Origin of the sequence: Clostridium sp. Cult2, assembly GCF_021655075.1 — a bacterium.
GTDB lineage: Bacteria > Bacillota > Clostridia > Tissierellales > Tepidimicrobiaceae > Schnuerera.
In genome coordinates, this window is record NZ_PPXX01000054.1 from 1 (window position 1) to 57,671 (window position 57,671).

Sequence of the window (57,671 nt, forward strand, 5' to 3'; positions counted from 1 at the left end):
AAAAGGTAGTTTTATGTTCTACCAATTTATTAGGCATTCAAGTAGGTGAATATTGTGAAAAATAATAAAGGATTTTGTTTAAAAGGTGCAACTATTTCATCTGTTCATAATGCAATAAATAACTTGGAAATAAAATGCAGTGATTTAATTGAAATGTATATGGAAAGAATCGAGAAATATGATAGAAATGGACCTAAAATTAATTCCGTCATAACTATTAATCCAAAGGCATTGGAAATAGCTCATGATTTGGATGAAAGGTTTAAGGAATCAGGAATTAAAGGTCCATTACATGGAATACCTGTGTTATTAAAAGATAATGTAAATACAAAGGATATGCCTACAACTGCAGGTTCTATTGCCTTGGAAGGAATAATACCTTCAGAGGATGCCTTTATTACAGAAAAATTGAAAAAGGCAGGGGCAATTATACTTGCCAAAGTAAATTTGCATGAATTTGCAGTATGGGGAGAGACTATTAGCTCTGTCCTAGGCCAAACTTTAAATCCTTATGACCTTACTAGAACCCCAGGAGGTTCTAGCGGTGGTACTTCTGCAGGTATAGCTGCTGATTTTGGCATTATAGGTTTAGGTACGGATACTATTAATTCCATCCGGTCCCCAGCTTCTGCTTGCAGTTTAGTAGGTCTAAGGCCTACTGTGGGTCTTATAAGCAGAGCTGGTATCGTTCCTTATTCTTTGACTCAAGATACTGCTGGTCCTATTATGCGGACAGTAGAAGATACTGCCAAAGTACTAGACATAATTGCTGGATACGACCCTATTGATCCTGCAACAGCTTGGTCTATTGGACATATTCCTAAGTCATATACAAAATATTTGAGGAAAGATGGGTTACAGGGAAAACGAATTGGAATTCTCAATAGTTTTTTCGGTACTAAAAATATCCATAAAGAAGTGAATGCCATTATATTCAATTGCCTAGATGATATAAAGAAAAATGGAGGGATATTAATCCATATTAAAGAATATATTGATGCAGATAAACTTGTTAATGAAGTAAGTGTCCATCTACATGAGTTAAAACCTCATCTAAACCTATACTTAGAAAAACTAGGTTCTAAATCAAAAGTACATTCTCTTAACGATATAATAATATCTGGAAAATATCATAAGGGAATAGAAGAAAATATTAAATACGCTGAAACCCTTGATATCAACTCAGATATATATAATAGACGCTTAATAAAAAGATTTGAAACTCAGAATACAGTTATGGAAATAATGGCCAAATATGATTTGGATGCCATAGCTTATCCTCATCAAAAACGTCCTGTGGTGAAAATTGGTGAGTCACAAGTTGATAGGAATGGTGTTTTAAGCTCTGTTACAGGTTTTCCATCAATTGTAGTACCTGCTGGATTTACTCAGCCTACAGATACTGCACCAATAGGGGTTCCTGTAGGAATTGAGTTTTTAGGCAGAAGATTGAGCGAACCTATATTATTAGAAATTGCATATGCTTTTGAACAAACAACTAAATACCATAAACCACCTGTTTTATAATAATCACCTCTATACCCTCTTGCTATTTGGTAGCTTCTTTTGATAATAAGAGGTTGGTATATCTAATAATTTAAACTTTAGGCAGCAGTGCCTAAAGTTTAAATTATATTTTCCTTTTTTAATTCATTAATTTGTTTTTCATTATAATTTAATAATCCTTTCAGTATTTCAAAAGTGTGCTCTCCTAATACTGGAGATGTTCTTCTTATTTTTCCTGGTGTATGGCTAAGCTTAATAGGTATACCTGGTACTTTTAATTTGCCTGCTACTGGATGGTCAAGCTCTATTATCATATCTCTTGCTATTATTTGAGGATTCTCTAGTACCTTATCAATTGTATTTATTGGACCATTAGGTACCCCTACTCCATCTAATCTATGTTGCCATTCTTCGGTTGTTTTATTTAAAATGGATTCAGAAATTAATGGCCTCAAAATATCATAATTTTCATTTCTAAGGGGATTAGTTTTAAATCTTTCATCCTGGATTAACTCTTCTTTGCCAATTACTTTACAAAACTCCCTCCACAAAGCATCATTCCCTACTGCTACCATAATCTCTCCATCTTTAGTTTTAAATGGTTCAAAAGGCACAATAGATGGATGTCTATTTCCACCTGGTTTAGGTATTTCTCCTGTAACTATATAACGAGCAATGGCGTTTTCAAGAATTGTAACTTGACAATCTAGCATAGCTACATCAACTTTTTGTCCTATTCCCATTTCATACCTAGTGTTTAAAGCTGCTAAAATTCCTATAGCAGTAAATAATCCAGCTGTAATATCTCCTATGGAAGTTCCTACCCTTGTAGGTTTACCATCTTTTTCCCCAGTAATACTCATAATCCCTCCCATAGCCTGAACAACTGCATCATAAGCTGCTCTTTCACTATAAGGCCCAGTATGTCCATACCCTGATGTTGATGCATATATGAGTTTTGGATTGATTTTGGATAAAACTTCATAACCTATACCTAACCTTTCCATAGTTCCAGGTCTATAGTTTTCTACAACTATATCTACCTTTTTTACTAATTCCAAAAATATTTCTTTCCCCTTTTCATCCTTTAAATTTAATGTCATACTCCTTTTATTCCTATTGAGGCTCATAAAATAAGCGCTTTCTCCATTTATATAAGGCCCAAAATGCCTTGCGTCATCTCCTTTTACAGGTATTTCGATTTTTATTATTTCTGCACCTAAATCTGCCAATATCATAGTGGCAAAGGGACCTGCTAATACTCTGGTAAGGTCTAATATTTTTATATTTCCCAATGGCAATCTCATATAAGACCACTCCATCTATTATTCACTATCAAATGCTACTATTCTACAAATAGATGATTCTCCATCTATAAATTTCCATGGGAAACATCCAATAATCATACGTTTATTGAGAACTTTATCTATCTCTCCACCTAAGTTCTCAGCATGAATTATTTCATATGGTTGGGGAAATACTTGGATATGCATAGCTTGATATACATCTGGCCATGGATATATTTCATTTAAACCCTTTCCATATTTTTCTCTCATGTACTTATCTGCTGCTTCTGCTTCTTTTGGTTCCCAATCTCTAATCTTTGTATTCATTGGATGATCTGCAGAACCACAATCAACTCCAATCCATTTAATTTCCATTTCTTTTACCCAATGAACAAATTCCATTGATGGTCCAGGATGTCTTAGCATATACCTTCTTTCATCAGCTTCTGGTTGATCCCATCCATACTTATGATAACCTGTATTGATAATGAGGATATCCCCTTTCTTAACTTCAACTCTATCAATAATATCTTCAGGTGTATAAATACTAAAATCCTCTGCTATATCTGATATATCGACTATAACCCCTGGTCCTACTAGCTTTTCAAGTTCTAAAGATGCTATATCCCTTCCAGCAGTATCAAAATGTAATGGGCCATCTAAATGGGTCCCAACATGGTTAGAAGTTGTAATTAATTGTCCATTAGCACCATGTGGTGATAACCTCTTAAAGAATTTAATCTGTAGTGGCTCATAAGTAGGCCATGGTGGAGTTAAATGACTTAAATTTTGAGTTAAATCATATATTTTCACTTTATTCCAACTTTTTACTAGATTCATGCTCTATTCCCCCTTAATTTAAATACTTTAATAGAAATGAGAGATGTTACTATAGTTCCCCCTCATCTTCCAGTACCTTTACGAATGCCTCTAAAGCATCTTCAAAACATTTTATAGGTGGATGTACCAATCCCGCTCCTATTTGACCTATTCCTGCCTCTTTATGAGCAATTCCCGTATTGATAATGGGAAGAATTCTCGTTTCTACAACCTTGCGTATATCTATACCAGTAGCTGTACCTCTAAAATTAAGGAGAGGTATCTTATATGCATCATTCTCCGTTTCTGTTATTTCATACATGGACCTTGAATAGTTAATAGCATCTTCTGGTGTACCTCCTACAAACTGTACTATAGGAATTGCAGAGGCCATAGCAAATCCTCCTATACCAGATGTTTCCGTTATTACACTATCTCCTATATCTGGATTTGCATCTTCTGTAGAATATCCAGGGAAATATAATCCATCTATTATTTCCGCTGGTGCAGTAAACCATCTATCTCCTAATCCTGCTACTCTAATTCCAAATTCAGTACCATTTCTAGCCATGGTATATACAATTGTGCTATACTTTATGCCTTCCAGTGAATCTAGGGAACATTTGGCTGCTGGCATGGTTAGATTTAAGAAAAAATGATCATTACTATGGATAAATTTTAATACTTCCCATTTATCTTCATTGGAAAATTCCGTATATGCCAAATATGGAGCTAATTCTCTTATTAATAACGAAGTACCAGCTTTGTTCCTATTATGACCTTCATCTCCCATCTGTAAAGCTTGTGCTATCATGGGTTTTAAATCTATCTCTCCTGATAATTTTAATGTGGCTTTTAAAACTGGAGCTAATACCATCTCCATCCACTTAAGCCTATCTATTACCTCTTGGCTATAGGCGCCATAACGTAAAACCTTGCCTAAACCTTCGTTTAAGGTACAGTAAGCATAGTTTCCATAGGTTTTATTCTTAATAATCCAAACTGGCATTGAATACGTTACAACTCCCGCCATTGGTCCTACAGCCCTATGGTGATGACAGGAGTCAAAGATAATCTCTCCTGAGGCAGCTATAGCTATTGCTTCATCCATATTAGAGGCTAATCCTTCATAAATCAACCCTCCTATTACAGCTCCTCTTAATGGTCCACTCATTTTATCCCAAGAAATAGGTGGTCCAGCATGTAATACGGTTTTTTTAGTCATCTTTGGTATATCCTCTCCAGCTTTTCCAATTCCAATAATAGTTGGTTGAGCTTTTAGCAGTTTTTGAATAGCTTCTTCATTAGCTTTTTTAATTTTTTCCCCTATCATTTAGCATTTCCCCCTTAAATAATAAATCCTATCTTAGTTTTGACAAAAGTGAAACCATTTTTTTATTACCACCAGCAATTGGTCTAAAGTTTACATTAACTGTTGGAACACCTTGTTTTTTTAAATCTAGGTAGAAAAACTCTAAACCTATATTAATCACTATTAATTGGCTGTTAAAAAGCTTATTTATCTTTGACATTTTATCCCCCCAAGTCTATTGGTTTTTCTTAAGGATTAAACTTACTAATCTTGCAGCTTGGGCATTTGAAGGCATAACTATTACACCAGCTTCTTCTAATCTTCTTTGTGATTCAACTAAATTTTGAGGGTCTTTTTCTGTACCACAAATTGAACTAACAATACATAGATATTTATCCTTTTGTTTCATTTTATTCCTAGCCTTTTCAATTGCAGGAATCATCTCTCCTATAGGATCTTCATGGGCTCCATATCCTAGGACAAAGTCCATTAACACTACTGCTAATTTTTCATCCTCTGCCTCCCTCATTAAACCTTCAATTCTAGATGAAGGATCTATCATTGGATGGGGTTTTCCAACTGTAAATTCATCTTCTCCAAAATCTATACATGTATGTTCAATACTTTTATATATATCTTCTAATCTATATTCTGGTAAAATTGATATATTTGAATATATGGAACCTAATTCTTTACTGAGAATATTCATGGCTTCCTCAGCTAATGTCCCTCCCTTATATAATCCTCTTAAGTATTTTTGATCTTTATTTAACTTTTCTACTTCTTGGGCTATTATCCTATCTATTTCTTCAGTAGATAAACTAAATCCATCAAAATCCTTAACTTCCTCACCCTTCATAAGGGCTACCGCTTTTCGTGCTGTATCTTCAAGGGATATACCAGCATAGCCTCCATACCTTCCTATTTTCTCTTTATCTCCACCTATAAAATTAATAACTACTGGTTTATTGGAATTTTCAATGGCTTCTAATATTATCTCTGCTATTTCTTCAGAAGGAGGTTTTGAAACCAATACTAGGACTTCCGTACAAGGGTCTTTCATTAATGCCTCAATGCCTTGTAACATCATTAGTCCACCAATCTCCTTATGTAAATCTCTACCTCCAGTACCTATTACTTGAGAAACTCCTCCCCCTAATCTATCTATAAGTACTGTAATTTCTTGAATTCCTGTACCTGAAGCCCCTATTATTCCGATACTTCCTTTATTGACCACATTTGCAAAAGCCAAAGGTATATTATTGATAATTGCAGTTCCGCAATCTGGCCCCATCATCAACAATCCCTTTTCTACTGCCAATTGTTTGAGTTCTTTTTCTTCCTTCAATGAAACATTATCGCTAAAGATCATAATATGTAAATCGTTATTTAAAGCCTTTCTTGCTTCATCGGCTGCATATTCTCCTGCTACAGATATTAATACTAGGTTTGATTCTGGTTCCTGTTCTAAGGCAGAACTTAAAGTAGGTGGCATATACTCTAATCCACTATCCTTTTTCCTTTGGCTCAACAGTTTATCTACTTCCTTCACCACTTTCTCTATTTCAATACCTTCATCTACAAGGGCAGTAATAAAAAAATCATTTGCTCCTATAGATTTAATTTCATCAGTAATTATATTAAGGTTTTGAGCCAATTCCTTATTTAAATCTGTTCCCATTCCTACAAGGACTTCATAGACTCCTTGAATCCTTTTTACCTCTTTTGAAATAAGCATTAGTGTAACAGAATCATAATATGTATTCTCTCTTATTTCGTATATTATCTTAGTCATTAAATCCTCCCCCTAAGATCTCTTTAAGTAAAATACAACTTCCCACATATATCCCTAAAAGTATATCTGTTCCTGATGTTTCTCCAATTCTCATAACTTTATCTATATTTGAATAAAAATAATCTAAACTCGCATTTCCCAGGAAAGAAACCATTAGTTCTCTAATATAATCATTCACCTCTCCCCTGGACGAGTATATAAGCATTTCCTGGCTAATTCGAGTGGTTTTATCTTTTATTTTACTTACAATAGCATTATTGAATCCATAAGCCTTTTCCATAGGATAGTCCAAATAGTAATATGAATAGACTCTCGAAATCATCATTCCTGATAAAAAATCATCCATTGATGGGGTAAGTCCAATTCCAAAACCTACTATATCTTTAGCTTTCTGTGAAATATTATCTATATTATTATAGATATAGCTATCAATAAATTTTATGAATCTATCCTCAATAAATTCTTCCTCTTTTCCCATAATAATCTCATCTTTTAATAATACATCAATACCTAAAATCCTTTTATCTAATGCTTTTATAATAGGAAAAATTCCTTCCTTATTTCCCTTTTTAGATAATATTTCACCCGTTTTATATAGTTTAGCCTTCACCTTTTCCTTGTTCTCTTTATTAAAATTTAAGTTTGGACTTCCATCCCAAATTTTAACTTCATCATGGATTAATATAATATTTAAATCTTCAATTATTGTAAATCTTTGAGAAACTATAATCTTCATCTTTGGTTTGATTCCTAGGTTATTAAAGGATATTATTTGTCCTATTTTTATTGAATTAGGTGCCATAGTTCCATTGGAATTCAAATATGTGATTAATTTGTTCTCATGGTCTAATACATTAAAACTATTATTGAATACAGAATGGACCACGCATTGTAAATCTTCTTCTTGAATTCTCCTATCTAATACTTTACAAATACTGGATTCATTCATGATATCACACCTTCAAAAAGAGTATGTGAAACTCCCTTCTTAGTAAATGTATTTGTTATTAGACTATATACTAAAGAACAAAGTCCCACATACTCATCTCTATACCTATATTGAATAGGTTTTACTAATTAATGCTAATATTACTCTACCTATCGGGCAAAACTTTACTGAGTACTATACCTACTATTGCAGCTAAGGCCATTCCCCCTGGTACAGCATCTCCACCAAGTCCTAGTACCATAACTGCTGCAGCAATTAATAGATTTTTAGATCTATTAAAGTCTACGCTGTTTTCAACAAGGGTTCTTGCTCCAATTGCAGCTATCATACCAAATAGAATTATGGATATTCCTCCTATTACTGAAGTTGGAATAGTACTTATAACTGCTGCAAGTTTTGGTACTCCTCCTAATATAATTGCAAATACTGCTGCTATCCTCATAACTACTGGATCCCATACTCTAGTCAATGCCAATACACCAGTGTTTTCTGAGTAAGTAGTATTAGCAGGACCTCCAAACATTGCTGATATTGAAGTACACAATCCATCTGCAAACATGGTTCTGTGTAACCCTGGTTCTTCTAAGAAATCCCCTTCTACCGTAGCTCCAATTGCAATAATATCTCCTATATGCTCTACTACGGTAACTAAGGCAATTGGTGCTATCATAATAATAGTTTCCCAACTGAACTTGGCTACCTGAAAATTAGGCAATCCTATCCAAGCAGCTTCAGTTATAGGAGTAAAATCTACATTTCCTGTAAACATAGCAACAACATATCCTACTATTAGTCCAGTCATAACGGGTATAATCTGGAAAAACCCTTTGGCATACATGTTCACCAATAAAACCACTATAAATGAAACAATTGCTAAAAACCAATTTTCTGATGCCATACTAATAGCAGTAGGTGCTAACTTAAGTCCAATTACCATTATAATAGGACCAGTTACAATTGGTGGAAAAAAGCTTACTACCTTTTCAACTCCAAAGGCATAGATTAGTAATGATATTACTAGATAAACCAATCCTGCTACTACTAGACCTCCCCCTGCATAAGCAAGACCATCTTCTCCTACCAATGCTGCTACTGCTAATATAGGTGCAATAAATGCAAAAGAAGAACCTAAAAATACGGGTACCTTTTTCTTAGTAATCCAATGGAATATCAAAGTACATACCCCTGCCATAAACAAAGCTACCGAAACATCTAGTCCAGTAAGTATAGGAACCAACACCGTAGCTCCAAACATAGTGAATGTATGTTGCAACCCCAATATCAATCTTTTTACCACTGGAATTTGTCTAGCGTCTTTTATTGGTTCTTGAATATTGACTTCTGACATTTTACCACTCCTTCCTTTTTATTATGAGTAGAATACAATTTTACAGATTAAATACATTTGAAAGTATAACGGTACATTTACTTACTTCCAGTTTTCTCTTTCTTTAATAGCTTTTAATACTCTTTCAGGAGTCAAAGGTATTTGGTTAATTCTTATATCTAAAGCATTGGATAGGGCATTTGCAATTGCAGGGGCTGAAGGAATCATTGCAGGTTCTGCAATACCCCTTGCGCCGAAGGGACCATCATGCTGTGGATTTTCCAAGAAATGCAAAGACATATCAGGCATATCCCTAACTGTAGGTATCTTATAATCCATAAAGGATTTGTTTATGAAAATTCCCTCTTCCAATTTTATTTCTTCTAATAATGCAGAACCTATTCCTTGTACTATGCCACCCTCTATTTGACCCTCAATAAGGGTAGGATTAATAATCTTTCCTACATCCCAACAAGAGGATACTTTTAATACCTTTATCTCCCCTGTCCCTATATCCACTTCTATTTCAACACCATTTGCACCATAAGTCCAAAATACCACTGGTCTATCAGCAAGACCTGTTTCTAAATCAAAGTTTTTAACATTAGCAGGTATGAATGTTCCCCTTCCAATAATTGGTCCATGAATGCCTGAACCATCCTCTAATGTTAAACCCAATGCTAAACTAGCTAGACTCACCTTTTTATCAGGATATTCTGTAGATACTACATATCCATCTTCAAGTATTAAATCCCTTGGGAGTATGCCTAATTTCAAACTTGCTAAACTAATAAGTTGCTCCTTGGCATCTTCACAAGCTTTAATTACTGCATTTCCTGTAGAATATGTTATGCGAGAAGCAACGGTTTGCCATTCATAGGGTGTATGAGCTGTATCCCCTGTAATTATAGTTATCTTTTCTGGAGGTATGGAAAGAATCTCTGCAGCTATTTGGGTTAATGATGTATCAGAACCTTGACCTATATCCTGAGCACTTACCGAAAGATATACAGTACCATCTTCGTTTATTCTAACTACAGCTGAAGAAGCTGCATTATTTGGCATGGATGGTGACTTCATTCCACAAGCTATGCCCTTTGCCCTTATCTTCTTAGAATCTTTAGATACAATTGGGTCTTTGGAATAATCTATATCTTTAACTACCTTATCTAGGCATTCGATCAATGAACATGCCTCATCAACTAAAGCATTTGTGGCAGTCTTTCCTCCAGGTTTTTGTGCATTTATTCTTCGTATATCTACTGAATCCAATCCTATTTCTTTAGCAATCATATCCATATTCTGTTCAATCCCAAAATGAAGCTCACACATTCCAAACCCTCTATAAGGACCACCAACTGGGTTATTAGTATATACCGCATAGGAATCAGTCCAAATATTTGGTACATCATAAGGTCCTACAGCAGCAAATCCAGCAGATTTAGCAATATTTACTCCATATTCGGTGTAAGCTCCCCCATCCCATATAAATTGGTTCTTAATTGCAATTATTCTTCCATCTTTCATAACCCCAGTCTTAAACTTAGAGTACATTGCTTGCCTTACATAGGAATTATTAAATTCATCTTCTCTTGAGTATGTCAATTTAACTGGCCTACCATTTGTTCTCATAGAAAGAGGAATTACTATACCCTCTAAAGTTGTTCCTGCTTTAGAGCCAAAACCTCCTCCTACTGCTGGTGATATAACTCTTAATTTGTTTAAGGGTATATCAAAGGCATCAGATAAAGCAGCTCTAACTGCATAAGGTGATTGACAACTTGCCCAAACTGTTAAACTACCATCTTTATCATATTTGGCTATAGCTACATGATTTTCAATAGGACAGTGTTGTATGTGTGGAACATAGAAATCCTTTTCAAAAATGAAATCAGCTTCCTCAAAAGCCTTATCTACATCTCCTTTTCTGAGTTTAAAATGCTCACTTATATTCGTTCCTGGAATGGTTTGAAAAATAGGAGCATGTCGATAATTCTCTAAATCTGGGTGAATCAATGGAGCATTTAAATTCATAGCTTCTAATGCATTTGTAACTGGAGGAAGCTCTTCATATTCCACTTCAATTAACTTTATTGCTTCTTTTGCTATTTCAATGGTCTCTGCTGCAATGGCTGCAACAGCTTCACCTGCATATCTTACCTTATCCACAGCTAGAAAAGTCCTGTCGGTAAGGTACAGTCCTGCTCTTTTAGAAAAATCTTTGCCTGTTGTTATGGCCTTTACCCCTGGAAATTTTTCAGCCCTACTTATATCTATATTTAAAATCCTAGCATGAGGATATGGGCTTCTTTTAACTGCTGCATATAACATTCCCGGTAATTTAATATCATCAACAAACTTCAAATCTCCTGTGACCTTTTTAATACCATCAACCCTAGCTATCCTTTTCCCAACATATTTCATAATCACCAATACCCCCTTTAAATGGATTATGACTCTTTTTCAACTACACTCATTATAGCTTCTATTATCTTTTTATATCCAGTACATCTACAAAGATTGCCACTTATAGCCTTTTTAACTTCATTTTCGGTAGGGTGAGGATTTTCATTTAGAAGCCCTTTTGCAGCCATTATCATTCCTGGTGTACAATAACCACATTGTAATGCGCCTTTCGATATAAAGGCAATTTGTAGTTGGTCTAATTCAGAACCATTGGACAAACCTTCAATGGTAAATATTTCCCTACCATCTGCCTCTACTGCTAACAAAAGACAAGCATTTACTGGTTTACCATCTAGTAAAATGGTACAGGCACCACATTCACCCTGACCACAACTTTCCTTAGTACCCGTAAGGTCAAAATCATCCCTTAACATTTGTAATAGGGTTTTATTTGGTTCCACATAGTGATTAATTTCTTCATGGTTTAATATAAAATTAATATTATATTTCACAATCCTCACTCCCTAAATCCCTTAGTTTTTCAATACTTCTATTTACCATTATCTTTATCATCTCTGTTCTATATTCTTTAGAAGATCTAACATCATCTATAGGCTTAGCCTCTCTAGCAGCAATATTAGCAATTTCCTCTATAATTTCAGGATTTAATTCTTTTCCTTTAGCAAATCCTTCTGCCATAGGTGCCCTTATAGGGGTTGGAGCAACTGCTCCCATAGCTATTCTTATTTCATCTTCTATTTTTAGTACTGTAGTACAAACTGTAGATAAATCCACTTCCTTTCTTCTTGACCTTTTCATAAAAACACCATAAATATTTTTATGAAGTGGAATTTTAATACCCGTTACAATATCCCCTAATTGTAAACTTGTTTCCCTTACACCTTTAAAGAACTCATGAATGGATATTTCTTTTTCACCCTTAGCCCCATATATTATTAATTTTGCGTCTAATACTAATAATGGTGTAGATGTATCTGCTAAAGGGGACGCATTACAAATATTTCCTACCATTGTAGCTAAATTCCTAACTTGTCCAGAACCTATGGATTCAGCTGCCTCTCTTAGAAAACTATAATGTTTTACTACTGGTTCATATTCAATCATACTAGCTAAATTTACGGTAGCCCCTATAAATAGTCCTTCTTCATCAAATCTCATTGTTTCAAGTTCTTTTATTCCTTTAATATCAACCACTACATCTGGTGTTGTCAATTCATCTCTCATCCTTACCACTAAATCCGTTCCACCATTTAGAATATGTGCATTTTCCCCATTCTCTATTAACAATTCACTAGCTTCTTTCAAAGTAGCTGGTTTAAAATATTCAAAGTATTTCACTCCCTCACCTCCCAGGTAAACAAAGACCCCGTTTCTGTTCAAAGTATGTATGGCATCTCTTTGTACTAATATATATAGCCCTATCAATTATTATGACAATTTATTATTGTAGTAATTTTACATATTTTCTAAAGCATACTTTCTTAGATAGTATAATTTGATATTAATAGCACTATTATAAAAACAAAAATTCCCTCCCCTATCTTAATCCTTCCCTATGAAGGATTGCTGATAGAAAAGAGAATTTTATAACTATCATTAAATTATACTAATTGTTTTCCCCTTGTTTGTAATTAAATACCCTCTTCAAAAATTGTCCCGTATAAGATTCTTCTGCTTCTGCTACTTCTTCAGGGGTTCCAGTGGTTACTACTGTTCCCCCATTGTCCCCTCCTTCTGGTCCTAGGTCTATAATATAGTCAGCAGTTTTTATTACATCTAAATTGTGTTCTATTACTATTACCGTATTACCTCCTTCTACTAATTGATTTAATACCTTAATCAATTTATGGATATCTGCCATATGAAGCCCTGTTGTTGGTTCATCTAATATATAGATGGTTTTACCCGTGCTTCTTTTGCTTAACTCTGTAGCTAACTTAACCCTTTGAGCTTCTCCACCAGATAGTTCCGTAGAAGATTGGCCTAGTTTAATATAGCCTAAACCTACGTCGAATAAGGTCTGTAGTTTCCTATTGATTCTAGGTATGTTTTCAAAGAATTCTAGAGCTTCTTCTACTGTCATATCCAATACATCGGAGATGGTCTTTCCTTTATATTTAACCTGTAAGGTTTCCCTATTGTATCTTTTGCCTTTACATACCTCACAGGGCACATATACATCCGGCAAAAAATGCATTTCTACTTTCAATATCCCATCTCCTTTACAAGCTTCACATCTTCCACCTTTTACATTGAAACTAAATCTACCTTTAGCATACCCTCGCATCTTAGCTTCAGGAGTCATGGCAAATACATCCCTTATATAGTCGAATACTCCTGTATAGGTGGCAGGATTAGATCTAGGAGTTCTACCAATGGGAGATTGATCTATTACTATTACCTTATCTAGATGTTCCAGTCCTTTAATTTCCTTGTGTTTTCCTGGCTTCATCTTTGCTCCATTTAATTTTTGGGCAAGACTTTTATATAGTATTTCATTTACCAAAGTACTCTTCCCAGAACCAGATACTCCTGTTACGCAGGTGAATACCCCAAGGGGAAACTTTACATTTATTTTTTTAAGATTGTTCTCCTCAGCACCAATGACCTCTACCCAATTTCCATTAGGCTTAGTCCTTTTAGCAGGGATTTCAATAGTCTTTTTCCCAGATAGATATTGTCCAGTAATGGATTTTGAATTATCTTTTATTTCATCTATAGTCCCTTCTGCAACTATATATCCTCCATGGACTCCTGCACCAGGTCCAATATCCACTATATAATCCGCACTATACATGGTATCTTCATCATGTTCCACCACTATAAGGGTATTCCCTAGATTCGTTAAATTCCTTAAAGTTTTCAAAAGCATTGCGTTATCCCTTTGGTGTAATCCAATACTTGGTTCGTCTAATACATAGATTACTCCTACAAGGCTTGAACCAATTTGTGTAGCCAACCTAATCCTTTGAGATTCACCTCCAGATAAGGTTCCTGCATTCCTAGATAAAGTAAGATAGTTCAATCCCACATCCCTTAGGAAAGATAATCTTTCCTTTATCTCCTTTAGTACTTGGTGACCGATTAATCTTTGTCTTTCATCAAGCTTTAGATTTTCCACAAAATCTATGGCTTTAGATATAGATAGATGGGTGAACTCTGCTATATTTAATCCACCTACTTTAACTGCTAATACTTCATCCTTCAATCTATTTCCATTGCATTTAGGACAAGGAATTTCCGTCATATAGTCATCTATTCTATTTCTCATATAATCTGAATTGGTTTCCCTATATCTTCTTTCTAAATTGGGGATAACCCCTTCAAAAGTACCTTTATAGTTTCTTAGTCCATTATAATGGCTTTGGAATATAAAACTTATAGCTCTTTTAGTACCATATAATAATTCATCTAAAAACTTTTTAGGTGCCTCCTTTAGAGGGGCGTCCATATCAAAACCATTGTCTTGTGCTAATGTTTTGAATATTTGATAATAATAAGTAGATTCATTAGCGGTATTGAAGGGAGCAATCCCACCTTCATTTATACTTAATTCTGGATTAGGTATAACTAAATCCTTATCTATTTCTTTATGATATCCTATTCCATTACAATTAGGACAAGCTCCAAAAGGCGAGTTAAAGGAAAACATCCTTGGAGATAACTCTTCTATAGCTACGCCACAATCAGGGCAAGCTAGTTTTTGACTGAACATTATCCTTTCCTTATCAATTACATCTACAATGACCAATCCATCTGCTAATTTTAATGCAGTTTCCAATGAATCAGCCAAACGACCTTCTATACCTCCTTTGACTATAATCCTATCTACAACTATTTCAATGTCATGCCTTTTGTTTTTTTCCATATTTATATCGTCAGTTACCTCATGCATTTCTCCATCTACTATTACTCTAATAAAACCCTCTTTTTTAATGTTTTCTAAAATATTTTTATGTTCTCCTTTTTTACCCCTTACTACTGGAGACAATATTTGAATTCTAGTTCTTTCCTCTAACTCCATTATCTTATCTACCATCTGATCTACAGTTTGACTAGTTATCTCCTTACCACATTTATAACAGTAAGGAGTCCCTATTCTAGCATATAGTAACCTTAAATAGTCATATATTTCCGTTACTGTACCAACAGTAGACCTAGGGTTTCTACTGGTGGTTTTCTGGTCAATAGAAATAGAAGGCGATAAACCTTCTATATATTCTACATCGGGTTTTTCCATTTGTCCTAAAAATTGTCGAGCATAGCTAGAAAGACTTTCTACATATCTTCTTTGTCCTTCTGCATAAATGGTATCAAAAGCTAAGGAGGATTTTCCTGAACCACTTAGCCCAGTAATTACTATGAATTTATTTCTAGGTAGTTCTAGGTTAATATTTTTTAGATTGTGTTCTTTAGCTCCTCTAATTATTATTTTGTTGTTTTCCAAATTATATTTCACCTCTTTTTTACAATAGGCAATTCACAGTTCACATTTTTTGCATCAGCAAATCACTGTAGTCCTGCTTCTTGCATTTTCTTAAGTTGGATTATCTTATCTCTTAGTTCTGCTGCTTTTTCGAAATTCAATTCCTCTGCTGATTTTAACATGGATTGTCTTAAATTATCTATCATGACTTCTAACTCTTCCCCTATAAATGTATCCACTATATATTTTTCACCTTCCTCTAAAGCTACAGTAGCTTCTATTACATCCCTTACTCCTTTAATTATAGATTTTGGTGTTATATTGTGGTCTTTATTATATCTATCTTGTATTTCCCTTCTTCGATTAGTTTCTTTTATAGTTCTTTCCATAGACTTAGTTATAGTATCAGCATACATAATAACTTGACCAGATACATTCCTTGCAGCCCTCCCTGTAGTTTGTATCAATGAAGTCTCCGACCTTAAAAATCCTTCCTTATCTGCATCTAATATGGCAACTAGAGAAACCTCTGGTAAATCTAATCCCTCTCTTAATAGATTAATTCCTACCAATACATCGTATTTACCTAATCTTAAATCCCTAATAATCTCCATCCTTTCGATGGTATCAATATCTGAATGAAGGTAAGTCACTTTAATTCCTATTTCCTTAAAATAATCCGTTAAATCTTCTGCCATTTTCTTGGTCAAAGTTGTTACTAAGACCCTTTCCTTCTTCTCTGCTCTAATCCTAATCTCCTTTACTAAATCATCTATTTGATGTTCTGTAGGCCTTACATCTATTTTAGGGTCTAATAAACCCGTTGGCCTAATTATCTGTTCTACTACTTGCTCAGAATGCTCTTTTTCGTAAGTACTTGGCGTGGCTGACACATATATTATCTGATTTATATGATTTTCAAATTCAGTAAATTTTAAAGGTCTGTTGTCCAATGCAGAAGGAAGTCTAAAACCATATTCAACTAAATTGGTTTTCCTTGACTTATCCCCTTCATACATACCCCCTATTTGAGGTATAGTCACATGAGATTCGTCTACTATTATGAGAAAATCTTTGGGAAAATAATCTATTAGAGTATAGGGTTTACTTCCTGGAGCTCTATTACTTAAATGTCTTGAGTAGTTTTCTATTCCTTGACAAAATCCCATTTCCCTTAACATTTCAATATCATACCTAGTTCTCTGCTCTAACCTTTGGGCTTCTAATAATTTATTTTGGGATGCTAATTCTTTTAGCCTTTCTTCTAGTTCTTTTTCTATGCTAACAATGGCTCTATCTATCTTGTCCTGAGATGTAGCATAATGGGAAGCTGGAAAAATGGATATATGTTTTCTAGCACTAATAATCTCCCCAGTAAGATGGTTGACTTCAACTATTCTATCGATTTCATCTCCAAAGAACTCAACTCTAATGGTGTTTTCACTGGATGAGGCAGGAAATATCTCCAATACATCTCCTCTAACTCTAAAGGTTCCTCTAATGAAATTTATATCATTCCTAACAAATTGAATATCGATTAATTTCCGCATTATATCATCTCTATCCTTAACCATACCCGGCCTTAAAGATACTACCAAATTTTCATAATCAATTGGGTCTCCCAACCCATATATACATGATACACTAGCCACTATAATTACATCCCTTCTTTCAAATAAAGCTGCTGTAGCAGAGTGTCTCAATTTATCTATTTCATCATTTATTGAGGCGTCTTTTTCAATATAGGTATCTGTTTGGGGTACATATGCTTCTGGTTGGTAATAATCATAGTAGGACACAAAATATTCTACTGCATTATTGGGGAAAAACTCTTTGAACTCACTTGCTAGCTGATAAGCTAAAGTTTTATTATGGGCAATAACTAGAGTAGGTTTCTGTACCCTCTCGATTATATTAGCCATAGTAAAGGTTTTTCCCGAACCCGTTACTCCTAATAAAGTTTGATGTTTTAAATTTTTCAATATGCCATTAGATAACTTATCTATGGCTTCTGGTTGATCACCAGTAGGTTTAAAGCTAGATTCTATTTTAAATTTGAACATTTATTTCACCTCGTGTTGAACGCTTGTTCGCTTCTATTACATTATTATATTACATTTAAGGTTAAAGTCAAAATGTTTTTATTAAAATTAAAATAATATTGAACAATTGCTACTTATATTATAAACTATTAAGGAAGGAGGAGCTAATTATGAAAAAAATATTACTCAACTTAATTATATTAGCACTAGCCCTTATAGCATTTGGATGCAGCTTCAATGAAGAAAAGCCTTTTTCAGCTATGGAGGAAAATGTAGAAGAAAAATCTCTAAGCTACAAAATTGAAAAAATTGCATTATCTAAAGGTTTCCAATCTACAGAATCCAATGTGGAAATATTAAAGAAAGCAAAAAATTTAAAAATATTAGCAAACATTGGATTAGTAGAAAGTTCTGGTGTCAAAGTAGAAAAAATTACTAAATCTGGTAAAACTATAAACATATATATAGATAGATTGTTAAGTCAAGGAGAAATTCAATTAGCAGTACCTCAAATTATACTAGAAATTCAGGACCCTATTGATGAAAAACTTGAAGAACTTAAATTTAATATCGTAAACCAAAATTATAATCCTATTTCCATAAAATTTAATAAGAATCAAATTTTGGATAAAATCTACACTCAATTCAAAATTGAACCTAGTTCCATACCAGATGTAAAACTAACTAAATTAAGTGAACAAATATTTTGGCACATATCTTTTACTAATATATTTGATAAAGAGAATACAAACTCTCCACTAATCAACTTAAATGTAAAAGTGGACGCATTAACTGGAGAAGTGTTGGATTCAGCAAAAGATGCTATTTCCACCTATATTGATGATGGATACCTACTAGACTATATACCCAATAATTATATACTTTATAAGCGTTACCAGGTGGAAAATGGTATTGAGTTTGAAACCCTATGGACTTACAATATAGAAACTAAACAACGTGGAAAATTATATACTTCAAAGGATAAAATTCAGTCAGCTGCCTTTAGTCCCGATAATCAATATGTTTCTGTAATTGAAATTGATGAAAACAAAAGTGATCTTTATATAATACCAAGGCAAGAAAAAACAGCTTATAAAATAACTCCTAGTACATTTTTACATCCAAAGCTAATGAAATGGAAAGATGATAATACCCTTTATTTTGTTAATATTAAAGATGAATTATCAACAATATTAACCTATGATTTAAAGGAAAATAAATCCAAGGTAGTTTTTGAAATAGATAAAAATATTGAATCCTTTGATGTATTCAATGATAAACTAATATTTGCTGAATCTGGACAGGATTCTTTAAATAATGATATATATTTTTCTGAAAATGGTATTGAACCCCAAAAAATAGGTACAGGTTTTAAAATTAGCTTTTTAGATGATCAAAACATCCTTTATTTGGAAAACATAGAAGAAGAAAATAAAAATATACTCCATCTATATAATGTCAATAATGCTTCTGAAAATAGATTAGATGAAGATATAGCAAATTATTTAAAATTAGATAAAACCAATATAGTTCTTATAGAAAAAAACACACATAATAACGATTATACAATTAATAAGTTTAATACTGAAAAAAAAGTCCTAATACCAATTGCCAAAATAAATAGCTCTAAGATATTTTATGATTCCGATAATGAAAAAGGATATATGAACCTATGCCCTCCTTATAAAGAGGATAATTTAGATATAATCTATTCTGTTGATTTGAAAAAATTAAATGTAGCAAATATTAAAAATTAAAATGAACCCTAGGGTTCATTTTAATTTTTAAAACTAGATTTTCTTCTTATATACCTATTGATTAACTTTCTAATAGGTGTTATTGATTCTTCCACAATAAAAATTTGATCAGGTATATTAGGAACTACAATTATCCCTAAATTGCTAATTTCCTTTTGATAGTTTGTATATTCTTTTATAACCATTCCTTTTTTTATATCAAACACATCTAGCCAGATAAACTTAGGTCTAAAAAAGAGTATATCTTCAATATCTTTTTTTGAATATACTCTATGTCCATTTAAAGATAATATAATATCACCTGGTTTTAATCCTATTTTTTCACCTATACTATTTGGGAAAATATCCAGTACCTTTAATCCATATTCGGTAGATGTAAAGATGTAATCACCTTTTTCTTCTTTTTGTTTACCAATCATAATAATTGCTTCATGCCCTAATGGTGCAAATATTGAAGCTATATAATTGAATATATAATATTTAATAGATAACCTTGATAAAATTAATAGAATAATGCTAAACATGGATAAAATACTGGCTGTTTCCCTTGCCTTTTTTTCTGGAAAATTAGCTAAAGCAAAGTCTCCATAACCTAGTATGGCTATTATAGTAATTGGATAGATATAACCATTGCTAACAAATATAGAAAAAGGAACTGGCCAAAATCTATTCATTGTAAATCCACCTATTATCTCTCCCTGTTTTTCCATAAAAATTGGTATCCTATTTCTTTTTCCATCCAATAGTATCAGAAAGCTTTCCACTAGATGGAGTACCCCTATAACAAATAGTATTTCGGATACATTTATACTAGGCCACCCCAAAATAAGGCTTGCCATGGAAAGAATCCCGCCCGCATAGGAAAAACACATGAATCTAGGATGAATCATAGATAGTAATAGAGCTAATGGTAGAATGAAATAAAAATCCTTTGGATTTATTGAGATATTAAAATATATAAATATAATGCTACCAAAAATTCCACCAATTAGCCCGTATATTGTTGAAACAAGCAAATTATAAAATGGGGATTTTTTGTATTCTCCTAAAATCCCCTTTTCCATTTCCCCTATTTTTCTATATTGGAGATAAATAATCCCACCAACAATCCAAAAAAAAGGAGATTTTAATATGGATAATATATTGTATATAGAATAATATACAATTTGTATTAAAGGATACATCCTTGGCTCTCCTTTACTTTGGCTCATAAATTTATTTAATCATTTCATTTAATTTTTCTATAGCAGTTCGTAATTGTATATCCTGTTCCAAGTTTTCTACTCCAATTTCTTGAACATCTTCTGGTAAATCTACAACTATATCTGGCTCTATACCTATACCATGAATATTAGTTCCATTTGGTGTGAAATATTCTGATATTGTCAACTTAAAACCTGAACCATCCGATAGTTCTCTTATCCTTTGAACTACTCCTTTGCCAAAAGTTTTATTCCCTATTAATATTCCTCTATTATGGTCTTTAATTGCACCTGCGAGTATTTCAGAAGCACTAGCACTACCTTCATTTACTAATACTATCAAAGGAATGTCTATGTGTTTTTTATTGGATTTTTCATATGCTCTTTCACCATTTCTTGTTTCTGTATAAACTATTATCCCTTCTCCTAGTAACTCATCTGCTATATCTACGCATATGTTTAATAATCCTCCTGGATTATTTCTTAAGTCTAAGATAATTCCAGAAACATTTTTATTCATTATACTATTTAAGTTCTTCATAAAATCTTCATAGGTTAATTCATCAAAGGAGGTTATTTTAATATATCCTATATCATCTTGTAGTACATTGGATTTAACAGTTATTAATCTAATCTCTTCTCTAACAATATCTATGTCGATATAGTCATTCTTCCCACCCTTGTCTTTTCTTAAAATGGTTATACTAACTGTTGTATTAGGCTCTCCCTTCATTAGCTTTACAGCTTTATCCATATTATCAGCTGTAAATTCTTTCCCATTTACCTTTATAATCTTATCTCCAGTTCTTAGTCCTGCTCTTTCACCAGGTGTACCCTCTATAGGTGATACTACAGTTATTAGATTATCATCACCAGGAGTTACTATTACACCTATCCCTCCATATACGCCTTGAGTATGTTCAGTAAAACTTTTGAATTCATCTTCAGTCATATATACTGAATAGGGGTCCTCAAGTGCTTGAAACATTCCCTTTAATTGCCCCTCCATGAGCTTGTTTTCATCTACATCCTTTAGAAAATTTTCTTTAATATAACCTTCCAATCCCATAGCTTTAGAGTATTTATTATATAAAGAAGTAAGTTGGTCATATTCTTTAGATGGTATTATAACCTTATCTTTATATTTAATAGTCAATAAATTGGTTGCACCAAAAGTAATTATATTTGTTAATATTATTAGTACTACCATTAAAGTGATAATTCTTTTTTTGGACATATTGTTCACCTCAATATTATGGATTATGTATTCTATTTTATTAAGTCTACCTAAACATTATACCATAATGGAGAAAAATAGAAAATAAAAAAGGGGATTAGTTCCCCTTTAAATATGGCATAGGATCTACATAAGAACCATTCTTTCTAACTTCAAAATGGCAGTGAGGTCCTGTTGAAATACCTGTACTACCTATTTTAGCTATTGTATCTCCACGTTTTACCTGAGTTCCTTCACTTACCACTAAAGAAGAATTATGTCCATATAAGGTTACAATGCCACCTCCATGGTCTATCATTATAGTCTTCCCATATCCTCCCAAAGTACCAGAATATATTACCGTTCCATCATTTGCAGCTACCACTTTATTTCCAGCAGCTGCAGCTATATCTATACCCGTATGTAATTTTTTTGTTTTAAAAACTGGATGGATTCTATAACCGAAATAAGAGCTTATTCTTGAATACACGGGCACTGGCCAAGCCATAATCCCACCAATATAGGGTCCGTCTACCCGCTGTCTTTTAACTATTTCAGATTCAATATCCTTAGCTAGCTTATTTAGTTTATCGTATTGTTCTTCATATTTTTTTAAGTCTTTCTCTAACTCAGTCATTAATAATTCTTTAGCCCTTGTAGCACTAGCTAAATCATTCTTTCTATCTGCTAATTTATTTCTAGTCACCTCTACAGAAGCCCTCTGAGCTTGTAATTCTGTCTTTTTATTGTCAATAATATCCCTTTGTTCCTTCATGTATTTAATCAATTCTACATCATGATTAACAATAGATTGAATCATATCTTTCCTAATTAAAAAATCTCTTATATTGGCTGCAGCCAAAAGCACTTCTAAATAACCAACATCCCCGTTCTCATACATTACCCTTAAACGTGAATTAAAGGTATCTTGCTTATCAGCTATTTTTTCCTCTGCTTCCTCCAATTCCGTTAGTGTTCTATCTATATCTTCATTTAATTCATCTAATTCCTTTTCCACTTTTTCCAATTCAATAGCTGCATTATCCATTTGTTTGTCCAATTCTTCTATTTGAGTACTAACGTCTTTGGTTTGCTTTTCAATATTTTTTATTTCTTTTTTTGTTTCATCTATTTGTTGGATAGTGTTTTTTTGTTTCTTTTTCAAGTCTTCCAAACTATTATCTGCAAAGGCCAAAGCATAATTAAAAAGTAATACTAAAGCCAATATTAAATATATTCTCTTTTTCTTTTGTCCCACATTTCCAACCTCCCTCTCATGAATTTAAAAATCTCTTTAAAGAAACAAGACTTCCTAAAGCCCCTATACCTGCTCCCATTGCAATAAATATAATTGAAACATCTTTAATTAATACTTTAGGTGGTACCAAGTATACTGTAAATAATACATATAATTTATCGCTTGCCTTATTAAAGAAATACCCATAACCATAATTAACAACTAAAATAGATATAATTGCTCCTATGAGACCAAAGAGTAAACCTTCTATTATAAAGGGTCCTCGAATATATCCATTAGTGGCTCCTACGTATTTCATAATATCTATTTCTCTTCTTCTAGCAGTTACAGTGATTTTTATAGTATTTGATATAATAAATATTGAAACAAATACTAGTATGCCTGTTATGATTAATCCACCACCTCTTACATAATTTGCAAAAAGGATTAACTTTTCTATAATGTCCTTATTATATTTTATCTTTTCTACCCCTTGAAGACCTTCTATCTTGTCCACTACCGAGTCAGCATATTCAATATCTTTTAATTGAACAATAATAGTATTAGGTAAAGGGTTTGTTTCCAAACCTTCTAAAAGATAGGCTTCATCCTCCCATTGTTCTTTCATAATCTCCAAAGCTTGCTCTTTGGATTGATATATTACCGATAGAACTCCCTGAATACTCTTAGCTTCATTTTCAACTCTATTTAATTGTTCATCAGTTATATCATCTTCCAAAAATATTTCTACTTCATCAAATTTATTCTTTGTATCAATTACCACATTATTTATACTCAATATCATAATTAATACAAGGCCAAGTATTACTAACACTGCAGTTATAGAGCTAACGGAAGCTAATCCCATCCCTCTATTTCTCCACATTCCTTGGAAACCCTGTTTAATAATATTCTTAAGGATTCGAAAGCTCATGCTCATACACACCCTTCTCTTCGTCTCTTATAATCCTGCCTCCTTCAATGGCAATAACTCTTTTTTTCATTACATCTACTATATCCTTGGCATGAGTTGCCATAAGTACGGTAGTTCCTCGTCTATTTATATCTCTAAGTACTTTCATTATATCCCAAGATGTATCAGGGTCTAAATTGCCTGTAGGCTCGTCCGCTATTAAAATTGGTGGACTGTTTACTATAGCCCTGGAAATAGCAACCCGCTGATGTTCTCCACCAGAAAGTTCATCAGGATAACAATGGGCTTTTTTGCTTAAATCTACCATACTTAAGACCATTGGAACATTCCTTCTTATGTCTTTTGGGTGAGCTCCAATGATTTCCATAGCAAAAGCTACATTTTCATATACAGTTTTATTTGGTAGTAGTCGAAAATCCTGAAATACTACTCCTACATTCCTTCTAATAAAAGGAATCTTCCTGTTCTTTACTTTGGTAATATCCTTATTATTCAGATATATTTTCCCTTCAGTAGGATTTTCTTCTTTTAATATAAGTTTAATTAAAGTGGATTTCCCAGCTCCACTAGGTCCCACTAAAAAAACGAATTCTCCCTTGGAAATGGATAGATTTATATTAGATAATGCTCTTACACCATTTTTATATTCTTTGCCTATATTAATGAACTTTATCAAAAATTTTCACCTCTATGTATAAGGAATCTTTCATATCTCATAATATGATTATAACATAATTAATATATGATTCTATTAAAAATCCAGAAATCCTCTTTTTCTAACAAGTTTTTTAATCTTATTTTACACATTCACTTTAATAATATATTATAATATAAGTTGGACAATAAATAAACAGTAAAGGGTGGTAATTTTGGATAAAAAAGTATTAAGAAAAGAAATGTTTAAAAAAAGAGCTAATCTTTCCCATGAAGATATAATAGAAAAATCTAATACCATTCAAAATAAACTATTTAGTTTAGAAAGATATAGAAAATCTGATTTTATTTTTTCTTTCGTTAGTTTTAAAGATGAAGTTGATACCCATGATATAATTAAAAAATCCCTTTCACTTGGAAAAAGAGTAGGAGTACCTATTACTATTCCAAAGGGAAGACAATTAATAGTTTCTGAAATAATGGATTTTGATAAGGAACTAGAAATGGGGTATTACAATATTTTAAGTCCAAAAAATGAATATATTAGAGAGACTTCTCCAAAACTAGTCGATATAGTATTAGTACCTGGACTTGCTTTTAGTCCTGAAGGTTATCGTGTAGGTTATGGAGGAGGTTATTATGATAGATTCTTTAGCATAAATAGAGAAATGTTTAAAATAGGTATTTGTTTTGAAATACAAATTACTCCACAGGTTCCTAAAGGTATGTATGATATACCTGTGGACTGTATCATTACAGAGGAAAGAATAATTAATTGTTCTGGAGAATAATGCTAATTAACTCAATTAATAATAAAGAAAGATGTTATAATATATATTGGTGGTGTAAATTATATTTTAGGAGGAATTTGAATGATAAGAACTGTGGGTACTACCGTAAGAGGCATAAGAGCTCCTATAGTTAAAAAAGGAGATGATTTAATAAATATTGTTGTGGACTCCGTATTAAAAGCCTCGGAACATGAAAATTTTTATCTTAACGATAAAGATATAATCGGAATCACAGAATCATTAGTTGCAAGAGCACAAGGAAACTATGCTACAGCTGAAGATATTGCCCAAGATATTGATAATAAATTTCCAGCAGATATAGGGATTATATTTCCTATACTCAGTAGGAATAGATTTTCCATTATTCTAAAGGGTATAGCTTTAACTGGTAAAAAAATATATTTATTGTTAAATTATCCTTCTGATGAAGTAGGAAATAAATTGATGGATATAGATGAGATGTATAAACTCAATATAAATCCCTATACGGATACTTTAACAGAAAAGGAATATAGAAAATTATTTGGAGATAATGTTTTGCATCCATTTACTGGAATAGATTATGTAAAACTGTATAAGGATTTAACTGTTAATAATAAAGTTGAAATATATCTTTCTAATGATCCTACTATAGTTTTAAATTATACTAAAGATGTTTTAGTAGCAAATATTCATGATAGAAAAAGAACAAAACAAATATTGAGAGAAGCTGGTGCAAATAGGGTAATTGGATTAGATGATTTGCTAACAAAACCAATAAACAACAAGGGGTATAATCCAGATTATGGTCTATTAGGTTCTAATCTAGCAACAGAAACTGAAATTAAGCTATTCCCTCGGGATAGCCAGTACTATGTAAATGAAATACAAAAAAGGATAAAAGAACGAACAGGTAAATTAGTGGAAGTAATGGTATATGGAGATGGTGCATTTAAAGATCCTGTAGGAAAAATTTGGGAACTTGCTGATCCAATCGTATCCCCTGGTTATACATCTGGTTTAGAAGGAACTCCTAATGAAATCAAGTTAAAATATCTAGCAGATACAGAATTAAAAAATCTAGATGGAGAAGCAGCAATAGAAGCCATTAAAGAAAAGATAAGCAGTAAGAATGAGGACCTAAGGGCTAATGAAGAATCTTTAGGTACAACTCCTAGAAGATTAACGGATTTATTAGGAAGTCTATGTGATTTGACCAGTGGTAGTGGTGACAAAGGAACCCCCATAGTACTTATACAAGGTTATTTTGATAATTATGCTACAGAATAGGGCAGACACATAGGTCTGCCTCTACTTTATTTATCCAAAGATATTCCTTTTTGTTTATGTTGTTTAACTATATATTTCCCTAAAACCGTCCTTATTACAGCTGCTATTGGTACAGCAAATAACATTCCCCATATTCCAAAAAATCCACCACCAACAAGAATTGAAAGTATAATCCAAAATGGTTTTAGCCCTACTTGTATGCCTAATATCTTAGGTCCTAAATATAATCCATCAAATTGCTGAAGTAAAAATATAAATATAACAACCCATAAGGCTTTAAAAGGGCTATAAAAGACTGTAATTATTGCAGCTGGTATCATCCCAATAAATGGCCCAAAATAAGGTATCATATTGGTAACCCCAACTATTAAACTAATTAGAAGCGCATATCTTACATTCATTATTAAACATCCAGCAAAACATAGAACTCCAATAATCAAAGAATCTAGTAATTTTCCAACAAAAAATTTTGAAAAAGCTTCCTTTATTTCTTTGGAAAATTCTATTATTGATTCTGCTCTATTTACTGGGAAAATAGAATAGGTCAATCTGCCTAAACTTTTTGCAAAATATTCCTTATCCTTTAGCATATAAATAGAGATTATTGAACCCAGTACAAAATTAACAAGAAAGGAAGTTATAGAAATTACTTGGGTAATAGTTTTATTGACTATAGAACTCATACTACTTCCTAATCTAAGGAATAGTTCATCTACACTAGATTTTATGTAATCAAAAATTCCATATTTATCATTTTCCATTAAATAGCCTGGAGTTTTAGAAAGCCATTCCTGAGTTTTTTTTGCATAATAAGGAAGTTCTTTACCTATATTCTTAATATTATCTATTACTTTTGGTGTAATTATTGTAAAAAACAATACAATAGTTCCATAAAAAATTAAATAAACTATTAATATATTTATCCATCTTTTTAATTTGAAATTCCTTTCCAAAGCACTTAATATTGTATTAAGGAAAAAAGCAATTATAAAAGCCCATATAAAGGGTTTCATAATATTCCTAATTGTCTCCACAAAATTAGGGTTGTCTATTATTTTCCATATAATAATAGATACAATAAGCAGAACAAAATATTTAATATAGCTAAATTTCTTTTCTATTAACAACACCCCCCCTATATATAATAAAACATTGCAATACATTATATTCTATCATGTTTTATTATACTATAAAAGAAAAACCTTTCTAAAAATAGAAAGGTTGGTTTTTATTCATATTCTTTGCTTATATCAGAATAATATTTAAGTTTCTTTTGAACAAAATAATTGATAGTCCCTTCTTCAAATTCATTTTTATCATTTAATTTCCCTGATTTTATTCCAGTTAATATTTCTATGCCTTCATCCACTGTTTTAACACCAAATATATTGAACTTTCCTGATTGTATTGCTTCTATTATCTCATCATCTAACATTAAGTTTTCAATATTTTGATAAGGTATAATTACTCCTTCATTTCCTGTTAAGCCCTTTAACTTACATATTTTATAAAAGCCTTCGATTTTTTCATTTACTCCACCTATGGGCTGAATTATTCCCTTTTGGTTGACAGAACCTGTAACTGCAATAGCCTGTTTGATTGGTTTATCCGCTAAATTGGATAATAGAGCATATAATTCAGTACTTGAAGCACTATCTCCATCTATTCCGCTGTAGGATTGTTCAAAGGTAATACTAGCTGTTAAGGATAGAGGAAAATCCTTGGCATACTTTTCCCCTAAATAACCACCTAATATAAGAACACCTTTATCGTATATACTCCCAGATTGTTCTACTTCTCTTTCTATATTGATTATACCTTCCTTGCCTACAAAGGTATTTACAGTTATTTTACTAGGTCTTCCAAATACATATTGACCTGAATCTATAACAGATAATCCATTAATCTCTCCAACCTTTTCTCCTTCCGTATCTATCATTATTACATCTTTTTCGATTAATTCTATTAACTTTTCTTCGTAGGTATTATTTCTAAAGTTTTTCTTAACTATTGCAATATCTACATCTTCTTTAGTCACCACATCTCTATTTTTCAAATCTGCCCACAAATCAGCTTCATATATTATTTCTACCAATTCATTAAACTTTGCTGTCAGTTTATTTTGATTTTCTGCTATACGACTACTTCGTTCAATAATAGCTGCTAAGGCTTCCTTATCAAAAGGCTTCAAATTTTCCTCTTTACATTGATAAGCTACAAAAGAACCTATTTTTCTAATATTCTCTTCATTTTTATCCATTTCTATATCAAAATCCGCTCTTATTTTAAATAGTTTCCTAAAATCATCATCATAATTATATAATAATTGATATACAAAATAATCTCCTATTATTATTACTTTTATATCCAAAGGTATGGGTTCTGGGCGTAAAGTTTCTGATATTACATTTAACCCTGTAATATTCTCTACTTTAATTTCTTCAGTAGTTATAGCCCTTTTAAGGCCTTCCCAAGCTTGACTGCTTTGCAATATATCCTTTGCTTGTATAATGATGTAGCCCCCATTGGCTTCATGTAAAGAACCTGGTCTAATCTTCATATGGTCCGTTTTAAGCCCTCCATATTCATTGACATATTCTATCTTGCCAAATAAATTATAATAGGTTGGATTCATTTCTCTAATTACAGGTGCACTAGACTTCCCACCATTATCCATAAAAAGATTGACTTGATACCTTTTCATAAAATCTTCTTTTCTATCTCTTGCAAAAAAGATACCTTCTAAATAGTTTTTTTCATCTTCTTTCATAAACATATCATAATTCCTTACTATATCAGCTTTCATATCATTTAAATATTCACAGATAGCATCATTGCCATCATATTTTTCTATAATAATATCCATATAGTTGTTCAAAACATGAAGAACATTCTTCTCTTTTAGATTTTTTATTTCTCTAATTAAATCATTTTCTACATTCTTTACCCTTTTTACATAATCAAAAGCTTTTTGATTTAATTCCCCTGATGTTTTCATTAGCTCTTCTATTTCTTCTTGTGATAAATTGTCTAACTCTTGATCAGTCATAGGTTTTCCTTCTTTTAAGGGTATACTCAATATTCCCCTTTCAGTTTGTCTAAATATAAAACTATATTGTTTAGCTAAATCATTTAGTTCATTTAATATTTTTTGTGCCCTATTCTGATAAGTAGTATATATTAAGTTTTTATTATTTTCATATTCCTTTGAGGTTAAAGTTTGTGGTATTTCTATTCCTATGTCTTTAATAACCTTTTCTACATCTTTTTTAAATATCTTTCCCTGCCCACTGTCCATACTTATAGCTTTGGGAAATTTAGGTCTTTTGAAATTAAAAACATAACACCAATCTTTTGGAGTTTGTCTTTTATCTGCAAATTCTTTAGCTACCAAATAAGAATAACTATTTCTACCTGTTCCTGTTAACCCGGAAACATAAATATTATACCCTTTCCTGCGGATAGAAAGCCCATATTTCAATGCTTCCATAGCCCTGTCTTGTCCGATTAACTCTCTTGAGGTAGGTAAATCCTCAGTAGTATTATATTCAAATAAATTTGGATTACACTTTTTCTTAAGTTTTTCTAAAGGAACTAAATATTTCTCCATCAACTTCACCCCCCATTAATTTTATATATACCCAGTTCAAGTTAGTATATATTATAAATATTAATATGTGGTTTCTATCTTTAGTATATTCTTTAATTTAATTTTGTTTCCAAATGTAAATAAAAAACAGAAGACGCCAAAGGGGCGCCCTTACAGATTATAGTATAATCAGCCATGCTACTCTCCATACTCTACTTCCAATTTAATACTTTCTGGCATTTTACTTAGGTTTGTTTTTACTATTGTAAAAGGATAAGAAAAACCTTGAGCTACGATATCGTTAGTATCTGGGTCTTTAAACTTTGCATAGACTATTAAATCAAAATCATCCTTAGCCCTTTGTTCTATGACTATTTTATCTACATTTACAGAGTATCCCCCTGTTTGTTTTTCACCTCTAGTCACTAGTACATATATTTCGTCGTTTAACCTACAGGTTAAAGCTCTCTCTTCGGTTAAATATTTGGGAAGTATCTCTCTTATTTTTTCTGGAATTTCAGATGACTCTAATGTTTTGTATTTCACCTTCTTATCACCCTTACTTAATATTTTTGGAGCAAAAAGGATTAATAGTATCAATATTATTATCCCAATAGCTATAAAACTTTTTTTCAAATCCATCCCTCCCTATATAGGACTCTCTTATATTATCCTATTCTAGGAGGTATAACTTTATGTTGTTAATATAAAAAAATAGTACCAAAATATGATATGGTACTATTTTCTATTGCTGATTATTTTGATAATATTTTTTTTGCCTTTTCCATAATATTTTTTACACTTAAGCCATGTTTTTCTAATAAAATATCTCCATCTCCTGATTCTCCAAAGGTATCTTTAGTCCCTATTCTCTCCATATATGTAGGTCTATTTTCAACCAACACTTCTGCTACTGCACTACCTAATCCTCCGATTATACTATGTTCTTCCACAGTAACTATTCCCTTAGTTTCAATTGCTGCTTTAATTATTATATCCTTATCTATTGGCTTAATAGTAGAAATATTAATAATCCTAGCTGAAATACCTTCTTTATCTAACTCTTCAGCTGCAGTCAACGCTTTTTCAACCATTATCCCAGTGGCTATTATGGTTACATCTTTTCCTTCTCTTAATTCTATTCCTTTACCTATTTCAAATTTATAATTTTTATCAAATATTACAGGTACTTTACTTCTTCCCAATCTAATATATACAGGACCATTATATTCTGCTGCTTTATATATACATTGCTTTGCTTCTACAGCATCTGCTGGATTTAAAACCACCATATTAGGGAGACTTCTCATGATACTCATATCTTCAAGAGCTTGGTGAGTGGCACCGTCTTCTCCAACGGATAGGCCTGCATGAGTAGCTGCTATTTTAACATTTAATTTTGGATAACATACAGAATTTCTTGTTATCTCAAAGGCTCTCCCTGTAGCAAATACAGCAAAGGTGCTAGCAAATGGAATTTTGCCAGCTGCTGCTAATCCTGCAGCTGTAGCAATCAAATTTTGTTCTGCTATTCCTACATTGATAAACCTTTCAGGGTAGGCTTTTTTAAAAACTGCAGTTTTTGTTGAACCTGATAGATCTGCATCCAATACGACAATATCTTTATTTACACCACCTAACTCCTTCAAAGCTTCTCCATAAGCCTCTCTAGTAGCTATCATATTAGTCATTTATGCCACCTCCTAGTTCATCTATTGCTTTTACTGCTTCTTCTTCCGATGGTGCTTTCCCATGCCAACCTGCTTGGTCTTCCATGAATGATACTCCTTTACCTTTTATGGTTTTTGCAATAATAATTGACGGTTTCCCTTTTGTGTTTTTTGCCTCATCTAAGGCTTTAAATATTTCTTTAAAGGAATGACCATCTGCTTCAATTACATGCCATCCAAAAGATTTAAATTTTTCATCTATAGGATTAATATTCATAACTTCTAGGTTGGTCCCATCAATTTGTAACCCGTTATGGTCTAAAAATACTGTAATATTATCTAATTTATAATGGCCTGCTAACATAGCTGCTTCCCAAACAATTCCTTCTTGAGATTCTCCATCACCAATTAGAACATATACCCTATAATCCTTATTATCTAGCTTTCCAGCTAATGCCATACCATTGGCAGCTGCAATTCCTTGTCCCAAGGAACCAGTAGTCATATCTACACCTGGAGTTCCTTTCATATCAGGATGTCCCTGTAACATAGAGTTTATCTTTCTTAATTTCATCAACTCTTCTTTAGGAAAATAACCTTTTTCAGCTAAAGCTGCATAGAGCACTGGGGCAGCATGACCTTTAGATAAAACAAATCTATCCCTATCTTCCCAATCTGGATTTTTAGGGTCTACTTTCATTTCCCTAAAATATAGAGCTGCTAGTATCTCACATGCTGATAAAGAACCGCCAGGATGCCCTGATTTTGCTTCCTTAAGCATGTTTATTATATTAATTCTCATATTATTTGCAACAATTTCTAAATCCTTATAATCGTCCATTTCTATACCTCCTACTGACTTTTAATTTCTTCAAACCCCTCTCCTAATACTTCAGACATTTCTGTAACCATGATAAAAGCATCCTTATCAATTTCATAGACTATATCCTTAGTCCTAGAAAACTGAGACCTGTTTACCACACAAAGGAGTACATCCTTCTCCTTTTTAGTATACATACCTTTTCCTTTAAACAGAGTAACTCCCCTATCTAAATCTTTCATGATTTTTTCACTAATTTCTTCAGGATTGTCTGTTATAATAATAAAGCCTTTCAAATAACCAATTCCTTCTAATATTAAATCTATTACTTTAACTGTAATAAATAAAGATATTACTGAATAAAGAGATGTTTCAACCTTTTTATCCACCATGCCAGCAAAGGCAACCACTACTACATCTATAGCCATCATAAAAGTTGACAGACTTAATGTAGGAAAAATTTTATTGAGTATTGAGCCTGCCAAATCTGTACCACCAGTAGTTCCGCCACATTTAAAGACAATACCTAAACCTATTCCTGATACAAGTCCTCCAAAAATAGAGGATAAGAGTAAATCTGGAGTAACTGCTTGGATGGGAATTATCTTTAAAAATAAAGAAAGTAGGGCTGTTGCATATAAAGTCTTCCATCCAAAATTTTTACCTAAAATAATTATTCCAATTATAAACAAAGGTATGTTTATAGCTAAATTTGTTATATAAACAGGTATACCTGTAATCTTTTTAAATACTATAGCAAAGCCAGTAACCCCTCCTGGAGCAATAGTATTTGGCTCTAAAAAGAAGGTTAAACCAATTGCTAATAAAAATACACCTGTACCTAGTCCTATTAGGGATAATGCTGTCTTGTACCATTTTTCCTTTGCCATAAAATCCTCCTGCTTTATTGGATTATATCTTTAGAAAACAACACATATAATATAAACTTAGGTAATACCATCTGTCTTTTTATACGTGAAGGTTCCTTCACTAGTCTATATAACCATTCTAATCCAAGTTTTTGAAATATTTCTGGTGCCCTTTTTGATTCTCCAGATAATATATCCATTGTCCCTCCATTGCCAATTATCACCTTACCCTTAAGCCTATTTTTGTTTTTAGCTATCCAAACCTCTTGCTTTGGGAAACCCAGTCCAACAAATATAATATCTGGCTTTACTTCATTTATCTTATGTATTAAATTTAGTTCTTCCTCATGATTTTCATATCCTACATGACTACCTTTAAAATATCCATGATGAAAACCTGCCAATTTAACATTTGGATATTCTTCCATTATATTTTCTCCTGCTTTTTTAGCTACACCTTCTTTGCCTCCTAATAAAAACAATCTATAACCATTATTATTAGCAATTTCTAATAATTTTATTGAAAGGTCAAAGCCTGTAACCCTTTCTTTTAGAGGCCTTTTTCGAATCCTAGAACCATAAATAAGCCCTATTCCATCAGGAATTACTAAATCACTATTATTTATTATGCTTTTTAAATCCTTGTCATCTTTAGCTGTCATTACTATTTCTGTATTTGGTGTACATATGGTCCTTAATCTATCTTCAACTAAAAATTTATCCACAATTGCTGTTGCTTCATCTAAGGTTACATTATCTATTTTTATTCCAAAGATATTTATGTTTTCCAAAATATCACCTACTCTTCTAAAAGGCCTAATGCCATGTGGACATTTTTTAATGCTTCTTCCCTCATTTTTATATCCAACTCTTTTAACTCTTTTTTTAAATCTTGTCTATATTGCCATACATAATCAATATTGGCAATAAGTCGAGTGTCTTTTACATCTTCAACAGGACACATATTCCCCATATTTATGGATTTCAAAAATCCTTCAATCTTAGGATCATAGACAATTCCTACCATAGGAACATTCTGGGTAGCTGCATATATTAGAGAGTGTAACCTCATGGCAACTATTATCTCTAATCTTTTAATTATACCCATAATGTCTTCTACATTATATTTGTTAGAAATAATATAACAGTTTTGACTAGTAACTCTTTCTAGAATCCTATTGCTAATGGATAAATCTTCTGGATAATGCATTGGAATTAAAACTACATTAACCTTATAATTTTCAATAACATAATCTATGGCTTTAGCTACATTAGGGATTAAATTTTCTTCATTAATCCAGTTCCTAACGGAAACACCTACTAAAGGTTTATCCCATGGAACATTTTCTTTATTAAGTATTTCATCAATTATCTTATCTTCACTCGGCTCTAGAGTAAATACAGGGTCAGCAGTCACAAAAATATTACTATTTTCAACTCCCAAATTTTCCAAAAAGATTTTAGAATCTTCATCCCTTAAAGTAATTAAATCAACCTTGTTTAGTGTTTTTCTAGTCAAAAATCTATTCAGTTTTCTATCTATTGGTCCTATACCATTTGCATACACCATTATAGGTTTTCCAAACTTTTTTGCCAATTTCATTAAAGTTAAATAATATAACAAAGAACGAGTACTGGTAATATCCTGTAAAAGGCTCCCTCCTCCACTAATAAATAGATGGCACTCTTTAATTGATTTGATTACTTTTTTAATTTTAAACCTATTTACAGCTTTTATATTGTACACCTTTTCCGTAAAAGTGGGATTGTTGGATAAAACCGTAATTTCTATGGAGTTGTTATTCTCTTTAATATCCTTCACAATGGCTTTTAATATAGCATCATCACCACTATTATCAAAACCATAATATCCAGAAATAAGAATCCTTTTCTTTGAAGCCATAAATATTCTCCTTTTTAACTAACTTCCGATAGCTCATCTGAAATTCGTATTAACGATAATAAAAGAGCAACCAAAATCCAGAAAGTAGTTATTATTCTAGGTATATATAATATATTTTCCACTGCTCCATGGGCTAGTACAGCAGCCAAGCCTGATATAACACCTATTGCCATAGTTTTAATATAGCTATCTTTTCCTTTTACCAATTTCTTTATTGAATATTTGAATAATACAAATAAAAAGATTACAAAAATTATAAATCCTAATATTCCCGTTTCAGCCATTGTTTCTAAATAGGTATTATGAGCATGATAAGTAGGCATTGTTCTTATATAGGTCTCAAAGGTTGCCTTAAAAGGAAGATGTCCGAATCCCACACCTACAAGCCAATGGTCTCGAATAATATCTAAAGTTATTCTCCACATTTTTATCCTATAAGTATTGGATGAATCAGCAAAGTTTACAATACTCGTTATTCTATTTAAAATGGATTGAGGTAAAAAATATACGCCCCCTAATACTAGTGGAATAATAGATAAAAGCAACCTCTTTTCCATTAATAATACGAATATAAATATTCCAAAGGCAAATCCAACCCAACCTCCTCTAGATAGGGTTAATACCAATGCTAATATTAGAATCAAACTAGAAATTAAAAAGATAGCCTTTTTATGAATTCTTTTAGAATGCCAAAATAATGATATAGATATAGGTATCATCATTATCAAATATTCTGCGAATATATTTGGATTCCCAAAGACGGAATAAATTCTAGTTTTTACATCTGGGTTATTTGCAGCATCTACCCATTTATCCTCTATTTCTACACCAACTTTAAATTGATAGAACCCATAAACTGCAATCAAAGTAGCTGAAATAATTAAAAAAACTATAAGGATATTAAAATCCTTTTTAGTCTTTATATTATTTACTATTACAAATAAAAACCCTATAGATGTAAGATGAATGGCTAAATCTCTAAAACTACCAGTTGGGTCAATAGATGTAATAGTTGAGATTATTATTATTATTACATAAAATATTATAGGCATATCTATTGGTTGTTTGGTTAAAGGGTTTGTTTCCTTAAATAATACCTTATATAGATATACCCCTACCATAAAAATCATAAATAATATATTTAAAATGTCTGGCATAAAAGGAAATATAAATACACCTGCATATATTCCAATTTTAATATTATATAATATCAACACAATTCCTATTAAGCCTAATAATGTAATAGCAAAATAACTTAAAGGCAATCTATGATATATTAAAGAAAATATTATACCTAATCCTATTGGGAGAATTATTTCCTTTTTCTTTATACATTCTACCACCACTGTTCCACTCCCTCATCAATAGTAAATATGCTTTTTACCAACTTGAAAATATAGCTTCCTTCTAAAATACTTTTATAATCCTCTTTTACCTTTAAACCTATTAGGGAGATAGATATCAAAGCTATAGAGATTAAGTAGGATCTTCCTGAATAATATCCCCTAACTAGATTATTCCCTATAATGCCTATGCCAAAGGCAATGAAAAATATATAAAAAGTACTTTGCAATTGAATTTCATCATAAAAGAGATTATAAATAGTAGTATAGATTAAACTTCCATGGTTTACTTTTTTTATCCTTCTTCTTAATTCCCTAAAGACTTTTACAATTATATCAATAATGAAACAATATAACTTATAAAGCAAACTTTCCTCTATCAGGCTACTGCTAGATGTAAATAAACTTATAGTGAGAGAACCAATAGATAAAAGCTTTGCTCCTTTTATCAATTTATCATTAAATTTCTTTAAAAGACTATGTTCATAACCTTTCTCTAAAATATGCCAAATTTTTACCAAAAATCCTACTATTACACTATTATACATAGAACCACTCCTAGTTCCTTTATTCTACTTCAACCCCAAGTATAGTACTCATAACTGCTACATTTCTATTTTTAAGCCTAAATTGAGCTCCAATTCGGATTTGCTCTCCACCAGCTATTACTACATCTGGATTTTCCTTTACATCTGCTTCTACTGTCATAATAACCGTATATTTTTCAGGAATTTCTGCTAAAATCCATCTCCCATCTCCACTCTCAACAGGTTCTTTATAGGGTTCTACTTTCTTATCTACTATTTCACCAAGCAATTGACCTTTATCATAATGATATAATGGATCTCCTATAACTATACCATCTACAGTAGCCATTCTCACATCAGAAACTTCCACAGTTATCAAAGCCTTTTTGGTTTCTGCAATGGCTACAGGACTTTTTTTCATACGTTTTACTCCTCCAACTGCTAATAACGCAATTATCAGTATTACAGCTAAATCAATTATGTTTATAATCCCGAATAATTTCCCTTTTTCGTTAATTATTTTCACTTTTCCTACCTCCTATGTTGAATAATATAATCATAAATTTTACAATGTTCTTCTGCCATCTTTCTAGAAGAAAAGTTTTGCTTAACACTATTCAATAAATTTTCCCCCATGGTTTTTATCATTTCCTTGTTTTCCATAAGGTAATCTAGTTTTTCTGCTAAAGCTTCACTATCTCCAACCTTGATTAACCATCCATTGTAACCATCTCTAATTAGTCGATTAATCCCACCTACATCCGTACTAATGGTCATCTTTTTAAGTCTTGCACCTTCTAAAATCACATAGGGAAAACTTTCACTAATGGAAGTCAATACATTTATATCTATGGCATTGAAAAATGAATATTGATCATCAACAAAACCTAAAAAATAAATATAATCACTAATCCCCATTTCATTAACTAAAGACTTAATCCTCTTCTCATCATTGCCCGTTCCTGCAATCAAAAATATAATATCCTTCCTCTTTTGGAGGACTTTATATGCAGCCTTAATAAAGGTTTCATGATCTTTAACCAAATCTATTCTTGCTATTATACCAACTATTATCTTATCTTCTCCAGGAATATTATATCTATTTAAAAAATCTTCTTTGCTAATATATTCAATTTTAGACTCTAAATCAATACCATTATAAACGGTAAATATTTTTTCTTCACTAAACCCTCTTTTTACTAACATCTGTTTAAATGTTTCTGAAATTGCTATATAATAATCAAAATTTTTTAGAGCTATTGAATTCATAGGAGTATATACTATTTTCTTATAAAAATTATCCTTGAAATCCAGCTTATAATCGCTATGTATAGTTGTTATCATAGGCTTTTTTATCCTATGTTTTAAAAACATAGCGATAAAATTAGCTCTAGCACCATGACAATGGATTATATCATAGCCTTCCTTCTTTATTTCCTTTTCTAACCTACTAATCACAGACATATCTGTTCTATTTTTCTGCTGGAATACTTCAATATTAATTCCTGCTTCTACAGCTTCTATAAAAAACGTATCTTTAATAAAACAAATGACCTTTGCATCTATTAATTTATTTAATTGTCTCATCAATGAAATAATATGAGTTTTGGCTCCACCTGTATCGCCACCACTAATTAAATGAAGTACCTTCATTACATAATAGCCCTATCTCAGGGCTTCCTCCTTCCCTTTAAAAGCAAAATTAAAACCCCAAATATTATAACATAAATTATTGCCCCTATCATCAAATTTTATATTTTGTTAACTCTTTAGACAATATAGAATTAAGCTTAAGGCTAAATTCTTTCTTCAAGACTTTATTAGTTTCAAAAGATAAGAGCAAGTTATACTCACTGCTTAACTGCCTAAAATATTCAGGTTTAAATCCTTCCTCTACTAATATGTTTTCTATTTCTAATAAAGTTTTAATGTTTGCTTTAACAAAGATTTCTGCCCCAAACCCATCCTCAACAAAAAATCTTTTTCTTCTATCTAATAATCTGAAAACATCAAATCCCATTGCCCACTGAGAAGTAAAAACATTATATACTTTCCCTTTTTGACTATATAAATATTCATCCATTATGCTTAAACTATTTACCAATTTGGGGATTATGGGGCAATTTACTTCATACATATATATTTTTTCAAAATCTTTATTCCATACCTTCAAAGCCCTTATTAAAGCTTTTGTGGTCTCTACATGATCTTTGTGCCCATCAATTATAAAAGGAGTATATATAATGGAAGGTTTCTCTTCTTCCAATATATTAATAATTTTTTCTATTAAATCTACTTTGGAAGAATCTAGTTGCCCATCTAATTCATCTAAAAAATATAAAGCATCAAATCCATATACTTCTTTTATCCTTTTCCCTTCTTCTTTTCTTTGATTAATTAATTTGCTACTAGTTAAGTCAGTTGTACTACCACTTCCATCGGTTAAGTATACCAACGCCATTTTATTATCTGCTCTTTTATGTTTTAATAAGGTAGCTCCAAGACCTATGGTTTCATCATCTACATGGGGTGATAAAACCAATACCTTTTCATCTGTATTAATCATAGCATCTATTTCAATATTATCTCTCATTGAACTATTTCTATAATAAAAATAGGTATATATGCTGTTGGTCAATTTTAAAGGGTATTTAAGGACCTTCTTTACCAAATTTTTAACCATAGACTCACATCCTCTATTCGTAAAAACTATCTAATTTCATATTTACCTCGTACCAAATAAATGGAATCTGTAATAGCATATACTCCTCTGTCATCATCTCTAGGAACAATAAGTAAATGGTTTGCAGGAACATTTTCTCCCATCTTTAAATCCCTTCCACCAGTTACATCTGACAAGCCACCTAATTCACCAGCTAATATTTCTGCTTTCCCTCCCCTTAAAATAATCTCTGTACCTCTTTCTCCTATAATAGATTGTCCAGCTAATATCTCCACCACTTCCAAATCATTGGATAAATTAGTATTACCTTCAACACTTGATAGTTTATCATCTATATAATATTTTAACTGGTCAATTCGCTTCTCTAAATAGCTCAAGGATATTAAAGGATCATTTTCAGAGCCTGGTTCTGAAAAAACAACGGTGCTACCTAATATTATGAATACTATGCCTAAAATCAATATGGTTCCATTCATTCTATTATTTCTCATTTTTATTTTCCCCCTTATTTAGCCTAGTTTAAAAGTAATCTCCTTTATATATAGGAATTTGGATTTTTTCTATCCCTTTAATTCCATTATTAAAAGAAACTATAGTTGCTCTGTTTTTAAATATTTTATAAATAACAGTCTCTTTAGTGGTATATTTAAATAATAAGGGAAAATCCGCCTTCATGAAATATTCATTATATTCACTATTAAATCTTCCTAAAATATAATATATATTTTTTCCCCTTTCAAATAGTAAATAGGATTGATTATCTTTTTGGTAATAATGATATTTTTTTATTGGTGATTTTATAAATCTCCAAACCAAATAATCTTCATGAATATAATGGGTTTCATCTTTTAATTTAGATTTGCTAAATACAGGTTCTAAATAACAATATTTGTTGATTTCCCAACCTAATTTTAGATTTCCTGGTAAAGAATTTTCATTAGGAAAATTATAAATAAAAGCTCCTTTTGTATTTTCCAAAGCTATTAAACTAGACTTTGTAAAGATACCTTTCCCCCTATATCTTTCTAGAACAGCGGTATCACAAGGTTGGTAGGATAAATGGCCTTCTATGTCATTTCTCCAAAAAACTCTAATCCCGATTAGCTCTTCTCCGTCATATGCTAAAACTATGTATGAATCCCCATATATATTGTCTAAATATTTCCAATTAAACCATTCTAAATTATACTTGGTATGAAAAACTGTATTGAACACTTCTATAAAACTACTTTTTTCCTTTTCACTAAGTTCACTACTTAATTTGCATGTATATATAATATCTTCTTTATCTACCAAGTTGAAACACCTACTTTCCATCTAAAATACTATTCCTTCTTCATTTGATTATACTATAATTTGCTAACCTTTTAAAGAAATTAAAAAAATAAGCATATTTAATTAATGCTTATTTTTTATAAATCTATTAATCCTAAACTTATTTTTAAACAATCATCTACCTTTTCCATCATTTCATCATTAAATCTACCAATTTTTTCTCTCAGTCTCTTTTTATCTATGGTTCTAACCTGCTCTAACAATACTACCGAATCTTTAGGAAGGCCATACTCAGGAGCACTGATTTCTACGTGGGTAGGTAGCTTTGCTTTGTTAATTTGAGAAGTAATAGCCGCTACGATAATAGTAGGGCTATACTTGTTGCCAATATCATTTTGGATAACAAGAACAGGTCTTACTCCCCCTTGTTCTGAGCCAACAACTGGACTCAGGTCAGCATAAAAAACATCTCCTCTTTTTACATTCACATTTTTTCACACCCAGTTAGCTTTGTTTCGTATACAATTAATTCTACCATATCTTGTTCAAAACCTATTTCAGCAAGAGCTAAATTAATTTTACTCATCTCTACATATCCATCCTTCAGTCTTTGAGAAACTTCCACTCGCCTTTTTTCACGAATATACAATTTCATAGCTTCTTTAACAAATTCACTTCTATTTTTCTTTTCCATAGAAACGATAAAGTCCACCTCTTTTAATAAACTATTTGGTAAACTAACCATGATTTTTTTAGTTTCAGCCATTAAGTTTGCACCCCCAAGCAAATGTTTCTCCTAAAACCTAATAAGATAAGCTCAGCCGTAGTAATACATATCAATTATATATTCTTTACATTAATTGTGTCAATATGAACAATTATTTATTCAAAATTTGGCTAATCTAATAGATAATCTTCTACATCTATTATCTTACCATCCTTAATATATACTCTGGGAACCCTCCTTCCCACCATACATACTATTTCATAGTTTATAGTCTTTAACTTATCTGCAACTTCATCTACATGAGGATAACCCTCTTCACCGTATCCAAATAAAACTACTTCATCTCCTATACTTACATCTTCTAAATCTGTAATATCTAGCATACATTGATCCATACATATTTTCCCTACTACAGGTACTCTTTTCCCTTTTAGATAGGCTTCTGCTTTGGATGTTAATAATCTTGTAAAGCCATCAGCATATCCTATAGGAATAGTAGCAATTTTAGATTCCCTTTCAGTAACAAAAATTTGCCCATAACTAATTCCAGTACCTTTAGGGACATTTTTAATGTAGGAAATTTTAGACTTCAAGGTCATGGCAGGTTTAAGATTTACTCTTTCCTTATTTACTTCATTAGAAGGATAGAGTCCATATATCATAATTCCTGCTCTAACCATATTTAGATTGTATTCAGGAAAATCCATTATAGCTGCACTATTAGATACATGTTTAATAGGTATGGAAAGCCCCCTTTTCTCTAGTTTTTCAGTAAATTTTGAAAACCTATCATATTGAAGTCTAGTATAGGTTTTATCCTCTTCATCTGCTGTAGCAAAATGGGTATAAATTCCTTCGATTTTTATATTTGGAAGATTAGAAATTTTAATAATCTCATCAATAGCTTCATCTTTAGGTAAATATCCTAGTCTACCCATGCCACTATCAACCTTTAAATGGATAATACCAGCCTTGTCTAACTTAACAGCAGCTTCCGAAAGAACCTTAGCACTTTCATAATCATATATGGTTTGAATAATATTAAATTCTACTACTAAAGGGTATTGGCCTTTTGGGGTGTACCCTAGAATTAGTATAGGAACATCTATATTTGCCTTTCTAAGCTCAATAGCTTCTGATAAAGTTGATACTGCCAATCTATCTGCACCATTATTTAAAAAAGTTTCAGCAGATTTAACAGAACCATGGCCATAAGCATTAGCCTTAACTACTGCTGTTATCAAAACACCTTCTTTTATATTTTTCTTCACCTCTTTCATATTATGAGCTAAATTATCTAAGTTTATTTCCACCCAAACTGGTCTGACCTCATCTAAAGTTTTCATCTTACCACCTCAGCGTTACTTATTATTAATTTTATCTTTTGTATAGTTAATAAAATCTATAGTCTATATTATATCTTCCACCTTATATATTCAACCTATTAGATACAAAATCCTTCTTTTTTAACCAAATTTGTTTAATATTTTAATATTTTCCATAATAGATATTCTAATCAGAACTCAATCTTTAACCTTTTTAATGCTATAAGGTATATTGTCCAATATATCCCTAGAAATCATTCCATATTCACCTTTATCCTTCTTTGCTAAATCACCAGCTAACCCATGGCAATATACTCCTAATTTAGCTGCTTTGAAAGAACTTATTCCCTGACCTATAAAGCTGGCTATTATCCCTGTTAACACATCTCCACTACCTGCTGTGGCCATTCCGGGATTCCCTGTAGGATTTACATATATTTCCCCTTTTGGATTGCTTACGATGGTATTAGCACCTTTAAGCACTGTTATTACATTATATTTATTCGATACATGTTTAGAATATTCTATCCGATTTTTTTGTATTACCTTTGTATCTATGTTCAATAGTCTTGAAAATTCACCTGGGTGAGGGGTTATAATGGTATCTGCCCTTCTATTCAATAATATATCTGAATTGCCCTTGGATATACAATTTATACCATCTGCATCTAATACTATTGGCCTTTCAAAATTTAATAATATTTTGTTCACCAATTCAATCCTATCTTCATCAACTCCTATCCCAGGGCCTATTGCTAATACATCCATCTCCTCTATTATCTTTTTTATCTCATCAAAAGAAGACAAAATAAAATGACCTGTATTTTCATCTTCTACAGGTTTAATTATTGCTTCTGTTAATTTAATAGAAATAATATCATATAAACTATTAGGTATAATAGTATAGACTAAACCACTTCCACTTCTTAAAGCTGCCATAGTAGCTAAACAAGAGGCACCAATCATATCTTTACTACCAGCTATTATTCCTATTCTACCAAAAGTCCCTTTATGAGATTCTATTTCTCTTTTAGGTAAAATACTCCTAATATTATCAGGAACTTTAATCTTTAAATTATAGGATTCACCTTCACCAATTGCAGAAGCAATAGCATATTCCTTTTCATGGGATATAGATAGTTTAATATTATGAATACCTAAATCATTAGAAATATTCAATCCTTGGTTATATAAATTTACATTGGGTTCCCCATTATGGTCATGAAGAATCTCTATATCCTTCCAATTTACATTACCTATTCCTGTACCAAGTAATTTAGATATAGATTCTTTAGCAGCAAATATTCCAGATACGGTTTGGGGAGTATAGTTTTTCTTTTTAATATATTCTATTTCCTTTTGTGTAAATACTCTCGTTAGAAACTGGTCTCTTTTTTTTATCAACAAATTTTCTATTCTAGATATTTTCACTATATCCACTCCGTTACCTAAAATCATATAGATTCTCCTTTATTTAAAAATTTGCTCATCTAACTTTTCAATTTCCTTATTCCCCAATAAACCATGTAAAAAAGAATAAGTTAAATTTATCCACTCTTCATAATCATACTTCTCATTTATCAATATTTTTATCCTATCTCTCATAGTATCTAACTCATCAGTGACATCCTTCAATTTTTTTTCTTTATCTTTAAGCTCTTTATAACCATAATAAACAGTAGCTTTTAATAGATTAAAGTTTAATTCTCTAATCTGTTGAGGAATAGTCTCTAATTGAAAAACTATTTCATTTAACTCCTCATTTATGGTCTCGATTTTTTCTTTGTATTCATCTAACAACCCAATGGGATGGGTTTTGTTTTCATTATTAATTGCATTTGATATACCTAAAATCATTTTCATAGCAAGGGTTTTTTCTTTTTGAAGTATTTCCTCTTTTCTTTCTAATTCTCTTTGTGCCTTTACTTGTTCTATTAATTCTTCTTTTATATATTGAATATTTCTATTGTTCACATTGCCAAATAATTTTAACCAATTTTTATCTTCTATTAGTAAAGGTATTTTATTCTTAAGAATAATGTTTTCATCTAAATTTATATTCTTAAAGGCCATTATACTACCCCCCTTATTTAGATTATACTATAAAAATTACAGGTATTTAATAAGGTTTTAGGGCTAATTTTGATTATCAATATTTATCTATGGAAATAGATTGCCTTTTGATATATACTATTTAGAGGGTCTAAATAGTATATAGGTAGGTGTACATAATAAATGGAAGAAAGCTATTCCATACAAGAAGAATATTTAGAGTATAATATTAGAACAAATATAATAAATGGTATTTTAGCTACTGCTGCTTTAAATTTAGTAAATCCATATTTTGCAAAGTTTGCTGAAAGATTAGGAGCTACAGATTATCAAATTGCATATCTTACATCATTACCCCATTTTTTTAGCATTTTAGCTTTTATTCCAGGTGCTATATTAATAGAGAGCTTGAAGAATAAACAAAAAGTTGTAGGTTCAATTATGCTTATTCAAAAATTCTTCTATCTTTTTATGGCCTTTATACCTTTTTTAAACCTGAATCAAGCTAGCTTGTTTATCTTTTTAGTTGGATTTATGAATCTCCCTGGTGCTATAGGAAACATGGGATATCAATCTAGTATGGGAGATGTGTTTTTAACCCAAGATAGAGGTAAGGCTATGGGATTAAGATATAGGTATTCTTCAACAGTAGGAATTATTATAACCTTCATATCTGGTAGGCTACTAACTTCCTTGCCTAAATCTCCAGCAGATACCATAAAATTATATCAAATATTTTTTATTATTGCTTTTGTGCTAGCATTTATTGAGGTTGTTTTTTATTTTAAATTTAAAGGTGTTAATAAAAATGAAAAAGTATCCTCTAACTATATTGCATCTTTAAAAGATGTAATTAAAAATCTACCAAAACGAAAAAAATTTATCATATTTACAATATGTTCCTTGTTTTTTCATATAGGATGGGTTGGTGCTCAACCCTTATTTAATATATATATTATTAAAATACTAAAAGCAAACGAGACATGGCTAAGTATCATGTCTATCGCTAGTGGTATATCCTCTATAGCCACCTATACAAAATGGGCTTCTTTTGCAGAAAAAAAAGGCAATGGTATTGCCTTGACTATTGCCATTATTGGCATGGGTATAACACCCATACTATACGCATTATCGAGAAGTTTATTTATGTTAGTTCTTTTCAATATAATTATTGGAGTATCTGTAGCAGGGACAACCTCTTTGCTATTTAGCATATTGCTTGAAATAATACCAAATAATAATAGAACAATATATATCGGAGTATATAATACAATGATAGCAATAATTTCAGCAATATCCCCTATTCTAGGTGTTAAGATAATGAATATGACTAACATAAAAATTTCTTTAATAATAATTGCAGTCATTAGGCTTACGGCTAGTATCTTGTTTTATACAGGATCTAACCTTACGAAGAAACACCCTAGCTAGGGTGTTTCTTAATAAAATATTATCTATTTATTAAATCCTTAGCAGATTTTTCTGCATTATACATAATCTTTTCTACATCTAAAGTTTTTATCTCTCTCTTCTCCATTATTATTTTTCCATCTACTATTACCGTATCCACATCAGACCCTTGTACTGAATAGGCTAAAGATGATATTACATTGTGTAATGGATATAGATGAGGTTTCTTCATGTCAATTAAAACTATATCTGCTTTTTTCCCTATTTCTATAGACCCTATTTCTTTATCCCATAGTAAAGCTTTGGCACCGTTTATTGTTGCCATTCTCAGTGCAGTTATAGCTGGTACTGATATAGCGTTCATATTTACAGCTTTATTCACAATTGAAGCTAAGTGTATTTCTTCAAACATATTTAAATTATTATTGCTAGATGAGCCATCCGTTCCTAAACTTACATTTACTCCAAACTTAAGCATTTCATCTATGGGAGCGAATCCACTAGCAAGTTTTAAATTACTAGTTGGATTATTTACAGGACTTACATTGTTTTCCTTTAATATTTTTATATCCTCATGATTGATATGGACACAGTGGGCAGCTATAGTAGGTAATCTAAATAATCCTAAATCATATACATGTTTTATAGGAGATTTGCCATAGGTTTTAAAACTATCCTCTACTTCCTTTTTAGTCTCTGATAAATGGATATGGATACCAGTATCCAATTCATAGGCTAAATCCATTATATCTTCTAAATAATCAGGACTACAGGTATAAGGTGCATGAGGTGCTACCATTACCTTAATTCTTCCATTACCTTTATCATTCCAGTTATTATATAGACTCCTTGTATCATCTAATTTTTCTTTCTCTTTGCCTGGTTCTTCTATAAGACCCCTTGTCAAAATCCCTCTCATCCCCGACTCTTCCAAACCCTTTCCTACTTCATCCATGAAAAAATACATATCACAAAAAGCAGTAGTACCAGTTTGAATCATCTCTACCATACTTAAAAGGGAACCCCAATAAATATCTTCTCTTTTAAGATTTGCCTCTATGGGCCATATTTTCTGAGTTAACCATTCATGTAATGGTAAATCATCAGCATAATTTCTAAGTAAAGACATTCCAATATGAGTATGAGCATTTATTAACCCTGGTATTGCTACTTTATTTTTACCGTCTATGGTTCTATCTATCTTTATATCCTCTCTCAATTCACCAATATGCTTTATTTTATCTTCTTCAATGTAGATATTAGCATTTTCTAATACTTCTTCTTTGCAATCCATAGGTACTATAGTGATATTTTTAATAAGTAAGTTCATACTAATAGCTCCTTCCTTATATACTTAAAATAAGTATATCATATGATTAATAATAAACCCATTTGCTTTTCATTTATAAATAGCAAATGGGTTATAAACATATATGGTTTTTATTAAAATAAACCTTAATATTCTTTTTCCACTAAATATTCTTTTGGATTCTTTATCATTGGAACTGATAATTCATTTTTCACATATGCAGAATCATATGTAGTATCTATAATAATCCATTCATTTGTTTCTTTTAAATATACTTGATTCCAAGCATGGTATTCTTTAATATCATTATTATACCCCATAACTAATTTAGTTGGAATACCAATACTTCTTAGCATTGCTGAAAATAAAGCTGAGTAATCATAACATATTCCCTTAGAGGATTTAAATGTTTCCTCAATGGAAGGTAAGTAACCTGCCTGTAAGTTTTTTATCTTCTCTTTATCATAGCTAATGTTATTTACTATATAACTATGTATAGCTTTAACTTTATCTAAATCACTTTTTGCATCTTTAGTAAGATCTTTTGCTTTCTTTATAGCTTCCATATCTTCATTCCAATTAATAAGCTGGATGGATTGTAGAAATACTTTATTCTTATCTATTAAACCTAGATTTAATTCCTCTTTTTCTAACAATCTATATTTGTTCCCTTCAATATTTTCTAGTATTGAAATAGTATATTTACCATCACCTAATTGAAGGGGAAATTGATTGTTTGTTCTTATGTCATAGGTATATTTACTAGTTCCTTTACTTATCATTACCTTTAGCTTTGAATTTTTTGAAGGACTATAATTGATACTTATTAAACCTTTATCCAATTTACCTTTGTCAAAACTATTAGATAAAATAGCTTCTTTAGAAAAGCTAGTTGCTGAAGTAAAAATTAAAATAAAAATTATGCTAAGGCTTACAATACGTTTTTTAAACAAATAAAACTCTCCTTTCGGTAACTGGCTGCCATCTTAGTCTCCTAAGGAAGGCCCTTTAGTTTTGCGTCCCTAACTTTCGTTAGATTTGCCTTTATCGGTGGAAAGTCACCAATAATCTATATACTTTACCATTATTATACAATGGCTTGTCCTTATTGTCCATAGCTTTCTATACCTAAATTAAAATATTTATTTATATATGAGGATATTTGGTATAATTAATATAAATCCTTTGGAGGTATAATTATGAAAAAAGTAATACCTATATTATTGATTATAATAGGCATATTATTCCTGTTGACTCCTTTTATAACAGAGCAGATAATCAAGTATTATAGCAAATCTATAATAAGCGAAGAAGTTACCAATGAAATTATTAAGGCTAATAATCAAAATGACCAGTTGGAGGTAGAATTTGACTTTTCTGCTATAGAGGATGTAGATATAAAATCTATAATAAAAGGTTCTATGAATTTTAACAGAAAACTTGTAATTGGGACTATATTAATTCCCGATTTGGATATAAACCTACCTATAATGAAAGGTTTGTCCGATGCTAATCTTATGGTAGGTGCTGCTACTATGAAGCTAGACCAATCTTTTGGCCTAGGAAACTTCACTTTAGCAGGGCATTATATGAAAAATAAAGACTTACTGTTTGGAAGTTTGATGGACATTGAAATAGGAGATTTAGTTTATATATCAGATGGGGAAAAAATCTATGAATACAATATATATGATACTGTAGTTGTTCTCGATACTGCTATGGAAATGCTATCCGATAAAAAAGCAGGTGAAAAGGGTAAACCTATAATCTCCTTGATGACCTGTTACTATTCTTCTAAGACAGGAAAGAGATTTTTTGCCCTAGGGGAATTGGTAGATGAATATCCAATTGATTAGAAAAATTCACTGTTAATATTGCATGATTATAACCTATTACAGATTGGGATATTGAAATATAGAAAAGGCAGAGTTCCCTCTGCCTAATAAATCTATGCTGTTTTTCTTCTAAATGCAAAGCCTAATGCTATTAGTATTAAGCCTATTAAGTAGAAAATTATATTATTGTTTTCCCCCGTTTTAGGTAATGTTGGCTTGTCTACATCTAGCCCACCTTTTGGTGTATTGTCATCTAAACCAATTGTTGGGTCGTCTTCTTTATCTACATCTGTGCCACCTTTTGGATTGCCATCCTCATCTATGTCTATTGTAGGATCTTCTGGATCTGTTGGGTCTTCTGGCTCCGTTGGTTCTGTAGGATTTTCTGGTTCTTCTGGCTTATCCTCTTCGTTATAGATTACAAGCTCTATTGTAGTTCCATCGGTTATGTTTTTCTTTATTATTTCTTCGTTTAACATATAGCCTTCTGGTGCCTTTACTTCTTTGATTGTATATGTTCCTACAGGTAGATAATTAGATATAGCTTCACCTTTACTATTAGTTTTTAATGTACCTACTACTCGATTTGCAGAATTTAATATATTGAATTCCGCATCTTGTAGTAATTCATTAGAACCTAATGCTTTTTTAATTATCTTTATTCTGCCTTCAGGAGTAGGAGGTTCGTATGGTATTTCTGGGTCTGTTGGTATCCTTCTGTTTTCAAAGGTTACTTTTACTACTACCTTGTCCTCTTTGATTTCAAAAGGATGTTTTTCATTGTTTCGTACATATCCTGATGGTGCTTGAGTCTCTTTAAAATAATATTTACCATATACTAAATTTTCAAACCTTATTATACCTGTTTCATCAGTAGTTTTTTCTTCTACTAGTTCATCTTTTTCAGTATAAACTGCAATTTTAGCATTCTTTAATGGTTTATTTGTATATCTATCTACTTTTAGTAATTCAAAATCTCCTCTAATTCTAGTATTGGATATACTTCCACCATTTATCTTAATGGTTTCACCATGTGTAGTTATGGAAACCTCTACGGGTTCTATAGGATTATATCCTTCTGGCGGGTCGGTTTCTATGATTATATATTCACCATATTCTACATCCACAAATTTAACTTCCCCTTTATTATTGCTTATTGCAACTTGGACTGGGGATTCTAATTCTTTGTCAGATTCATGGTATAATGTAAACTCTGCACCTTCTAGTATGTCATCATCTTCTCCATATTTAGTGAACTCTATATTGCCCTTTATCTTTTCATTCTTAATATCAACCTTTATATGTTTAGTATCAACACCTTTTTTAAGTTCAACTTCGGTATCTTCAATTAGATAATATTCTGTAGGCGTTTCTATTTCCCTTATATAGTAGGTTCCCATCCGTAAGTCATCAAATAAAATCTCACCATTTTCATCTGTTTCCCCAATAACAGCTGGCGATAAAGATTTTTTATCCTTATCAAGTAGTTCAAATTTAATATTGGACAGTTTTTCATTAGTATCTTTATCTGTTTTAACAATCTTAATGCTACCTCTTGTCTTGCTTCCTGTACCTCCAGCTGCTGCATTATCAAAATATATTGATATCGCTTTACTAGTATGTGATTGCTCAACTGCAGTTCCTTTTAGCATTATTTCATTTTTAAAGGATTCATCACTTATACTTTCTCCATCTATGTCTGTTGTAAATTTTAAAATATATGCATCTTTAATATCACCTAGACTAAACTCTACAGTATTAGTATCTACATCATATTTTGTACCAATAGGACTCTCATCTTCTACTGGGGTGTATTTCCCCTTATCATCTACTATTAGTTTATATAGTTTAACAGTAGTAGTATCCAAGATTAATTTATCTTGTAACTTATCAGTAAGTTTTACATCTATTAATTCTAGCTGATTGGTATTGATGGTTACTTCCCAATCGATATAATCATTATGCCTTTGGTAGATTCCTTCTTTACCAACTATGGTGTTTTTGATTATATTTTCTCCTGTCCATGACTCTCCACTTTCTTTAATTTGATCTCCTGTTAATGTTGCTTTGTTCTCTAATTTTTTATCTCCATTTGTTTTAAGGAAATCATGAACTTTATCTTCAGGTATTTTGGTTTTAAAGGTGATAGTTACCACATCTTCAATATTTCCAAGATTTATTGTCAATTTATTTCCTTCAAGCTTATATTGGTTAACTCCTTCACCTTCTGTTGATGCTGTGTTACCTATTTTTAATTCGCCATCAAATTTATGGAATTCTCCAAGTATCTCATCTACAACTACAGCATTATTAATTTTCATTTTATTTTCATTTACAACTATCTTCCAAAATGCTTCACGGGTAAGATAATTATATCCTGTGCCTGTCTTTTCTATTACCTTACTTATATAGCTTTGGTCACCACCTGTCTCCCTTTCATTTATGTTGTTACCATTAATCTTCACAGTATTTTTAAATGTTTCATTATTATTTGCGCCATATAAATGTTTATATTCATCTTTAATCTTTGTAACTAAATTAATGGTATAGGTATCATTAATTTCTCCATCATAACTGAATTTTAAGTTCTGTCCTTTCTCCTCAAATTGCCAAGTATCTTTATCAACGGTATGAGATACATATTCCAACTCATCTGGAAGTATATCTGTTACTACAGGATTTTGTATATCTAGCTTGTTTTCATTTATTGTTATAGTCCAATATACCTTATGTTCAGCTCTATCATAGCCAATGCCTTCTTTTGAGATTACAGTCCTAGGTAGAGAGACTCCTTCCTCTGATTCTGCAAGATTTTCGTTACCCCAACTCAAAGTTGCTTTATTAATATAAGTTTTAGTTTTATCAGGTTCATATGCTTCTATATCTACTATTCTGGTATCATAGGTTATGGTAAGTTTTTTATCTAATCCCTTGGGGAATTTTATTATGAATTTATTGCCTTCTTCGGTCAAATTATATTGAATCTCTGACGGCTCAAGTTTAATTGAACTTTCTATTAATTTCAATCCTGTTGGAATAGTATCTTCTAATTTAGTATCTGAAGGAAGTTCCAAGTTATTGTTGTTTATTTCTATTGTCCAAGTAATCTTATCATCGTCTCTATTTCCACTTTTATTAGGTACAAATCCACCATTTTTCTTGATAAAGTTTACTGTCGTCCCAACCGAATCCTCTGGCTCATTTGTTGGAGTATTATCATCCCCATAGGTACCAGTTACCTTGTTCTTAAAAGTAATTTCATTCCCTTCATTTTCAGGCTTAAAAGCAGATAAATTTGGTTTTGTTTTAAATTTTATTGTATATCTAGTACCATCTTTTATTGGTTCTTTAAAATCATATGTTATTGTTTCATTTTCATATCTAAATTCACCCTTTGCTTCTGGTTCAATACTGAAGGTTCCTTCTATATAAGTCTGTCCTTCTTGTATTATATCTTTTATTTTTACATTACTTATTTCTCTACCTTCTGGTTGAGTTTTTGGATTAACGGTGATAGTCCACTCTATTTCATTTTTATCATTATCATAATTACCTTTTTTAGTTAAAGTTACTTCTTCTGTCTCAACAATTTTTTCAAACTCAACTTTTTTTATAATTGTTCCACCTGGAACTTCAAATTTGATCTCCTTATTCCCACCATTTTCTAGACTATCTTCAATTAGTTTGCCAGTTACCCTTGCCCAACCAGTTCTTCCCTCATCATATTCTTTATTAATTATAGGTAAAAATTGAATAGTCATAGTTCCATCTTCATCTATCTCAATTTCACCTAGTTTATTACCATCTATGTCATGTAGCAAATCGATTGTCTTGTTTTCTGATATCTTTATTTCATCTGCAATCTTGAAAGTATAAATTTTATCTATATCCACATCTACATTATCACCAATTTCAAATTTAAATTCCATTGTTACATCTGCATCTAGTGGATAAGGTGGGCCTTTTATTTCTTCCCCATCTTTTTTGAAAACTAAGTTAATTTCTGTAAATTTAACAGGATCTGTGTTTTCTACGTTAGTTAGGGATTTAAAATCATCAGTTAATCCACCTTGTGTTTCTATTTCGTTTTCTTCTTCAGTCATTTCCCCAGTTTCTAGCTCATCCGAATCTCCTAGTTCGGCCATTTCATCCTCAATCGGCTCTCCTGGTTCCCTTTCTGATGGTTCTTCTGTGGTTTCACCAAGTTCCTGCCCCTCTACTATCTCAGGCTCCACTAACTCCTCAGCCCATACCACATCCCCAATCATAGGCATCAACACCTGCAATAACATTATCATAACAACTAGCATACTTATCCTATATTTAGTTGTATTTAAAAATTTCAATTTATCTCCTCCCTTTTCAATTGTCAAGTTTCAAGTTATATTTAATTTTCTTGTCAATTTTTCTATACAATTTGTATCTATAGTCATAATTTGCCTATTTTTTATAGTATCAAATCTTATTAATTACCTCTTCTTGTTTTTTGTTTTAATAGTCATTGTTTTTTGCTGGATTTGAAAATTTTTTCCAAGTTAACTCCAACTGCCTCTAAAAATTACATTATATAAACAACAAAAAAACTACAGATACCTGATAATATCCATAGCTTACACTCTCTTCTCCAATATCACCATCTCCACTCCATGAACTGGCACTTGAAATACTGTTCTATATTCTCCATCTAACTCCACATATTCTACTACCATTTCTGGCTTAGCTTTTCCCTTCAAATATTCTATCTCTTCCATTGACATATTTTCTGGTGCACCCATTTTAATCCACTCATCAAATACAGAGCCCTTTCCTCTATTTAGTTTATAATTGGTTATTTTATAATCTCCCATAACACCCTTTATATTAAATTCTATTTCCTTAATCTCTTTGTTCTCATAAATCAAATATCTCTCCTTATGATTTATATGGGAAGTGTCTCCAGATAAAAACAAATCGTCGAAATAAGCATAATTATATGCTAATATCTGAATATCCTTACCAGATTTAGTTATTATATAATCCTCTCCTTGTCCAATAACCCTATCCCCTAATTTAGATAATAGATAATAGGCATAATAAGATGATTTTTTTAGTCCATCTTTATTTATTAGACCAAATCCTCCATGAAAATGTGACATTCCCAACTTATGCTCTTCAAATATATCAGTAAAGGTCCAGTATCCTAAGGAATTAACCGTATTAATAGAATCTAATACATTTTTTATGATAAAGGTTGCTACATAGGATGTATCGTGAATAAGATTACCAAAATAAGAGGAGGCATTCCATTCTGTAATATGGATTTCTGGTTTCCCCTTTAGATTTGTTTCTACTATATTATTAATTCTGTTAATGGTATTGAAAGTATGATTTCTATCATGGTATATTTTCTTAACAAGTGGTATGATATCAACCACATCCATGCCTTTTTCAAAGTAGGAGGGAAGTTTTTCTAGTGCTTCCTGGCATACATATTCTGGATATATATGAGCCGATAAAAAATCTAGGGGAACTTTATTCCTATTACAAAATACTAAAAAATCTTCCAGCCAGTCGCTATCTAATATAGCCCCATGGGTTATGGCAGGCCCTCCTACTTTTAAGTTTCCAGATATTGACTTAATAGCCAATGCAGTTTCTCGATAGAATTCAAAATACTCCTCCTTACTTCCTGCCCAAAAAACATATTCATATTCTGGTTCGTTCCATACTTCAAAATACCAAGTTTCCACTTCTTTTAGGCCGTATCTATTTATACAATGCTTTATAAATTCTTCCACCAAATCCGTCCAAAGTTTTATATCTTTAGGAGGGGAAATATTTCCCTTCCACCAAAATACTGTTTCATCAGAACGTTTTAATTCATCTGGCATAAAACCAAATTCTACAAAGGGTTTAATGTTGACCTCCATAAAAAAATCGAATAATTCATCTACATAAGACCAGTTATACTCTACATTACCTTTCTTAGAAAGGTTATATACCATCATCTCATCCATAAATATGCCATGAAATCTAATATAATTAAATCCAATTTCTTTTTGTAATTCTTTTAACTGAGCTTGCCAATTACTCCTTAAACCTTCTGCTGCCCTGCTAAATGTAATAAGTTCTCGCCAATAATGTTCTAAATTTTGACCTTCATCCCCTCCATTTACCAAAATATACTCTACATTACCTATAGCATTATAATCATTTTCAACTTGTACCTCTGTAGGCTTTAGATAGGTAAATAGTTTTCTTAATGCTGTTGTTCTATCTACATCTAAATAAGTTTTACTTTTGTTAATAGCTTTATCTTTGGTGAAATTATTATGATTTTCAAGTATAGTCTTGGAGTTTTTTCTGTATTCTGTGGGAGAGCAATTATATGTTTCTTTAAAAATCCTGTTGAAAGAATTTACGTTAGAAAAACCACTAGTATGGGATATATCTATTATAGTTTTATCTGTATTTATCAACATATCTACTGCATTAAATAATCTTACACTATTGATATATTCTTGAAAAGATATGCCCATTTTATCCTTTATAAAATGAGATAAATAATAATAATTAACATGTTCTTTCTCTGCAATCTCTTTTAAAGTTATCTTTCTAAATATATTTTTATTTACATACTCTATTATGCGCTGAAGTCTAACAAGATCTTCATCTCTTAATTCTTCTGCTTCATCACCTATTATGGAATAATCGAAGTTAGTTAAAAGATGTTTTCCCAATAAATATAGATAGTTCCCTATTGCAAATTGGTATCCTTTATTCTTTTTATTTAATTTCCAAACTATCTTTGCAATATAGTGCCTGATTATATCAAACCTTTCCTGTTCTTGACCATAAGTAAAGGATTTACAATCAAAAGTTATCTTATTAAACTGAGGATAAAAATAGTTGTAAAGCTCTGGATCTATCTGGATAGCCAATAATACATTATTATCCTTAGTCCTTCTTGTACTATGTAATTCATTACAATTTACTAATATTAAATCATTCTCTTTTAGATAATAGGTTTCTTCTCCTACTCTAACATTAACACTGCCTTCTAGGATTAATAGTATTTCTATTTCCTTATGCCAATGCATCTGAAATCCATCAATACTATGGATTATCACATTTATCGGCAAATTTTCATGTCCCTGTATTATTTCATATTGATACTCCTTAAAACTCCTCATATGGTCCCCCCTAGTTTTTGTCCTTAGTGTCAAATATAAAGATACATATGGACACTGGAACTTTAATTTTTAAGTATTCTATATATTTTTTACTAATTTACATTCTACTATATTAGTTTAAAAGCTACTATTTACTAGTAGCTTTTAAAAAGTCCTTGATTCTATCTAAAAGTTCTTCTGTATTTTCAACCTGAACTGTTATCTTTTCAATAG

The 57,671-nt window shown here is 31.4% G+C and carries 48 protein-coding genes and 1 riboswitch (1 of these 49 running past the window's edge); of the genes, 6 read left to right on the forward strand and 42 right to left on the reverse strand.

All coding sequences use genetic code 11. The features are described 5' to 3' along the window. Positions 1 to 54 precede the first annotated feature (54 nt). Positions 55 to 1,527, forward strand: a complete 1,473-nt coding sequence (locus tag C3E90_RS06070) for an amidase family protein (RefSeq protein WP_236914768.1) — start codon at positions 55 to 57, stop codon at positions 1,525 to 1,527. 98 nt (positions 1,528 to 1,625) lie between these two features. Here the strand turns inward: C3E90_RS06070 and C3E90_RS06075 are convergent, their stop codons facing one another. The 12 genes from C3E90_RS06075 to uvrB all read right to left on the reverse strand — a co-directional run bounded on the left by C3E90_RS06075 (position 1,626) and on the right by uvrB (position 17,910). After that, positions 1,626 to 2,813, reverse strand: coding sequence for a CaiB/BaiF CoA transferase family protein (locus C3E90_RS06075; protein WP_236914769.1), 1,188 nt, complete (start codon positions 2,811 to 2,813; stop codon positions 1,626 to 1,628). An 18-nt stretch (positions 2,814 to 2,831) separates the two neighbouring features. Continuing rightward, on the reverse strand, positions 2,832 to 3,632 hold the full coding sequence (locus C3E90_RS06080; protein ID WP_236914770.1) for a cyclase family protein: 801 nt from the start codon (positions 3,630 to 3,632) through the stop codon (positions 2,832 to 2,834). A 49-nt stretch (positions 3,633 to 3,681) separates the two neighbouring features. Beyond that, positions 3,682 to 4,944: a DUF1116 domain-containing protein gene (locus C3E90_RS06085; RefSeq protein WP_236914771.1), complete on the reverse strand. Its 1,263-nt coding sequence runs from the start codon at positions 4,942 to 4,944 to the stop codon at positions 3,682 to 3,684. A 28-nt stretch (positions 4,945 to 4,972) separates the two neighbouring features. Continuing rightward, the gene (locus C3E90_RS06090; RefSeq protein WP_236914772.1) at positions 4,973 to 5,143 is read right to left on the reverse strand and encodes a fdrA domain protein; all 171 of its coding nucleotides are present in this window, start codon (positions 5,141 to 5,143) and stop codon (positions 4,973 to 4,975) included. Between the two features lie 15 nt (positions 5,144 to 5,158). Further along, positions 5,159 to 6,718 carry an acyl-CoA synthetase FdrA gene (gene fdrA, locus C3E90_RS06095; protein ID WP_236914773.1) on the reverse strand — a complete coding sequence of 520 codons (1,560 nt, stop codon included), beginning with the start codon at positions 6,716 to 6,718 and terminating at the stop codon, positions 5,159 to 5,161. Further along, complete coding sequence (locus C3E90_RS06100; protein WP_236914774.1) at positions 6,711 to 7,667, reverse strand: DUF2877 domain-containing protein; 957 nt, start codon at positions 7,665 to 7,667, stop codon at positions 6,711 to 6,713. Before C3E90_RS06100 ends, fdrA begins: the two co-directional genes overlap by 8 nt. A gap of 145 nt (positions 7,668 to 7,812) precedes the next feature. Then, positions 7,813 to 9,015 (reverse strand): uracil-xanthine permease family protein, encoded by a 1,203-nt coding sequence (locus tag C3E90_RS06105; RefSeq protein WP_236914775.1) that lies wholly within the window; start codon positions 9,013 to 9,015, stop codon positions 7,813 to 7,815. Between the two features lie 81 nt (positions 9,016 to 9,096). Further along, on the reverse strand, positions 9,097 to 11,418 hold the full coding sequence (locus tag C3E90_RS06110; RefSeq protein WP_236914776.1) for a xanthine dehydrogenase family protein molybdopterin-binding subunit: 2,322 nt from the start codon (positions 11,416 to 11,418) through the stop codon (positions 9,097 to 9,099). Positions 11,419 to 11,444: 26 nt separating this feature from the next. Further along, the gene (locus C3E90_RS06115) at positions 11,445 to 11,912 is read right to left on the reverse strand and encodes a (2Fe-2S)-binding protein (RefSeq protein ID WP_236914777.1); all 468 of its coding nucleotides are present in this window, start codon (positions 11,910 to 11,912) and stop codon (positions 11,445 to 11,447) included. Continuing rightward, positions 11,902 to 12,759: an FAD binding domain-containing protein gene (locus C3E90_RS06120; RefSeq protein ID WP_236914778.1), complete on the reverse strand. Its 858-nt coding sequence runs from the start codon at positions 12,757 to 12,759 to the stop codon at positions 11,902 to 11,904. Before C3E90_RS06120 ends, C3E90_RS06115 begins: the two co-directional genes overlap by 11 nt. A gap of 268 nt (positions 12,760 to 13,027) precedes the next feature. Next, entirely contained in the window at positions 13,028 to 15,868 is a 2,841-nt protein-coding gene (gene uvrA, locus C3E90_RS06125) for an excinuclease ABC subunit UvrA (protein ID WP_236914779.1), read from the reverse strand. A 62-nt stretch (positions 15,869 to 15,930) separates the two neighbouring features. Continuing rightward, complete coding sequence (gene uvrB, locus C3E90_RS06130; RefSeq protein ID WP_236914780.1) at positions 15,931 to 17,910, reverse strand: excinuclease ABC subunit UvrB; 1,980 nt, start codon at positions 17,908 to 17,910, stop codon at positions 15,931 to 15,933. Positions 17,911 to 18,059: 149 nt separating this feature from the next. On the opposite strand from uvrB, the gene C3E90_RS06135 reads away from it, so the two are divergent. Beyond that, entirely contained in the window at positions 18,060 to 19,646 is a 1,587-nt protein-coding gene (locus C3E90_RS06135; protein ID WP_236914781.1) for a DPP IV N-terminal domain-containing protein, read from the forward strand. A gap of 20 nt (positions 19,647 to 19,666) precedes the next feature. Here the strand turns inward: C3E90_RS06135 and C3E90_RS06140 are convergent, their stop codons facing one another. From C3E90_RS06140 to ftsE, 5 genes are all read right to left on the reverse strand, one after another. Further along, positions 19,667 to 20,830, reverse strand: a complete 1,164-nt coding sequence (locus C3E90_RS06140) for a PDZ domain-containing protein (protein WP_236914782.1) — start codon at positions 20,828 to 20,830, stop codon at positions 19,667 to 19,669. Positions 20,831 to 20,861: 31 nt separating this feature from the next. After that, complete coding sequence (locus C3E90_RS06145; RefSeq protein WP_236914783.1) at positions 20,862 to 22,085, reverse strand: S41 family peptidase; 1,224 nt, start codon at positions 22,083 to 22,085, stop codon at positions 20,862 to 20,864. Between the two features lie 97 nt (positions 22,086 to 22,182). Then, positions 22,183 to 23,322 (reverse strand): murein hydrolase activator EnvC family protein, encoded by a 1,140-nt coding sequence (locus C3E90_RS13480; RefSeq protein ID WP_236914784.1) that lies wholly within the window; start codon positions 23,320 to 23,322, stop codon positions 22,183 to 22,185. A gap of 16 nt (positions 23,323 to 23,338) precedes the next feature. Beyond that, positions 23,339 to 24,235, reverse strand: coding sequence for a permease-like cell division protein FtsX (ftsX, locus tag C3E90_RS06155; protein WP_236914785.1), 897 nt, complete (start codon positions 24,233 to 24,235; stop codon positions 23,339 to 23,341). Beyond that, entirely contained in the window at positions 24,216 to 24,911 is a 696-nt protein-coding gene (gene ftsE, locus C3E90_RS06160) for a cell division ATP-binding protein FtsE (RefSeq protein ID WP_236914786.1), read from the reverse strand. The genes ftsX and ftsE overlap by 20 nt, the downstream gene beginning before the upstream one ends. 193 nt (positions 24,912 to 25,104) lie before the next feature. Here ftsE and C3E90_RS06165 point away from each other — a divergent pair, with 193 nt between their 5' ends. After that, a complete protein-coding gene (locus tag C3E90_RS06165; protein ID WP_236914787.1) occupies positions 25,105 to 25,680 on the forward strand; it encodes a 5-formyltetrahydrofolate cyclo-ligase in 576 nt (191 codons plus the stop codon). An 81-nt stretch (positions 25,681 to 25,761) separates the two neighbouring features. Further along, entirely contained in the window at positions 25,762 to 26,949 is a 1,188-nt protein-coding gene (locus C3E90_RS06170; RefSeq protein ID WP_236914788.1) for a coenzyme F420-0:L-glutamate ligase, read from the forward strand. Positions 26,950 to 26,975: 26 nt separating this feature from the next. On the opposite strand, the gene C3E90_RS06175 is transcribed toward C3E90_RS06170, so the two are convergent. From C3E90_RS06175 to C3E90_RS06270, 20 genes are all read right to left on the reverse strand, one after another. After that, positions 26,976 to 28,076: an AI-2E family transporter gene (locus C3E90_RS06175; RefSeq protein WP_236914789.1), complete on the reverse strand. Its 1,101-nt coding sequence runs from the start codon at positions 28,074 to 28,076 to the stop codon at positions 26,976 to 26,978. A 101-nt stretch (positions 28,077 to 28,177) separates the two neighbouring features. Beyond that, the gene (locus tag C3E90_RS06180; protein WP_236914790.1) at positions 28,178 to 30,559 is read right to left on the reverse strand and encodes a Lon protease family protein; all 2,382 of its coding nucleotides are present in this window, start codon (positions 30,557 to 30,559) and stop codon (positions 28,178 to 28,180) included. A gap of 177 nt (positions 30,560 to 30,736) precedes the next feature. Then, complete coding sequence (locus tag C3E90_RS06185) at positions 30,737 to 31,174, reverse strand: protease complex subunit PrcB family protein (protein WP_236914791.1); 438 nt, start codon at positions 31,172 to 31,174, stop codon at positions 30,737 to 30,739. A 119-nt stretch (positions 31,175 to 31,293) separates the two neighbouring features. Further along, positions 31,294 to 32,229, reverse strand: coding sequence for a transketolase family protein (locus C3E90_RS06190; RefSeq protein ID WP_236914792.1), 936 nt, complete (start codon positions 32,227 to 32,229; stop codon positions 31,294 to 31,296). Next, positions 32,222 to 33,049 carry a transketolase gene (locus C3E90_RS06195; protein WP_236914793.1) on the reverse strand — a complete coding sequence of 276 codons (828 nt, stop codon included), beginning with the start codon at positions 33,047 to 33,049 and terminating at the stop codon, positions 32,222 to 32,224. Before C3E90_RS06195 ends, C3E90_RS06190 begins: the two co-directional genes overlap by 8 nt. Before the next feature lie 11 nt (positions 33,050 to 33,060). Then, on the reverse strand, positions 33,061 to 33,918 hold the full coding sequence (locus C3E90_RS06200; protein ID WP_236914794.1) for a YitT family protein: 858 nt from the start codon (positions 33,916 to 33,918) through the stop codon (positions 33,061 to 33,063). Positions 33,919 to 33,932: 14 nt separating this feature from the next. Continuing rightward, entirely contained in the window at positions 33,933 to 34,688 is a 756-nt protein-coding gene (locus C3E90_RS06205) for a WecB/TagA/CpsF family glycosyltransferase (protein WP_236914795.1), read from the reverse strand. An 8-nt stretch (positions 34,689 to 34,696) separates the two neighbouring features. Further along, a complete protein-coding gene (gene csaB, locus C3E90_RS06210; protein WP_236914796.1) occupies positions 34,697 to 35,800 on the reverse strand; it encodes a polysaccharide pyruvyl transferase CsaB in 1,104 nt (367 codons plus the stop codon). 14 nt (positions 35,801 to 35,814) lie between these two features. Next, on the reverse strand, positions 35,815 to 37,146 hold the full coding sequence (locus C3E90_RS13485) for an O-antigen ligase family protein (RefSeq protein WP_236914797.1): 1,332 nt from the start codon (positions 37,144 to 37,146) through the stop codon (positions 35,815 to 35,817). Further along, positions 37,137 to 37,691 carry a hypothetical protein gene (locus C3E90_RS06220; protein ID WP_236914798.1) on the reverse strand — a complete coding sequence of 185 codons (555 nt, stop codon included), beginning with the start codon at positions 37,689 to 37,691 and terminating at the stop codon, positions 37,137 to 37,139. Before C3E90_RS06220 ends, C3E90_RS13485 begins: the two co-directional genes overlap by 10 nt. Positions 37,692 to 37,710: 19 nt before the next feature. Next, positions 37,711 to 38,196 carry a DUF4330 domain-containing protein gene (locus C3E90_RS06225; RefSeq protein WP_236914799.1) on the reverse strand — a complete coding sequence of 162 codons (486 nt, stop codon included), beginning with the start codon at positions 38,194 to 38,196 and terminating at the stop codon, positions 37,711 to 37,713. A gap of 5 nt (positions 38,197 to 38,201) precedes the next feature. Next, positions 38,202 to 39,323 (reverse strand): glycosyltransferase family 4 protein, encoded by a 1,122-nt coding sequence (locus tag C3E90_RS06230; RefSeq protein WP_236914800.1) that lies wholly within the window; start codon positions 39,321 to 39,323, stop codon positions 38,202 to 38,204. A gap of 91 nt (positions 39,324 to 39,414) precedes the next feature. After that, a complete protein-coding gene (locus tag C3E90_RS06235; protein ID WP_236914801.1) occupies positions 39,415 to 40,353 on the reverse strand; it encodes a PIG-L deacetylase family protein in 939 nt (312 codons plus the stop codon). A 26-nt stretch (positions 40,354 to 40,379) separates the two neighbouring features. Beyond that, positions 40,380 to 40,844, reverse strand: a complete 465-nt coding sequence (locus C3E90_RS06240; RefSeq protein WP_236914802.1) for a hypothetical protein — start codon at positions 40,842 to 40,844, stop codon at positions 40,380 to 40,382. A gap of 28 nt (positions 40,845 to 40,872) precedes the next feature. Continuing rightward, positions 40,873 to 41,649, reverse strand: a complete 777-nt coding sequence (locus tag C3E90_RS06245; RefSeq protein ID WP_236914803.1) for a GNAT family N-acetyltransferase — start codon at positions 41,647 to 41,649, stop codon at positions 40,873 to 40,875. Positions 41,650 to 41,765: 116 nt separating this feature from the next. Beyond that, positions 41,766 to 42,116, reverse strand: coding sequence for a type II toxin-antitoxin system PemK/MazF family toxin (locus C3E90_RS06250; protein WP_005587027.1), 351 nt, complete (start codon positions 42,114 to 42,116; stop codon positions 41,766 to 41,768). Next, a complete protein-coding gene (locus C3E90_RS06255) occupies positions 42,113 to 42,394 on the reverse strand; it encodes a CopG family ribbon-helix-helix protein (RefSeq protein WP_236914804.1) in 282 nt (93 codons plus the stop codon). Before C3E90_RS06255 ends, C3E90_RS06250 begins: the two co-directional genes overlap by 4 nt. A 131-nt stretch (positions 42,395 to 42,525) precedes the next feature. After that, on the reverse strand, positions 42,526 to 43,701 hold the full coding sequence (alr, locus tag C3E90_RS06260; RefSeq protein WP_236914805.1) for an alanine racemase: 1,176 nt from the start codon (positions 43,699 to 43,701) through the stop codon (positions 42,526 to 42,528). A 177-nt stretch (positions 43,702 to 43,878) separates the two neighbouring features. After that, on the reverse strand, positions 43,879 to 45,138 hold the full coding sequence (locus C3E90_RS06265; RefSeq protein ID WP_236914806.1) for an NAD(P)H-hydrate dehydratase: 1,260 nt from the start codon (positions 45,136 to 45,138) through the stop codon (positions 43,879 to 43,881). 12 nt (positions 45,139 to 45,150) lie between these two features. Then, complete coding sequence (locus C3E90_RS06270) at positions 45,151 to 45,753, reverse strand: hypothetical protein (RefSeq protein WP_236914807.1); 603 nt, start codon at positions 45,751 to 45,753, stop codon at positions 45,151 to 45,153. Positions 45,754 to 45,915: 162 nt separating this feature from the next. Here C3E90_RS06270 and C3E90_RS06275 point away from each other — a divergent pair, with 162 nt between their 5' ends. Beyond that, positions 45,916 to 47,163: an MFS transporter gene (locus C3E90_RS06275; RefSeq protein WP_236914808.1), complete on the forward strand. Its 1,248-nt coding sequence runs from the start codon at positions 45,916 to 45,918 to the stop codon at positions 47,161 to 47,163. A gap of 19 nt (positions 47,164 to 47,182) precedes the next feature. Here C3E90_RS06275 and C3E90_RS06280 read toward each other — a convergent pair whose 3' ends face one another. Together C3E90_RS06280 and C3E90_RS06285 are read right to left on the reverse strand one after the other, a co-directional pair. Further along, positions 47,183 to 48,472: an amidohydrolase gene (locus C3E90_RS06280; RefSeq protein WP_236914809.1), complete on the reverse strand. Its 1,290-nt coding sequence runs from the start codon at positions 48,470 to 48,472 to the stop codon at positions 47,183 to 47,185. A gap of 125 nt (positions 48,473 to 48,597) precedes the next feature. Further along, complete coding sequence (locus C3E90_RS06285; RefSeq protein WP_236914810.1) at positions 48,598 to 49,404, reverse strand: transglutaminase-like domain-containing protein; 807 nt, start codon at positions 49,402 to 49,404, stop codon at positions 48,598 to 48,600. Positions 49,405 to 49,417: 13 nt separating this feature from the next. Further along, positions 49,418 to 49,504: riboswitch (cyclic di-GMP riboswitch) on the reverse strand. Positions 49,505 to 49,650: 146 nt separating this feature from the next. Between C3E90_RS06285 and C3E90_RS06290 the strand changes: the two genes are divergently transcribed. Next, on the forward strand, positions 49,651 to 50,307 hold the full coding sequence (locus tag C3E90_RS06290; protein ID WP_236914811.1) for a class A sortase: 657 nt from the start codon (positions 49,651 to 49,653) through the stop codon (positions 50,305 to 50,307). A 92-nt stretch (positions 50,308 to 50,399) separates the two neighbouring features. Here C3E90_RS06290 and C3E90_RS06295 read toward each other — a convergent pair whose 3' ends face one another. From C3E90_RS06295 to C3E90_RS06305, 3 genes are all read right to left on the reverse strand, one after another. Further along, positions 50,400 to 54,632, reverse strand: a complete 4,233-nt coding sequence (locus C3E90_RS06295; protein WP_236914812.1) for an LPXTG cell wall anchor domain-containing protein — start codon at positions 54,630 to 54,632, stop codon at positions 50,400 to 50,402. A gap of 264 nt (positions 54,633 to 54,896) precedes the next feature. Then, positions 54,897 to 57,458 (reverse strand): GH39 family glycosyl hydrolase, encoded by a 2,562-nt coding sequence (locus C3E90_RS06300; protein ID WP_236914813.1) that lies wholly within the window; start codon positions 57,456 to 57,458, stop codon positions 54,897 to 54,899. 127 nt (positions 57,459 to 57,585) lie between these two features. Beyond that, positions 57,586 to 57,671, reverse strand: the 3' end of a protein-coding gene (locus C3E90_RS06305) for a DUF1893 domain-containing protein (protein WP_236914814.1). Its footprint extends 340 nt past the window's final position; the window shows 86 of its 426 coding nt (coding positions 341-426); the start codon falls outside the window, past its right edge; its stop codon occupies positions 57,586 to 57,588.

What these genes read in the sequence shown, in the direction of transcription:
- fdrA (WP_236914773.1), bottom strand. Translation starts at nt 6,718, where the DNA reads ATGACTAAGATAATATACGAAATAAGAGAGAATACATATTATGATTCT.
- C3E90_RS06200 (WP_236914794.1), bottom strand. Translation starts at nt 33,918, where the DNA reads ATGGCAAAGGAAAAATGGTACAAGACAGCATTATCCCTAATAGGACTA.
- C3E90_RS06075 (WP_236914769.1), bottom strand. Translation starts at nt 2,813, where the DNA reads ATGAGATTGCCATTGGGAAATATAAAAATATTAGACCTTACCAGAGTA.
- C3E90_RS06090 (WP_236914772.1), bottom strand. Translation starts at nt 5,143, where the DNA reads ATGTCAAAGATAAATAAGCTTTTTAACAGCCAATTAATAGTGATTAAT.
- C3E90_RS06135 (WP_236914781.1), top strand. Translation starts at nt 18,060, where the DNA reads ATGAAAAAAATATTACTCAACTTAATTATATTAGCACTAGCCCTTATA.
- C3E90_RS06220 (WP_236914798.1), bottom strand. Translation starts at nt 37,691, where the DNA reads ATGTATAATAGTGTAATAGTAGGATTTTTGGTAAAAATTTGGCATATT.
- C3E90_RS06105 (WP_236914775.1), bottom strand. Translation starts at nt 9,015, where the DNA reads ATGTCAGAAGTCAATATTCAAGAACCAATAAAAGACGCTAGACAAATT.
- C3E90_RS06080 (WP_236914770.1), bottom strand. Translation starts at nt 3,632, where the DNA reads ATGAATCTAGTAAAAAGTTGGAATAAAGTGAAAATATATGATTTAACT.
- C3E90_RS06290 (WP_236914811.1), top strand. Translation starts at nt 49,651, where the DNA reads ATGAAAAAAGTAATACCTATATTATTGATTATAATAGGCATATTATTC.
- C3E90_RS06300 (WP_236914813.1), bottom strand. Translation starts at nt 57,458, where the DNA reads ATGAGGAGTTTTAAGGAGTATCAATATGAAATAATACAGGGACATGAA.
- C3E90_RS06180 (WP_236914790.1), bottom strand. Translation starts at nt 30,559, where the DNA reads ATGGAGAAATATTTAGTTCCTTTAGAAAAACTTAAGAAAAAGTGTAAT.
- C3E90_RS06100 (WP_236914774.1), bottom strand. Translation starts at nt 7,667, where the DNA reads ATGAATGAATCCAGTATTTGTAAAGTATTAGATAGGAGAATTCAAGAA.
- C3E90_RS06240 (WP_236914802.1), bottom strand. Translation starts at nt 40,844, where the DNA reads ATGAGAAATAATAGAATGAATGGAACCATATTGATTTTAGGCATAGTA.
- csaB (WP_236914796.1), bottom strand. Translation starts at nt 35,800, where the DNA reads ATGGCTTCAAAGAAAAGGATTCTTATTTCTGGATATTATGGTTTTGAT.
- C3E90_RS06255 (WP_236914804.1), bottom strand. Translation starts at nt 42,394, where the DNA reads ATGGCTGAAACTAAAAAAATCATGGTTAGTTTACCAAATAGTTTATTA.
- C3E90_RS06275 (WP_236914808.1), top strand. Translation starts at nt 45,916, where the DNA reads ATGGAAGAAAGCTATTCCATACAAGAAGAATATTTAGAGTATAATATT.
- ftsX (WP_236914785.1), bottom strand. Translation starts at nt 24,235, where the DNA reads ATGAGCTTTCGAATCCTTAAGAATATTATTAAACAGGGTTTCCAAGGA.
- C3E90_RS06085 (WP_236914771.1), bottom strand. Translation starts at nt 4,944, where the DNA reads ATGATAGGGGAAAAAATTAAAAAAGCTAATGAAGAAGCTATTCAAAAA.
- C3E90_RS06195 (WP_236914793.1), bottom strand. Translation starts at nt 33,049, where the DNA reads ATGGACGATTATAAGGATTTAGAAATTGTTGCAAATAATATGAGAATT.
- C3E90_RS06190 (WP_236914792.1), bottom strand. Translation starts at nt 32,229, where the DNA reads ATGACTAATATGATAGCTACTAGAGAGGCTTATGGAGAAGCTTTGAAG.
- C3E90_RS06270 (WP_236914807.1), bottom strand. Translation starts at nt 45,753, where the DNA reads ATGGCCTTTAAGAATATAAATTTAGATGAAAACATTATTCTTAAGAAT.
- C3E90_RS06235 (WP_236914801.1), bottom strand. Translation starts at nt 40,353, where the DNA reads ATGGTTAAAAATTTGGTAAAGAAGGTCCTTAAATACCCTTTAAAATTG.
- alr (WP_236914805.1), bottom strand. Translation starts at nt 43,701, where the DNA reads ATGAAAACTTTAGATGAGGTCAGACCAGTTTGGGTGGAAATAAACTTA.
- C3E90_RS06145 (WP_236914783.1), bottom strand. Translation starts at nt 22,085, where the DNA reads ATGTCCAAAAAAAGAATTATCACTTTAATGGTAGTACTAATAATATTA.
- C3E90_RS06140 (WP_236914782.1), bottom strand. Translation starts at nt 20,830, where the DNA reads ATGTATCCTTTAATACAAATTGTATATTATTCTATATACAATATATTA.
- C3E90_RS06230 (WP_236914800.1), bottom strand. Translation starts at nt 39,323, where the DNA reads ATGAAGGTACTTCATTTAATTAGTGGTGGCGATACAGGTGGAGCCAAA.
- C3E90_RS06170 (WP_236914788.1), top strand. Translation starts at nt 25,762, where the DNA reads ATGATAAGAACTGTGGGTACTACCGTAAGAGGCATAAGAGCTCCTATA.
- uvrB (WP_236914780.1), bottom strand. Translation starts at nt 17,910, where the DNA reads ATGTTCAAATTTAAAATAGAATCTAGCTTTAAACCTACTGGTGATCAA.
- C3E90_RS06280 (WP_236914809.1), bottom strand. Translation starts at nt 48,472, where the DNA reads ATGAACTTACTTATTAAAAATATCACTATAGTACCTATGGATTGCAAA.
- C3E90_RS06265 (WP_236914806.1), bottom strand. Translation starts at nt 45,138, where the DNA reads ATGATTTTAGGTAACGGAGTGGATATAGTGAAAATATCTAGAATAGAA.
- C3E90_RS06110 (WP_236914776.1), bottom strand. Translation starts at nt 11,418, where the DNA reads ATGAAATATGTTGGGAAAAGGATAGCTAGGGTTGATGGTATTAAAAAG.